The 57,671-nt window shown below is 67.0% G+C and carries 51 protein-coding genes (1 of these 51 running past the window's edge); 26 read left to right on the top strand and 25 right to left on the bottom strand.

Annotated elements, in window-relative coordinates:
* Positions 1–55 precede the first annotated feature (55 nt).
* Both fadD6 and ACAG21_RS27555 read right to left on the bottom strand, forming a co-directional pair.
* Positions 56–1,840, bottom strand: coding sequence for a long-chain-acyl-CoA synthetase FadD6 (gene fadD6, locus ACAG21_RS27550; RefSeq protein WP_370499427.1), 1,785 nt, complete (start codon positions 1,838–1,840; stop codon positions 56–58).
* Between the two features lie 33 nt (positions 1,841–1,873).
* Positions 1,874–2,437 (bottom strand): TIGR00730 family Rossman fold protein, encoded by a 564-nt coding sequence (locus tag ACAG21_RS27555; protein WP_370499428.1) that lies wholly within the window; start codon positions 2,435–2,437, stop codon positions 1,874–1,876.
* 99 nt (positions 2,438–2,536) lie between these two features.
* Between ACAG21_RS27555 and ACAG21_RS27560 the strand changes: the two genes are divergently transcribed.
* Positions 2,537–4,693 carry an AAA family ATPase gene (locus tag ACAG21_RS27560; RefSeq protein ID WP_370499429.1) on the top strand — a complete coding sequence of 719 codons (2,157 nt, stop codon included), beginning with the start codon at positions 2,537–2,539 and terminating at the stop codon, positions 4,691–4,693.
* 7 nt (positions 4,694–4,700) lie between these two features.
* Here ACAG21_RS27560 and dapE read toward each other — a convergent pair whose 3' ends face one another.
* Positions 4,701–5,777 carry a succinyl-diaminopimelate desuccinylase gene (gene dapE / locus ACAG21_RS27565; RefSeq protein ID WP_370499430.1) on the bottom strand — a complete coding sequence of 359 codons (1,077 nt, stop codon included), beginning with the start codon at positions 5,775–5,777 and terminating at the stop codon, positions 4,701–4,703.
* Between the two features lie 56 nt (positions 5,778–5,833).
* On the opposite strand from dapE, the gene dapD reads away from it, so the two are divergent.
* Complete coding sequence (dapD, locus tag ACAG21_RS27570; protein ID WP_370499483.1) at positions 5,834–6,787, top strand: 2,3,4,5-tetrahydropyridine-2,6-dicarboxylate N-succinyltransferase; 954 nt, start codon at positions 5,834–5,836, stop codon at positions 6,785–6,787.
* 1 nt (position 6,788) lies between these two features.
* Here the strand turns inward: dapD and ACAG21_RS27575 are convergent, their stop codons facing one another.
* From ACAG21_RS27575 to ACAG21_RS27585, 3 genes are all read right to left on the bottom strand, one after another.
* Entirely contained in the window at positions 6,789–8,045 is a 1,257-nt protein-coding gene (locus tag ACAG21_RS27575) for an MFS transporter (protein WP_370499484.1), read from the bottom strand.
* A 293-nt stretch (positions 8,046–8,338) separates the two neighbouring features.
* A complete protein-coding gene (locus ACAG21_RS27580; RefSeq protein ID WP_370499431.1) occupies positions 8,339–9,760 on the bottom strand; it encodes an acyl-CoA synthetase in 1,422 nt (473 codons plus the stop codon).
* A 36-nt stretch (positions 9,761–9,796) separates the two neighbouring features.
* A complete protein-coding gene (locus tag ACAG21_RS27585; protein ID WP_370499432.1) occupies positions 9,797–10,705 on the bottom strand; it encodes an alpha/beta fold hydrolase in 909 nt (302 codons plus the stop codon).
* Between the two features lie 100 nt (positions 10,706–10,805).
* On the opposite strand from ACAG21_RS27585, the gene ACAG21_RS27590 reads away from it, so the two are divergent.
* Positions 10,806–11,981, top strand: coding sequence for a cytochrome P450 (locus ACAG21_RS27590; protein ID WP_370499433.1), 1,176 nt, complete (start codon positions 10,806–10,808; stop codon positions 11,979–11,981).
* On the opposite strand, the gene ACAG21_RS27595 is transcribed toward ACAG21_RS27590, so the two are convergent.
* Entirely contained in the window at positions 11,978–14,272 is a 2,295-nt protein-coding gene (locus tag ACAG21_RS27595; RefSeq protein WP_370499434.1) for a CaiB/BaiF CoA transferase family protein, read from the bottom strand. The genes ACAG21_RS27590 and ACAG21_RS27595 overlap by 4 nt on opposite strands.
* The gene (locus ACAG21_RS27600) at positions 14,269–15,738 is read right to left on the bottom strand and encodes an aldehyde dehydrogenase family protein (protein WP_370499435.1); all 1,470 of its coding nucleotides are present in this window, start codon (positions 15,736–15,738) and stop codon (positions 14,269–14,271) included. Before ACAG21_RS27600 ends, ACAG21_RS27595 begins: the two co-directional genes overlap by 4 nt.
* A gap of 231 nt (positions 15,739–15,969) precedes the next feature.
* Between ACAG21_RS27600 and ACAG21_RS27605 the strand changes: the two genes are divergently transcribed.
* From ACAG21_RS27605 to ACAG21_RS27655, 11 genes are all read left to right on the top strand, one after another.
* Positions 15,970–17,133, top strand: coding sequence for a cytochrome P450 (locus ACAG21_RS27605; protein WP_370499485.1), 1,164 nt, complete (start codon positions 15,970–15,972; stop codon positions 17,131–17,133).
* Positions 17,134–17,136: 3 nt separating this feature from the next.
* A complete protein-coding gene (locus ACAG21_RS27610; protein ID WP_370499436.1) occupies positions 17,137–18,366 on the top strand; it encodes an acyl-CoA dehydrogenase family protein in 1,230 nt (409 codons plus the stop codon).
* Positions 18,363–18,914, top strand: coding sequence for a MaoC family dehydratase (locus ACAG21_RS27615; RefSeq protein WP_370499437.1), 552 nt, complete (start codon positions 18,363–18,365; stop codon positions 18,912–18,914). The genes ACAG21_RS27610 and ACAG21_RS27615 overlap by 4 nt, the downstream gene beginning before the upstream one ends.
* Positions 18,911–19,309 (top strand): Zn-ribbon domain-containing OB-fold protein, encoded by a 399-nt coding sequence (locus ACAG21_RS27620; protein WP_370499438.1) that lies wholly within the window; start codon positions 18,911–18,913, stop codon positions 19,307–19,309. Before ACAG21_RS27615 ends, ACAG21_RS27620 begins: the two co-directional genes overlap by 4 nt.
* 10 nt (positions 19,310–19,319) lie before the next feature.
* Positions 19,320–20,420 (top strand): acyl-CoA dehydrogenase family protein, encoded by a 1,101-nt coding sequence (locus ACAG21_RS27625; protein WP_370499439.1) that lies wholly within the window; start codon positions 19,320–19,322, stop codon positions 20,418–20,420.
* 10 nt (positions 20,421–20,430) lie between these two features.
* On the top strand, positions 20,431–20,886 hold the full coding sequence (locus ACAG21_RS27630) for a MaoC family dehydratase (RefSeq protein WP_370499440.1): 456 nt from the start codon (positions 20,431–20,433) through the stop codon (positions 20,884–20,886).
* Positions 20,883–22,049, top strand: a complete 1,167-nt coding sequence (locus ACAG21_RS27635; protein ID WP_370499441.1) for a lipid-transfer protein — start codon at positions 20,883–20,885, stop codon at positions 22,047–22,049. The genes ACAG21_RS27630 and ACAG21_RS27635 overlap by 4 nt, the downstream gene beginning before the upstream one ends.
* A gap of 26 nt (positions 22,050–22,075) precedes the next feature.
* Entirely contained in the window at positions 22,076–23,146 is a 1,071-nt protein-coding gene (locus tag ACAG21_RS27640; protein WP_370499442.1) for a zinc-binding dehydrogenase, read from the top strand.
* Positions 23,143–23,763 (top strand): TetR/AcrR family transcriptional regulator, encoded by a 621-nt coding sequence (locus ACAG21_RS27645; protein ID WP_370499443.1) that lies wholly within the window; start codon positions 23,143–23,145, stop codon positions 23,761–23,763. Before ACAG21_RS27640 ends, ACAG21_RS27645 begins: the two co-directional genes overlap by 4 nt.
* Positions 23,764–23,878: 115 nt before the next feature.
* Positions 23,879–24,352: a DUF5709 domain-containing protein gene (locus tag ACAG21_RS27650; RefSeq protein WP_370499444.1), complete on the top strand. Its 474-nt coding sequence runs from the start codon at positions 23,879–23,881 to the stop codon at positions 24,350–24,352.
* Between the two features lie 33 nt (positions 24,353–24,385).
* Positions 24,386–24,607 carry a hypothetical protein gene (locus ACAG21_RS27655; protein WP_370499445.1) on the top strand — a complete coding sequence of 74 codons (222 nt, stop codon included), beginning with the start codon at positions 24,386–24,388 and terminating at the stop codon, positions 24,605–24,607.
* 53 nt (positions 24,608–24,660) lie between these two features.
* Here ACAG21_RS27655 and ACAG21_RS27660 read toward each other — a convergent pair whose 3' ends face one another.
* Both ACAG21_RS27660 and pruA read right to left on the bottom strand, forming a co-directional pair.
* Positions 24,661–25,626 (bottom strand): proline dehydrogenase family protein, encoded by a 966-nt coding sequence (locus tag ACAG21_RS27660; protein WP_370499446.1) that lies wholly within the window; start codon positions 25,624–25,626, stop codon positions 24,661–24,663.
* Positions 25,626–27,257 carry an L-glutamate gamma-semialdehyde dehydrogenase gene (gene pruA / locus ACAG21_RS27665; RefSeq protein ID WP_370499447.1) on the bottom strand — a complete coding sequence of 544 codons (1,632 nt, stop codon included), beginning with the start codon at positions 27,255–27,257 and terminating at the stop codon, positions 25,626–25,628. Before pruA ends, ACAG21_RS27660 begins: the two co-directional genes overlap by 1 nt.
* An 84-nt stretch (positions 27,258–27,341) precedes the next feature.
* Between pruA and ACAG21_RS27670 the strand changes: the two genes are divergently transcribed.
* The 8 genes from ACAG21_RS27670 to ACAG21_RS27705 all read left to right on the top strand — a co-directional run bounded on the left by ACAG21_RS27670 (position 27,342) and on the right by ACAG21_RS27705 (position 37,144).
* Positions 27,342–28,952: a PucR family transcriptional regulator gene (locus tag ACAG21_RS27670; protein WP_370499448.1), complete on the top strand. Its 1,611-nt coding sequence runs from the start codon at positions 27,342–27,344 to the stop codon at positions 28,950–28,952.
* Positions 28,953–29,104: 152 nt separating this feature from the next.
* Entirely contained in the window at positions 29,105–30,577 is a 1,473-nt protein-coding gene (locus ACAG21_RS27675; protein WP_370499449.1) for a DUF222 domain-containing protein, read from the top strand.
* 197 nt (positions 30,578–30,774) lie between these two features.
* Positions 30,775–31,197 carry a hypothetical protein gene (locus tag ACAG21_RS27680; RefSeq protein WP_370499450.1) on the top strand — a complete coding sequence of 141 codons (423 nt, stop codon included), beginning with the start codon at positions 30,775–30,777 and terminating at the stop codon, positions 31,195–31,197.
* Positions 31,198–31,352: 155 nt separating this feature from the next.
* Positions 31,353–32,156 carry a Stf0 family sulfotransferase gene (locus tag ACAG21_RS27685; RefSeq protein ID WP_370499451.1) on the top strand — a complete coding sequence of 268 codons (804 nt, stop codon included), beginning with the start codon at positions 31,353–31,355 and terminating at the stop codon, positions 32,154–32,156.
* The gene (gene cysD / locus ACAG21_RS27690) at positions 32,153–33,067 is read left to right on the top strand and encodes a sulfate adenylyltransferase subunit CysD (RefSeq protein WP_370499452.1); all 915 of its coding nucleotides are present in this window, start codon (positions 32,153–32,155) and stop codon (positions 33,065–33,067) included. The genes ACAG21_RS27685 and cysD overlap by 4 nt, the downstream gene beginning before the upstream one ends.
* Positions 33,067–34,986: an adenylyl-sulfate kinase gene (gene cysC, locus ACAG21_RS27695; protein ID WP_370499453.1), complete on the top strand. Its 1,920-nt coding sequence runs from the start codon at positions 33,067–33,069 to the stop codon at positions 34,984–34,986. Before cysD ends, cysC begins: the two co-directional genes overlap by 1 nt.
* Before the next feature lie 176 nt (positions 34,987–35,162).
* The gene (locus ACAG21_RS27700; RefSeq protein ID WP_370499454.1) at positions 35,163–36,281 is read left to right on the top strand and encodes a YeiH family protein; all 1,119 of its coding nucleotides are present in this window, start codon (positions 35,163–35,165) and stop codon (positions 36,279–36,281) included.
* Between the two features lie 170 nt (positions 36,282–36,451).
* Complete coding sequence (locus ACAG21_RS27705; protein WP_370499455.1) at positions 36,452–37,144, top strand: GAP family protein; 693 nt, start codon at positions 36,452–36,454, stop codon at positions 37,142–37,144.
* 1 nt (position 37,145) lies between these two features.
* On the opposite strand, the gene ACAG21_RS27710 is transcribed toward ACAG21_RS27705, so the two are convergent.
* Genes ACAG21_RS27710 through fdxA form a run of 4 tightly spaced genes read right to left on the bottom strand, consistent with a single transcriptional unit; the run spans position 37,146 to position 42,393 of the window.
* The gene (locus ACAG21_RS27710; protein ID WP_370499456.1) at positions 37,146–38,408 is read right to left on the bottom strand and encodes an alpha/beta hydrolase fold domain-containing protein; all 1,263 of its coding nucleotides are present in this window, start codon (positions 38,406–38,408) and stop codon (positions 37,146–37,148) included.
* A 53-nt stretch (positions 38,409–38,461) separates the two neighbouring features.
* Positions 38,462–40,873 carry an amino acid permease gene (locus ACAG21_RS27715; RefSeq protein WP_370499457.1) on the bottom strand — a complete coding sequence of 804 codons (2,412 nt, stop codon included), beginning with the start codon at positions 40,871–40,873 and terminating at the stop codon, positions 38,462–38,464.
* A 50-nt stretch (positions 40,874–40,923) separates the two neighbouring features.
* On the bottom strand, positions 40,924–42,024 hold the full coding sequence (gene dapC, locus ACAG21_RS27720; protein ID WP_370499458.1) for a succinyldiaminopimelate transaminase: 1,101 nt from the start codon (positions 42,022–42,024) through the stop codon (positions 40,924–40,926).
* A 42-nt stretch (positions 42,025–42,066) separates the two neighbouring features.
* The gene (gene fdxA, locus ACAG21_RS27725) at positions 42,067–42,393 is read right to left on the bottom strand and encodes a ferredoxin (RefSeq protein ID WP_025735298.1); all 327 of its coding nucleotides are present in this window, start codon (positions 42,391–42,393) and stop codon (positions 42,067–42,069) included.
* Between the two features lie 440 nt (positions 42,394–42,833).
* Here fdxA and ACAG21_RS27730 point away from each other — a divergent pair, with 440 nt between their 5' ends.
* Positions 42,834–43,166 (top strand): hemophore-related protein, encoded by a 333-nt coding sequence (locus ACAG21_RS27730; RefSeq protein WP_090609537.1) that lies wholly within the window; start codon positions 42,834–42,836, stop codon positions 43,164–43,166.
* A gap of 13 nt (positions 43,167–43,179) precedes the next feature.
* Here the strand turns inward: ACAG21_RS27730 and ACAG21_RS27735 are convergent, their stop codons facing one another.
* The 4 genes from ACAG21_RS27735 to mshB form a co-directional block, all read right to left on the bottom strand.
* Entirely contained in the window at positions 43,180–43,944 is a 765-nt protein-coding gene (locus ACAG21_RS27735) for a maleylpyruvate isomerase N-terminal domain-containing protein (RefSeq protein ID WP_370499459.1), read from the bottom strand.
* Between the two features lie 40 nt (positions 43,945–43,984).
* Entirely contained in the window at positions 43,985–46,612 is a 2,628-nt protein-coding gene (locus ACAG21_RS27740; RefSeq protein ID WP_370499460.1) for a bifunctional FO biosynthesis protein CofGH, read from the bottom strand.
* Positions 46,613–46,673: 61 nt separating this feature from the next.
* Positions 46,674–47,138, bottom strand: a complete 465-nt coding sequence (locus ACAG21_RS27745; RefSeq protein WP_370499461.1) for a hypothetical protein — start codon at positions 47,136–47,138, stop codon at positions 46,674–46,676.
* Positions 47,139–47,230: 92 nt separating this feature from the next.
* Positions 47,231–48,133 (bottom strand): N-acetyl-1-D-myo-inositol-2-amino-2-deoxy-alpha-D-glucopyranoside deacetylase, encoded by a 903-nt coding sequence (gene mshB, locus ACAG21_RS27750; RefSeq protein WP_370499462.1) that lies wholly within the window; start codon positions 48,131–48,133, stop codon positions 47,231–47,233.
* A gap of 82 nt (positions 48,134–48,215) precedes the next feature.
* Between mshB and ACAG21_RS27755 the strand changes: the two genes are divergently transcribed.
* Positions 48,216–48,833, top strand: a complete 618-nt coding sequence (locus tag ACAG21_RS27755) for a TetR/AcrR family transcriptional regulator (protein ID WP_370499463.1) — start codon at positions 48,216–48,218, stop codon at positions 48,831–48,833.
* On the opposite strand, the gene ACAG21_RS27760 is transcribed toward ACAG21_RS27755, so the two are convergent.
* The 6 genes from ACAG21_RS27760 to ACAG21_RS27785 form a co-directional block, all read right to left on the bottom strand.
* Positions 48,830–50,704, bottom strand: coding sequence for an ABC transporter family substrate-binding protein (locus ACAG21_RS27760; protein ID WP_370499464.1), 1,875 nt, complete (start codon positions 50,702–50,704; stop codon positions 48,830–48,832). The two genes, ACAG21_RS27755 and ACAG21_RS27760, sit on opposite strands and share 4 nt — an antisense overlap.
* 61 nt (positions 50,705–50,765) lie before the next feature.
* Positions 50,766–52,652, bottom strand: a complete 1,887-nt coding sequence (gene typA / locus ACAG21_RS27765) for a translational GTPase TypA (RefSeq protein ID WP_370499465.1) — start codon at positions 52,650–52,652, stop codon at positions 50,766–50,768.
* A 115-nt stretch (positions 52,653–52,767) separates the two neighbouring features.
* A complete protein-coding gene (locus ACAG21_RS27770) occupies positions 52,768–53,160 on the bottom strand; it encodes a (deoxy)nucleoside triphosphate pyrophosphohydrolase (protein ID WP_370499466.1) in 393 nt (130 codons plus the stop codon).
* A gap of 8 nt (positions 53,161–53,168) precedes the next feature.
* Complete coding sequence (locus ACAG21_RS27775; RefSeq protein ID WP_370499467.1) at positions 53,169–54,095, bottom strand: TIGR03619 family F420-dependent LLM class oxidoreductase; 927 nt, start codon at positions 54,093–54,095, stop codon at positions 53,169–53,171.
* 149 nt (positions 54,096–54,244) lie between these two features.
* Positions 54,245–54,487, bottom strand: a complete 243-nt coding sequence (locus ACAG21_RS27780) for a hypothetical protein (protein ID WP_370499468.1) — start codon at positions 54,485–54,487, stop codon at positions 54,245–54,247.
* Positions 54,488–54,576: 89 nt separating this feature from the next.
* Positions 54,577–55,443 (bottom strand): cyclopropane mycolic acid synthase family methyltransferase, encoded by an 867-nt coding sequence (locus ACAG21_RS27785; protein WP_370499469.1) that lies wholly within the window; start codon positions 55,441–55,443, stop codon positions 54,577–54,579.
* A gap of 164 nt (positions 55,444–55,607) precedes the next feature.
* Between ACAG21_RS27785 and ACAG21_RS27790 the strand changes: the two genes are divergently transcribed.
* A complete protein-coding gene (locus tag ACAG21_RS27790) occupies positions 55,608–55,892 on the top strand; it encodes a 4a-hydroxytetrahydrobiopterin dehydratase (RefSeq protein ID WP_370499470.1) in 285 nt (94 codons plus the stop codon).
* Here ACAG21_RS27790 and ACAG21_RS27795 read toward each other — a convergent pair.
* Positions 55,889–57,178 (bottom strand): mannosyltransferase, encoded by a 1,290-nt coding sequence (locus ACAG21_RS27795; protein ID WP_370499471.1) that lies wholly within the window; start codon positions 57,176–57,178, stop codon positions 55,889–55,891. The two genes, ACAG21_RS27790 and ACAG21_RS27795, sit on opposite strands and share 4 nt — an antisense overlap.
* Before the next feature lie 203 nt (positions 57,179–57,381).
* On the opposite strand from ACAG21_RS27795, the gene ACAG21_RS27800 reads away from it, so the two are divergent.
* On the top strand, positions 57,382–57,671 hold the 5' portion of the coding sequence (locus tag ACAG21_RS27800) for a hypothetical protein (RefSeq protein ID WP_370499472.1). Its footprint extends 388 nt past the window's final position; only the first 290 of its 678 coding nucleotides appear in the window; its start codon is at positions 57,382–57,384; the stop codon falls past the right edge of the window.

Raw genomic sequence — 57,671 nt, forward strand, 5'->3', positions numbered from 1 at the left:
CCTTGCGGTCGCTTACCGGCTCGAGCTGATTCGCCGGCGCGCTCCCCCAAGGCTTTCAGCCTTGCGGTCGCTTACCGGCGGCGACCTCGTCGGGGTATTCGTCGTAGTACGGCACGTAGCCCTCGTCGCGGCCGGCCAGCACGTACAGCGGATCCGACACGTCGGGCCCGTAAGCCTGCTCGCGCAACTCCACCTTGCGGCTCTTGAACGTCGTGGTGTGCTCGAGCGTCTTGACCACCCGGACGAACAGCGGCAGCGCGTAGGCCGGCAGTTCCCCGTACACCGCACTGGCTAAGGCCTTGCCGTCGAACTCCGCGCCCTCGCGCAACTGGACCGCGGCCATCCCGGCACGTCCCCCGGTGTTGGGCACTTCGACACCGAAGACGGTGCACTCCTCCACGGCCTTGTCCGACGCCACTGCCGCCTCCACCTGGGTGGTGGCGACGTTCTCGCCCTTCCACCGGAAGGTGTCGCCGAGCCGGTCGACGAACGCGGCGTGCCGCATGCCCTGCGGGCTCATCACGTCGCCGGAGTTGAAGTAGCAGTCGCCGTCACGGAAAGCGTTGCGTACCAGCTTCTTTTCGCTCGATGCCTTGTCGGTGTAGCCGTCGAACGGCTGCAACCGGTTGACCGGGCTGAGCAGCAGACCGGGCTGACCGGCCGGCACCTTGCACACCCGGCCGTTGGCGTCGCGGAGCGGGTCTCCGGTGTCGGGGTCGTACTCCACGTACACCAACGGCATCGGCGCGATGCCCGTCGACCCGGGCACGTTGAAGATATTGATGAAGGCCGTGTTGCCCTCGCTGGACGCGTAGAACTCACACACTCGCGAGATGCCGAACCGCTTGGTGAAGTCCTTCCAGATCTCCGGGCGCAATCCGTTGCCGGCGATCAGTCGCACATTGTGTTTGCGGTCGGTGTCCTTCGGCGGCTGGTTGAGCAGATAGCGGCAGATCTCGCCGATGTAGATGAACGCGGTGGCCTCACTCTCGATGGCCTCGTCCCAGAAGCGGGAGGCCGAGAAAGACTTACCCAACGCCAGCGTCGCCCCCGAGTTGATCGCCGACGACAGCGCCACCGTCAGCGCGTTGTTGTGGTACAGCGGCAGGCAGCTGTAGAGGGTGTCGGAGGCCCTTAGCCGCAACCCCAGTCCACCGAACGCCGCCAGGGCCTTGAGCCAGCGCAGATGCGTCATCACGCTGGCCTTGGGGAACCCGGTGGTGCCCGACGTGAAGATGTAGAAGGCGGTGTCGCGGGCCTGCACGGCCCCCACCGAATCCGGATTGGTGGCCACCGCGCCCACCGCGAAGCGCTCCAGGTCTTCGATCGTCAGCGTGTTGGAGGAGCCGGCGGAACCGGTCTCCGCGACAGCACTGACCAGGTCGGTCTCCGCGATCAGCACCTTGGCGTCGAGCAACCCAAGGCTATGCGCGAGCACCTCACCACGCTGGTGATAGTTGAGCATCCCGGCGACGGCCCCGCACTTGACGGTGGCCAGCATCGCCAACACCGTATTGGGCGAATTGCGCAGCATGATCCCGACGACGTCGCCGTGGCCGACTCCGCGCGCGGCCAACACCGCCGCATACCGGTTGGCAGCCGCGTTGGCCTCGCGGTAGGTCAGCTGTTGGTCACCGAAGCGCAGGAAGACCTTGTCGCCGTGGCGGGCGGCACGATCCTGGAACACGCTGCCGATCGACCGATGCGAGCCCGGCTGGGCCAACAGCCCGGTCGTCGCGCCACGAAGGATCACCCGGATGTCGGCCAGTACGGCCGGTAGTCCCGACGCGATGTCAGTCAGGCCGATCCGTCTGCGTGCTCCCCCGGCGTGATCGGACACGTGCTCCCTCAATTCCCCTTGACGCAGCCGACCTCAGATAGGGGCACACGCCTCGATTGCGTCATTCACCTTATCGACCAGCACCAGCGTGTCCATCGCGGCCTGCGAGATGTACCCGCGGTCGACCAAGCCGTTCAGCCAGACCCACAAGCCCTCGTAATGTCCCCAGGTGTCCAGCATCACCACGGGTTTGTCGTGCATACCCAAAGAGCCCGTCGTCCATGCCTCGAACAACTCGTCGAGCGTCCCGATACCACCGGGAAGCGCGATGAACGCGTCGGAGCGATCCTCCATGATCCGCTTCCGGTCGCGCATGTTGTCGGTGACGATCAGCTCGCCGGCGCTCTCGTCGGCAAGTTCGCGGCGCACCAACTGGTGCGGGATGATGCCGACCGTCTTGCCGCCGCGGGCGCGGGCCGCGCTGGCGACCGCGCCCATCGCCGAAAGGTTGCCGCCACCCCACACCAAGGTCCAGCCGCGGTCGGCGATCGCTTCGCCGAGTTCGCTAGCCAGATCAAGCAATTCGGGATGTGTCGGGCCGGACGCGCAGTAGACGCAGACCGCCCATTCGCTCGAGGATTCGCCGTCGGGGCGCATAACCGCCAAGGTAGACCAACGCCGTTCGAACCGTGCTCATATGGGGCCTTCGCGCGAGCTAGTCATCGACTGGACACCGCGCCGCCATAATATTCGGCGATGCCGATTCGATGGAACGTCCCGCAGCACGCGTCCACGTTGGAACGACTGGATTCCGCTCTGGGTGACGCGACGCGGCGTGGCGCGGTGGTGCTCGGTCCCGACGGCGTCGGCAAGTCGACGCTGGCCCGGTTGGCCGCCGAGAACTTCTCCAGCGGCAACCCGAGCACTTTCATCCGCTGGGTCACCGGCACCCCGACCGAACGCGTGGTCCCGTTCGGCGCCTTCAGCCACATCGTGGACTTCTCCAATTTCGGGGACGACATCGGGAAGCCGGCCGCGCTGCTGCGGGCGGCCCGGGCAGCGCTGAGCGGCGACCGGCAGGGAGATCTGCTGCTGATCGTCGATGATGCCCACGACCTGGACATCCTGTCGGCCACCCTCGTCTACCAGCTGGCACTAGCCGGGACCGCCCGGATGATCGTCACCGCCCGCGACCCGGAGTCTGGGGCCGCACCCGAGGTGATCGCCGCGCTGTGGACCGACGGCCTGCTGGAGCGCATCGATGTCGACGCGCCCGGCCAGCCCACCAGCACGGCCGAGGTCGACACCTTCATCGCCGAGCTGCCCGCGCCCGCGCGGGCGGTGCTCGACTATCTCGCTGTCGAGGAGCCGCTGTCGGTGGCCGATCTCACCGCGCTGGCCGGCGACGGCGCGGTCGGCGAGGCGCAGGAGTGGGGCGCGGCCGAAACCCGGGTGCGCGACGAGCACGCCGAAGATCCGGTCGTCTACACCGCCCACCCGCTGTTCTCCGAACGCGCGCGGGCCGCGCTGGGCGCCGACGGTGCCCGCCGCCGGCGCACCGAGTTGGTCGAGCTGCAGTCCCGGCATCCGTCCGATCACCTCAGCGACCGGCTGCGGCTGGCCTCCCTGGCGCTGGACAGCGACGCTCCTCAGCCGGTGGCCGCGGTGGTCGACGCCGCGCAACAGGCGCTGCGGCTCGGCGATCTCACGCTGGCCGAACGATTCGCCCGCTCCGCGCTGGCGCGCAGCGAGGACGGCCAGGCACTGGCCGCGCGGCTGCCGCTGGCGAATTCGCTGGCGTTTCAAGGCCGGGGCCGCGAAGCCGAGGAGCTGCTTGCCGCCGTGGATTCCGCCGCGTTGTCCGAAGAAGACCTGATGGCGTGGACTCTGCTGCGAGCCGCCAATCAGTTCTTCATGCTCAGCGAGCCGGAGCGGGCCACCGCGTTCCTGCTGACGATCCGCAATCGCGTTCCCGATGTCGGCCCGCGGGTCACGCTCGACGCGCTGAGTGCAACCTTCGCGATGAACGCCGGCAACGTCGAGGGCGCCGTCGAGATCGCGCATCGGGTGCTGGACTCACCGGCCGCCGACGACCAGGCGGTGGCCTGGGCGGCGAGTGCCGCGACGCTGTGTTCGGCGCGCCAGGGCCGGTTCGCCGACGTCGAGCCGCTGGCGCAGCGCGCGCTGGGCGCCGAGCACCCCGGGCTGCTGCGCTTCACGGTCGGCCTGGGCGAGACGACGACCCTGCTGATGGCCGGCCGGGTCGAGACGGCGACCGAACTGGCCCAGCAGTTCACCGATTTCGCCGAATTGCAGCAGCCGGGTCGCGCGATCGGCGAGGTGCTGCTGGCGCACATGATGATCGCCGCGGGCCGATTCGCCGAAGCCGCCGCGCTGCTGGGCCCGGCGGCCGCGGCCCTGGAACGCACCGGCTACTCGTGGGGGCCGCTGTCGCTGATGCTGCTGGCCACCGCGGTGGCCCAGCAGGGCGACATCGCCGGCGCGGCAAAAGCCTTGAGCAGAGCCGAATCTCGGCATGGCACCAAGTCGGCTCTGTTCAGCCCCGAGCTGGGCGTGGCCCGGGCCTGGCGGCTGGCCGCCGGGCGCGATTCGCACGGGGCGATCGCCGCGGCCCGCGACGCGGCCCGGATGGCCGAACGGCGCGGGCAGTCGGCGGTGGCGCTTCGCGTCTGGCACGAGGCCGTGCGCCTCGGCGACATCCGCGCGGTGGATCCGCTGGCCCGGCTGTGCGACGAGGTCGACTGTGTGGCGGGACAGCTTGCGCTCGCTCATGCCAAAGCGCTGGCGACCAACGATGGGGACGCGCTGCGTGCGGTGGCCGAGGAGCTGACGGCGGTCGGTCTGCACGCCGCAGCCGCCACTGCGGCCGCGCAGGCCCAGCAATGCGCTTAGCCGCCTGCTAAACCGCTAGGTATCCCCGCAGCATGTCGGCGGCGGCGGTGATCGCGGCGACAGGCACCCGCTCGTCGCGGGTGTGCGCCAGGTTGGGGTCGCCGGGCCCGAAGTTGACCGCCGGGATGCCCAGGGCCGCGAACCGGGACACGTCCGTCCAGCCGTACTTGGCGCGCACCTGCCCCCCGGCGGCCTCGACCAGCGCCTTGGCGGCCGGCTGCGACAGCCCGGGTAGCGCTCCGGCGGCGCCGTCGGTCTGCTCGATCCGCACGTCGATTCCGCTCAGCACGTCGTGCACGTGTTGCAGCGCCTCGGCGAGCGACCGGTCGGGAGCGAAGCGGTAGTTGACGGTGACCGAGGCGGCGTCGGGAATGACGTTGCCGGCGACACCGCCGTCGACCCGCACTGCCGACAAGCCTTCCCGGTACTCACAGCCGTCGATGTCGACGGAACGGGCCTGGTAGGAAGCCAACCGCTCCAGCACCGTACCCAGTTTGTGAATTGCATTGTCGCCCAACCAGGACCGCGCCGAGTGCGCCCGAGTTCCGTTGGCGCTGACCACAACTCGCAGCGTGCCCTGGCAGCCTGCCTCGATGTAGCCGCCGGTGGGCTCACCCAGGATCGCGACGTCGGCGGCCAACCAGTCCGGCAGCTCACGCTCGATGCGGCCCAAACCGTTTGCGGCCGCCTCGATTTCCTCACAGTCGTAGAGCACCAGCGTCAGATCGTGTGCCGGTTCGGCCACCGTGGCGGCCAGATGCAGAAAGACGGCGTCGCCGGACTTCATGTCGGAGGTGCCGCAGCCGTGCAACACGTCGCCTTCGGCGCCAGCCGAGCGATGGCTGGGCACGTTGTCGGCGGCCGGGACCGTGTCGAGATGACCGGCCAGCAGCACCCGCGACGGCAGGTTTCGCCGGGTGCGCGCCAGCACCGCGTTGCCGTTGCGGACGATCTCGAAGTCGGTGGTCTGCGCGCGCAGTGCCGCCTCGACCTCGGCGGCGATGCGTGCTTCGTCTCGCGACTCGCTGGGGATGTCGACCAGCGCCGCGGTCAACTCGATCGGATCCCCATGCAAGTCCAGCACGCACCCAGCGTAATGGTCGGACGGGCGCGCGGACCTGCGCGCAACGCACGAGTAACCTGACCGCCGTGACTGGAGCTGCAGGTATCGGGTTGGCGACGCTGGCCTTCGACGGATCGATCCTTGACACATGGTTTCCCGCACCGGAACTGACGGAGTCGGGTACCGGCGGCACGTCGCGCCTCGCGCTGTCCGATATTCCGCCGGAGCTGGCCGCACTGGTCGGACGCGACGACGACCGCAACACCGAAACCGTGGCCGTACGCACGGTCATCGGCTCACTCGACGAGGTGGCCGCCGACGCCTACGACGCCTACCTGCGGCTGCACTTGCTGTCTCACCGCCTGGTCGCGCCGCATGGGCTGAACGCCGGCGGCTTGTTCGGCGTATTGACCAATGTGGTGTGGACTAATCACGGACCCTGCGCGATCGAGGGTTTCGAGTCGGTCCGCGCGCGGCTGCGCCGCAAGGGACAGGTGACCGTCTACGGCGTCGACAAGTTCCCGCGGATGGTCGACTACGTGATGCCAACCGGGGTCCGCATCGCCGACGCCGACCGGGTGCGCCTGGGCGCGCACCTCGCGTCGGGCACCACCGTGATGCACGAAGGTTTCGTCAACTACAACGCCGGCACGCTGGGCACGTCGATGGTGGAAGGCCGCATCTCGGCCGGTGTGGTGGTGGGCGACGGCTCCGACATCGGCGGCGGCGCGTCGATCATGGGCACACTGTCCGGCGGTGGCACCGAAGTCATTTCGATCGGTAAGCGGTGCCTGCTCGGCGCCAACGCGGGCCTGGGCATCTCGCTGGGCGACGACTGCGTCGTCGAAGCCGGCCTGTATGTCACGGCCGGTACCAAAGTCATTACGCCCGAAGGCAAAACGATGAAGGCACTCGAGCTGTCGGGCGGCAACAACCTGTTGTTCCGCCGCAATTCGGTCAGCGGTGCCGTGGAAGTGGTGGCCCGCGGCGGTCAGGGCATTGCGCTGAACGAGGATCTGCACGCCAACTGAGCTACAGCGACGTCCCGCAGGTTTCGGGCAGCAGATAAGTGGAGACCAGGCTGATCACCGCCAGGGCAGCCAGCATGACCCCGATCGACCAGCTGCCGTAGGTCGCCAGCAGCGTCCCGGCGATCAGCGGCGGCAGCGCCCCGCCGAAGACGCCGGCCAGATTGATCGCCAGGGCCGAGCCGCTATAGCGGTAGCGGGTGGCGAAGAGTTCGGGGATGAAGGCTCCGATGGGCCCGCTACCGATCCCGGAAATCGCGAAGGTGCCGACAATCGCAACCGCGTACACGCCTTTGTTGCCGGTGTCGATCAGGGGGATCACCACGAACGCCCACGGCACACACGCCGCCCAGCCCACCAACATGATCCGGCGCCGGCCGAATCGATCGCTCAGAATGGCCGAGGCGATCACCGACGCGATGCTCACCAGACCGCTGAGCACCCCGACCGACCAGATGAAGCCGCGCGTATAGCCCAGGTGCGTGTGGGCGTACATCGTGAAATACGTGTTGCCCATGTAGCAGAACGCCATCGTGCACAGCACGCTGCCGGCGGCCAACAGGATCTCCCGGCCCTGCAGGCGAAACACCTCGGCCAGCGGCGCTTTGGGCACCAGGTCGCGTGACTTCTCCTCGGCGAACACCGGAGTCTCGTCGATGTTGAGCCGCACGTACAACGCCAGTGCGATCAACACCGAGCTGATCAGGAACGGGATCCGCCATCCCCACTGCAGGAACTCGGGGCTGTATTCGCCGATCGTGACGTTCACGCCGAGGAAGGTCAGGCTGCTCAGCACACCGGCAACACCCCCGCCCAGCAGGGTGAACATCCCGTACAAGCCGCGTTGGGCGCCCGGGGCGTATTCGGCGCTCAACAACGCCGACCCGGCCCATTCGCCGCCCACCGCAAACCCTTGCAGCAGCCGCAGCCCCATCAGGATCAGCGGCGCCGCCACCCCGATGGAGGCGGTGCTCGGGACCAGGCCGACGCTCACGGTGGCCACGGCCATGATCAGCAATGTGGAGATCAGCGTCTTCTTGCGGCCCAGCCGGTCGCCGAAGTACCCGAAGACGGCCGCACCGATGGGCCGCGACAAAAACGCCGTGGCGAACGTTCCCATCGAGGCGATCATCGCCACGCCGGGCGTGAGGTTCGGGAAGAACACGGCAGGAAACACCAGTGCCGCCGCGGTGCCGTAGATCAGGAAGTCGTAGAACTCGATCGCCGAACCGACCAGACACGAGGTCGCGACCCGCGCCATCGGTGTGGCGCGCGGTTGGTCCGCGATCGTCGCCGCAGCACCCGCCGGGCGGATCGACTCACCCATGGCACATCCTTACCTGTCCCCGTGGTGTGTTGCCTGCATGTCCACAATCGAAATTATGCGAAGCGGTGAACTCTCGCTTGTCCGAAAACCTGGCAATATCCTGCGTGTCGCTCAAAGTTCCAGCTGACAACCCATTTTGTGATGCCTTGGTTATCAGAGCGGTACTCGCTTCGTTCCAGGCCCCTAACGGCGGCCCTCAACCTGCATACCAGAAACGGCGCTGCGTCTCATCCCTCGGACAGCAACTGCTTCTTGACGACCTTGCCCATCGCGTTGCGCGGCAACGCGTCCACGAACCGGACCTCGCGCGGTCGTTTGTGTATCGAAAGCTCTTGGGCGACAAAGTTAATCAGCTCGTCGCTGTTGAGGTCGGAAGCGCCGACCACGAATGCGACGATGCGCTGACCCAGGTCGTCGTCGGGCATTCCGACAACGGCTGCTTCCTGCACGCCGGGATGCCCCAACAGCGACGTCTCGATTTCGCCTGCGCCAATGCGATATCCGCCCGATTTGATCAGGTCTACCGACTCGCGGCCGACGATGCGGTGCATTCCCTCGCCGTCGATGACCGCGACATCACCGGTCTGGTACCACCCGTCGGCATCGAACACCTCCGCGGTGGCCTCCGGCCGATTCAAGTATCCGTCGAACAGCGTCGGGCCCCGAACCGCAAGCTTGCCAACGGTTTCCCCGTCATGCGGGACGGGGTCGCCGGCGTCGTCGAGCAGTCTGGTCTCGACGCCACTGAGCGGCAGGCCGACCCAGCCCGGGCGACGTTCGCCGTTGGCCCGCGTCGACACCGTGATCAACGACTCCGAGGCGCCGTAGCGTTCGATGGGCCGGTGCCCGGTCAGCTGTTCCAGCCGGTCGAACACCGGTACCGGCAGCGCCGCACTACCGGACACCAGCAGCCGTGCCGAGCGCAACGTCTCGGCGGCCGCCTGATCGGCCACCACCCGCGACCACACCGTCGGCACCGCGAAGTACAGGGTGCCACCGGATTCCGTGCGGGCCTTCGCATAACCGGCCGGTGTCGGTTTTCCGGTGTGTACGAAGCGATTTCCGATCCGCAGCGACCCCAGTAGGCCCAGCACCAAGCCGTGGATGTGAAACAGCGGCAACCCGTGCACCAGGACGTCGTCGGGAGTCCACTGCCAGGCCTGCGCCAGCGCATCCAGGTCGGCGGCGATCGCCCGGCGACTCACCACGACGCCCTTGGGCGCTCCCGTGGTCCCGGAGGTGTAGATGACCATCGCGGTGGCCTCGGGCGCCGGCTCGGGATAACGATGCCAGGACCGGGCGTGCAGTCGCACCGGGATGTGTGGCAGGCCTGCTAAGTCGTCGGGCTCCGGGCCCAACCAGGCTTGCGCGCCGGAGTCGGTCAGCATGTGCTTTCGTTCGGCCGCGCCGACATCCGAGGGCACCGGGACGAACGGGACGCCGGCGATCAGGCAGCCGGTGATCGCCAGCACGGTCGACACGCTCGGGGTGGCCAGCACCGCGACGCGGTCCGCCCCGGCGACGCGTTCGGCCACCGACGTCGCGCCACCGACCAGGTCGCTGCGACTCAGTACGGCACCGTCGATCTTGACCGCGTCGGGGATGTCAGTGGCAGTAAGGGCGGCGGGATTCAGCGATGCGAGCAGCACCTCAGCAGGCTACCGACACTTGTCGACTAGGCAGCGTCAGGCCTGCTCATCCCATATTTTCATCAGTGTGGACAGGATCTCTTCGCCGCGGCCCAGCCCGGCCAGGTGACTTTCGCCGGGCAACACCAACAATTCGCAGTCGGGCAGCAAGGACACCACGTGCTCGCCGTGGGCAAAGGGCACGATGTGGTCGCTGTCGCCGTGCCACCAGCGGACCGGAACCTTGACCTCGTCCAGCCGGAATCCCCAGTCCCGGACGAACAGGATGACGTCGTTGAATGGGGCCGCGAGCTGTTTGCGGCTGCCGTTGAGCAAATCGTCGAGGAACATGGCACCGAACTCGGGACGGGTGAGCAGGCGCCGGTCGGCTTCCGGCGATATCGCGGCATACAGGTAGAGCGCGGTATTCGCGACCGGACGGATGGCCCGGACCATCAGGCTGGCGCCGATCCGCAGCGGGTCACCGCCCAGCCGCAGCAGCGGTGCCACCCGCTTGCCCAGTTCCATCAGACCGCTGCTGATCCCCTCGTCGCCGGCGAACGGCGCCACGCCCCCCAGCACGCCGGTCGCCACGACGCGATCAGGCAGCGCCGCGGCACAGGCGAGTGCGTACGGGCCTCCGCCGGACAGTCCGATGACGGCCATTTTATCGATACCGAGGGTGTCGGCGATCGTGCGCAGGTCATCGGCGAACGCCCGGATGTTCTCGTAGCGGTGCGGCGTCGACGAGCCGATCCCCGGACGATCCAGGCCGATCAGCCGGATGCCGTGATCTTCGGCGTAGACGCGGGCCTCGGTCGGAATTTGCCGGCGGGCGCCCGGGGTGCCGTGCAGCCAGAACACCGCCCGGCCGTGGGGGTCACCGAATTCGGCGAACCCGATTTGGCGGTCCGCGCCGACGGCGACGTTTCCCTCTAGCTTTGGACGGGCGATCTCGATGACCATGTGAGCAGCTTGGCATGTGACAAGCCGTTTACGAAAGGCTCACGCCGAGGCCGCATCGCCTTGGGTAGGGTCTGCTCGACCGGGTCAGGAAGGCTTTGCCATGCAGCGTTCGTTTCCGTTGCACTCCCCCGACTTCTACGCGGGCGATCCCTACCCCGGCTACCGAGAGCTACGCGCGACGGCTCCGGTGTGCTGGAACGAGGCCGCCGGGTTCTGGGCGCTGCTGCGCTACGACGACATCCGCAACGTGTCGACGAACCCGGCGCTGTTCACCTCCACCCGCGGCATCAACATCCCCACGCCGGGCCTGCCCAATCCCGTGCAGGAAAGTAGCCTCATCTTCACCGACCCGCCGCGGCACCGGCAGCTGCGCAAGCTGATCAACGCCGGATTCACCCGCCGCCAAGGCGCCCTGCTGGAACCGGCGATCCGCGAGATCGTTTGCGGGATGCTGGATGTCATCGAGCCGGGCTCGGTACACGACTTCGTCGAGACGATCGCCGCTGCGCTGCCGGCGCGCGTGATCGCCGAACTACTCGGCGTGCCGCGCGTGGACCGCGAGCAATTCCGGGCCTGGACGGATGCGGTGATCGCCACCGCCGGTACCAGCCCCGAGCGCGACGCCTTCGAGACCGCGGGCCGGCTCTATCACTGCATCCGCCAGCTCGTCGCGGCCGGCCGCACCGCCGGTGGCGATGACGTGTTGTCGGTGCTGGCCGGCGCGCAGGCCGACGGGGTTGGGCTCAGCGACGATGAGCTGCTTGACTTTTCGTTCCTGCTGCTGGCCTCCGGGATCGAGACCACCCGCAGTCTGCTCGCGCTCGGGACGCTGGCGCTGATCGCACACCCCGACCAACGCCGGCTACTCGTCGAGGATCCCGCGAAGATCCCGGGCGGCGTCGAGGAGATGTTGCGCTGGACCAGCCCCGTGACGCACATGGCCCGCACGGCGACGACGGAGGTCGAGATTCGCGGTCAGCGGATCGCCGCGGGCGAGTTGGTGGTGATGCTGTACGGCTCGGCCAACCGAGACGAGGACGTATTCGGTTCCGACGCCGAAGAATTCAAGGTGACCCGGAATCCGAACCCACATATCGCGTTCGGCTCCGGTGAACACGCTTGTGTCGGTGCACAATTGGCCCGCCGCACGGCGACGGTCTTTTTCGTCGAGCTGCTGAGGCGATTTCCCGACGTGGAGCTGGCCGGCGAGGTGGACCGGATGCCGGCCACGATGTTGCCGTTGGTGACCCGGATGCCGGTGCGATTCGGGGGTTAGGTGCCCTGCACCCGCTCGCCGATCACCCGCTGATCGCGCAGCGTGGCCACCTCGTCGTCGGACAGCCCGAGACCGCGCAGGATCTCGTCGTTGTGCTGTCCCAGTGTCGGCGGCGCGCTGCGGTGGTGATGATCCGGCCCGGGACGGATACGAAACGGCCAGCCGGGATAGCGGTGCGGGCCGGTGATCGGATGTTCGAGTTCTTCGTAAAAGCCACGCGCGTCGAGCTGGGCGCCGATGAACTCGGGGTCATACATCTGCTCGCCGGTGATCACCTGCTCGGCCGGAATACCCTGCCTTCCAAGACTTTCGACGATGTCGGCGGGCTCCAGCGTACGGGTCCAGGCGGCGACCAGCTCGTCGAAGACGTCGTGGTCGATCGTCTCGTCGTCGGGCAGCGACATCGCAACCCACACACCGTCGGCGGCGGTCGGGTAGACACCCTGCAGGTAGCCGCGTTGACGGTTGCCTTGCCGGGATGAGACGACTCCGTTCATCGAGTACTCGATCACCGGCTCGGCCGTCACACACGCGGCGACCTCGATCTGGGCGACTTCGATGAGCTGCCCCACCCCGGTGCGGCTGCGGTGTTCGAGCGCGGCGAGCAAGGCGACTCCTGCGTGCACCCCGACGATCGGGTCGGCCGGCCCCTGCGGATTGCACGGCGGCCCGTCGGGATACCCGGTGATCGCCGACATGCCGGCGGTCTGCTCGAAGTTCAGCGCCCAGCCGACGTAGTCGCGCCAGGGGCCGGCCAATCCATAACCGGGCATTCGTATCACGATCACGTCGGGGTTCAGCACCGTCAGCGCGTCGTAGTCCAGACCGAAGTTCTCCAGCACGCGCGGCGAGAAATTCTCCACCACGACATCGGCCGCAGCGGCGAGCCGGCGGGCGATGTCGATGCCACGCTGCGAGGTCAGGTCCAGCGTCAAGTCCCGCTTGTTGAGGTTGGTGCCCTGCCAGATCGGGCTGCGCTCATACCAGTCGTCACCCTCGTAGGCGAACGCCCCCGAGTACCGGTGGCCGTCGGGGCGCTGGATCGATTCGACCTTGACGATGTCGGCACCGAACGCGCCGAGGTAGCAGGTCAGATACGCCCCCGCCCAAAAGGTGGTCAGGTCCAGCACCCGCAATCCGGCGAACGCCGCCTCACCTGCCACCGGCGACAGCGAATGGCCCGCGGTGGGCCACGGGGCAACCCTGGTTCCCAGGCGCGGCGGTGGACCCGGTTGCGGCACAGGAGTTTTCGAGAACCGGAATGGCGGCCCGGGGCACCGGTGCGCTCCGTGTTCGACGAAGAATCCACGCTCAGCGTACTGCGGGCAGTCCAGTACGCTGGCGCCGTCGTTGACCGGGGCGGCCGGAATCCGCAGCGCCTGGCCCAGTTCGACGATCTCGGCGACGGTCTGGCCGGCCAGCATCGGCTCGGCCTTGGCGAAGAATTCGTCACGCTCGGGACCGCCCAGCATGATCGCGATCTGCTGCTCGCCGTACTCGGGCAGGCCCAGCATCGCGCACACGTCGAGCCAGTGCTGGCCCGTCAGGCAGTTGATGCCCACCCAGCCGTCGACGGCCCGAACCACGCCCAGCATCGGTGCCGAGCGCATATTCGCCGGCAGCCCAAGTCGTTTCATCCGCTGCGCCATCAACATCGGATAGGGCAGCGTCGACAGCAACGCCTCGACCTCCGACACATCCACCTCGCGGACCCGGCCGGCAGACCGCATGCGCAGTGCGGTCAGCGCGCCCAGTGCCCCGTACGCCCCCGCGACATATTCGGAGATCCGGCCACCGACCTGCACCGGTGGGCGATCGGGATCCCGGCTGCTGATCCAGGCCGACGCCGCCTGCATGGTCAGCGGCGTCATCGGCCGGTCCCGCATCGGTCCCGACTGGCCGCAGTGAGAAATACGCAGCACCACCAGGTCTGGGTTGAGCTGTTGCAGGGTGTCGATGCCGAGCCCCCAGCCGTCCAGCGTTGCCGGCGCGAAGTTCTCCACCAGCAGATGCGCGCCGGCGATCAGTTCGCTCGCGGCCGCAACGCCGTTCGGCTCGTCGAGGTCAAGGGTGGCACCGCGCTTGCCCGCGTTGAGGTATGCGAACAAGCCGCCGCAGGCCGGGTCGGCATCCCCGGACGCAAACGGGCCCCAGCGGCGCAGTGGATCCCCGGCGGGCGGCTCGACCTTGGTGACCTGCGCGCCCAGGTCTACGAAAAGCTTTGCGGCGTAAGGACCTGCGATCTGGTTGGCGATTTCGACGACGTGGAGCCCGGTGAGGGGTCCCGTCACGCGGGCACTCCGATGGCCATCTGTTCCATGTATTGATGGACGCCGATGAGGCCACCGCCCTCGCGGCCCAGTCCGCTCAGTTTGAAGCCGCCGAACGGCGCCCCACCCGGGCTGCAGCCGTTGACGGCGACCTGCCCGGTCCGGATGCGACGCGCCACGCGGGCAGCGTGATCCACGTCGGCACCCCACACCGCGCCGGAAAGTCCGTACTGCGAGTTGTTCGCGATCGCGATCGCGTCCTGTTCGTCGCGGTAGCGCAGCACGGTCATCACCGGACCGAACACTTCCTCTTGCGCGATAGTCGAATTCGGCTCGACACCGGTCAGGATCGTCGGCTCGAAGTAGAAGCCGGTGTGCAGGCCGGGCGGGCGGCGCCCGCCGGCGACCAGCGTGGCGCCCTCGGCCAGCGCGCCGGCCACGTGCGCCTCGACCCGATCCCGCTGCGCGGCGCTGATCAGCGGACCCATCTGCACGTCTGGATCTGTGGGGTCGCCGACCTTGACCGCGCCGGCCAGGGCGGCCAGCCGATCGACCACCTCGTCGTGCAGCGAGTCGGGAAGCAGCAGCCGGCTGTGCAGGATGCAGGCCTGCCCGGCGTGCAGCGAGCAGCCGTCGAACAGCATCTGCTGCAGCATCTCGTCGGTGATCTCGGTGTCCTCGAGAACGATGCTCGCCGATTTGCCGCCGAGTTCGAGCAGGAGTCTTTTCATCGTGTCCCCGGCGGCGGACATGACCTGGCGGCCGACGACCGAGCTGCCGGTGAAGCTGACCATGTCGATTCGTGGATCGGTGGTCAGCAGCCTGGCCGCCTCGACGCCCGACGGCGTCACCACGTTGACGACACCCGGTGGTATGTCGGTGTATTCGTCGATGATCCGCGCGAGCGCAAGGCCGGCCAGCGGCGTCAGCGGTGACGGCTTGAGCACGACCGTGTTTCCGGCGGCGAGCGCATGGTTGAGCTTCATCACATTGAGGCAGTGCGGGAAGTTCCACGGCGTCAGCACCGACACCACACCCAGCGGCTGGTGGCGCAGCACCGTGGTGCCCGCGCCCATCCCGCTGACCTCCTGCTCGCTCAGCTGGGTGGCGAGCTGGGCGGCATACATGGACATGAACCCGGCGCCGTCGATCTGCATCACGCGCTCGTTGGCGGTGCAGCCCCACTCCACCTGAGACAGGGCGAAGAAGTCGTCGGCGTGCTTCATCAGCGCATCGCCGAGTTGGCTGAGACACCCGGCGCGCTGCTCGGCGCTCATCGTGCCCCACGGGCCGCTGTCGAAGGCACGCCGCGCGGCCGCGATCGCGTCACCCACCTGTGCGACGCTCGGGTCGGGTGCGGTCGCGATTACCTGCTCACTGGCCGGGGAGATGTCCTCGTAGCGACCGTCGGCGGGCTGCACCCAGTTGCCGTCGATATACAGCCCGTAGGTGTCGACAAGCGTTTTCGGAGTTTGAAGCTCGGTCATCTGCGTCCTCACCGACGGTCGGTCATCTAAACACCCGGTGTACACCCCCGCACCTGTGACGTCAATCACCAATCGCGTGAATTCCGAGGTATTACAGCGTGTTGCACATGTATTGACAGTGCGGGTCCGCCCGGAGTAGACACAACGTCGCAGGACACATTGCGGCAATCTGTCGGATGGCGATCCCGCCCGGAGCTCCAGGGAGGCCAGGCCGTGCAGACCACCTTTCCACTGCACTCCCCCGACTTCTATGCCGGCGATCCCTATCCGGCGTACCGGGAGCTGCGGGCCGGCGCGCCGGTGTGCTGGAACGACGTCACCAACTTCTGGGCGCTGCTGAAGTACGAGGACGTCCGCTTCGTGTCGAGCAACCCGGCGCTGTTCACCTCCACCAAAGGCATCAGCATCCCGGATCCGCAGATTCCCGACCCGGTGCAGATGGGCGGTCTCATCTTCACCGACCCGCCGCGCCACCGGCAGATGCGCAAGCTGATCAACGCCGGATTCACCCGGCGCCGGGTTTCGGTGCTCGAGCCGAAGATCCGTGAGATCGTGGCCGGCATCCTCGACGGCATCGAGCCCGGTTCGGTCCACGAGTTCGCCGAACAGATCGCCGCACCGCTGCCCACCCGGATGATCGCCGAGCTCATCGGCGCCCCGCCCGACGACTGGGAGCAATTTCGGGCCTGGTCGGACGCGGCCACCGGCACGGCCGACCCGGAGATCGAGCTCGACCCGATGGTGGCGGCCGGCCAGCTCTACGAATACTTTCAGCGGTTGATCGCCGCCCGCCGCAGCCAACCGCGCGACGATTTGCTGTCGGTGCTGGCCGACGCCGAGATCGACGGGGAACGGCTCACCGACGAAGACCTGCTCAACTTCGCGTTCCTGCTGCTGGTCGCCGGCAACGAAACCACCCGCAATCTGATCGCGCTCGGCACGCTGGCGCTGATCGCGCATCCCGACCAGCGCCGGCTGCTAGTCGAGGACCCGACGCTGATCCCGGGTGCCGTCGAGGAGATGCTGCGGTGGAACAGCCCGGTGGTCCACATGGCCCGCACCGCGACGGCCGATGTGGAGATTCGCGGTCAGCAGATCCGCGCCGGCGAGGTGGTGGTGATGCTGTATGGCTCGGCCAACCGGGACGAGGACATATTCGGTTCCGACTCAGAGGAATTCAGAGTGACCAGGCATCCGAACCCGCACATCGCATTCGGTTGCGGTGAACATTCCTGCATCGGTGCGCAATTGGCGCGCCTGGAGGCCACGGTGATGTTCGAAGAACTGTTGCGGCGCTTCCCCGCGATCGAGCTGGTGGGCGACGTGGACCGGATGCGGGCCACGATGGTGCCCGGGGTGAAACGTATGCCGGTGCGACTCGGGGCCGGTGACTAAACGATGCAACTCGAGTACACCGCCGAGCAGGAGCAGTTGCGCGCCGAGATCCGCAGCACGCTGCAACAGGTGATGACACCAGAGCGCGCTGACGCGATCAAGGACCGCGTCGAGGGCGGCCCCGAGGTACGCGAGTGCGTGCGCGCCCTGGCCGAGGCGAACCTGCTCGGCGTGGGGTGGCCCAAAGAGTATGGCGGACGCGGTTTCTCGGCGATCGAGCAATTCATCTTCGCCGAGGAGGCGCAGCGGGTCGATGCTCCGATCCCGCTGGTTACACTCAACACGGTCGGGCCGACCCTGATGCAGTGCGGCACCGAGGAACAAAAGCAGAAGTTCCTGCCCTCGATCCTGGACGGCAGCGTCGAGTTTGCGATCGGCTATTCCGAGCCGGGCGCCGGCAGCGACCTGGCGTCGGTCCGCACGACCGCGGTCCGCGACGGCTCAGGACCAGACGCAGAGTACGTGATCAACGGACAGAAGATGTTCACCAGCGGCGCCGCCTACGCCGACTACATCTGGCTGGCCGCCCGCACTGACCCGAATGTCAAGAAACACAAAGGTATTTCGATCTTCATCGTGCCCACGTCATCGCCGGGATTTTCCTGGCAGCCGCTGCATACCATGCCGGGCGTCTCCACCTTCTACACGTTCTACGACAACGTGCGGGTCCCGGCCAGCGCATTGGTCGGCGGCGAGAATCAAGGCTGGCAGCTGATCACCACGCAGCTGAACTTCGAACGCGCGGCCCTGGGTAACCTCGGTGCGCTGGAGCCGTTGTTCGATAAGACGCTGGACTGGGCCCGCACCACCGCGCTCGACGACGGGTACGTGATCGACCAGCCGTGGGTCCGGCTAACACTGGCCCGGGTCGAAGCGCAGGTCGCCGCATACAAACTGGTGAACATGCGCGTCAACGCGGCGATGAGCAAGGGGGTGCTCAACATGGGTGAGGCGTCGGCAGCCAAGGTGTTCGGCACCGAACTCACCCAGCAGGTCGCCCGTCAATTGCTGGAGGTGCTCGACCACAACGGATTACGCAAGGGCAACGACGCGCCGCTGCGCGGGGCACTGGAGTCGGCGTACCGGTTCGCGGTCATCAACACGTTCGGTGGCGGGGCCAACGAAATTCAGCGTGACATCATCGCCATGGCGGGATTGGGCATGCCGCGAGCACCGCGTGACCTACGGGGCCCCCAAAACAGTCAGGAACAGTCAGGAGGATCCAGCAAGTGACCAACCAAGATCCCGAGTTCCTCGCGAAGTTGCGGGGGCTCGTCAACAAGCCCACCGGAGGCAGCGGAAAGCCCACCCTTGCACCGGATCCGGTGAATCAACCGATGATCAGGCATTGGGCGTACGCGCTGGACGACATGAACCCGGTGTACCTCGATCCGGAGTTCGCGGCGGCATCGCGGTTCGGTGGCATCGTGTCGCCACCGGTCATGTTGCAGACCTGGACGATGCCGTCGCCCAAGCTGGAAGGGATCGGCGAGCGCGGCGGGGCGCCGATGGAGATCACGGACAACCCCACGGCGTTCCTCGACGAAGCCGGGTACAGCAGCACGGTCGCGACCAACTCGGAATTCGAGATCGAACGCTATCCCCGGCTGGGCGACGTGATCAGCGCGACGTCGGTATTCGAGGAAGTATCCGACGAGAAGAAGACCGCCAAGGGATCCGGCTTCTTCCTGACCTGGGTGATCACCTACTCCGATCAGAACGGCGACGTGCTGGGCCGGCAACGGTTCCGGGTACTGCGTTTCAAGCCGGAGAACTCATGAGCACTCGCCTGGCACCGGCGATCAGTCCGGACACCGAGTTCTTCTGGAACGGGCTGCGCGAGCACAAACTGCTGATCCAGCGCTGCAAGGGATGTGCAACGCTGCGCAATCCGGCACGGCCCATGTGCCCCAACTGCCGCTCGTTGCAGTGGGAGGCCATCGAATCGTCGGGCCGCGGCACCGTCTACAGCTACGTGATGCCGCACGAACCCAAGTTTCCGTTCTTCGAGTACCCCTACATCGTGGTGCTGGTGGAACTCGCCGAGGGCGTGCGGTTAGTGTCGAATCTCTGTGACATCGATCCCGCGGACGTCACGGTCGGAATGCCGGTCGAGGTTTTCTACCAGTCTTTCGATAACGGTCTTGTGCTGCATCAGTTCCGGCCGAGCAGGTAGGTAACGCCTGATGGACTTCGCCTTCACCGAAGAACAAGAGACCATCAGCAAGTTGGCGCGTGAGCTGTTCGAGCGCCGCGCCACCCCGGAGCGACTGGCCGAGCTCGAAGCCGGCGAGACCCGCTTCGACGCCTCGCTCTGGAAGGAACTCGCGGCCGCCGACCTGCTGGGCACCGCGTTGCCGGAGTCGTTGGGCGGCTCCTGCGTTTCTGGCGGCGGCTTCGTGGAACTCGGCGTGCTGCTGGCCGAGGTCGGCTGGAGCGTGGCCCCGGTGCCGGCCTACGCGACCCTGGTGCTGGGCGCGGACCCGATCGCCCGCCACGGCAGTAGCGAGCAACAGCAGCGGTTCCTGCCCGGCGTCATCTCCGGAACTCGCATCCTGACCGCCGGACTGGCCGAACCCGGTCGTTCCGACCCGCGCAGGCCGGTCACCAAAGCCGTTCGCGACGGCCAGAACTGGCGCCTGGACGGGGCCAAGGAACTGGTGCCGGCCGCCCAGCTTGCCGACACCGTGCTGGTGCCCGCCACCACCGGCGACGGGCAGGTGAGCCTGTTCCTGCTGCCCAGCGACGCCCCAGGCGTCGAGATCCGACCGGTAGCGACCACCAACCGAGAACCGCATGCAGATATATTCCTTTGTGGTGCAACTGTTTCCGACGCCGACCGGTTGGACGCCCCGATCGAATCGTTGCAGACCCGGGCGCTGATCGGGTTGTGTGCGATCCAGCTCGGCGTCACCGAGCGGGCGTTGCGAATTGCCGCGGAATACACCAGCGGGCGCGAACAATTCGGGCGACCGATCGGCAGCTTCCAGGCCGTGCAGCAGCGGCTGGCCGACGCCTTCATCGACGTCGAAGCGATCCGCTGGACCACCTGGCATGCGGCCTGGCTGATCGCGAACGGACGCCCGGCAGATCGGGCGGCCCGCATCGCGAAATTCTGGGCCGCTGACGCCGGCGCACGGGTTGTCGCCACCGCCCAGCACGTTCACGGCGGCATCGGAATCGACATCACCTATCCCCTGCACCGCTATTTCCTTTGGGCCAAGCACAACGAGCTCACCCAGGGCTGCGCCTCCGCGCAGCTGGCCGATATCGGCAGCACCTATTGAGAAGGAAACCATGACGACGACCGCAACCCGCACCACCACCTTGAAGTGGGCCGACATCAACGTCGGGGACGAGGTCAGCCCACTCGAAATCCCGATCACCACAACGATGATCGTGGCCGGCGCGATCGCCTCGCGTGACTTCATGCCGGTGCACCACGACGTGGAGTACGCGAAGAAGCAGGGCTCACCCAACCTGTTCATGAACATCCTGACCACCAACGGATATTGCGTGCGCTTCCTGACGGATTGGGCCGGCCCCGAAGCGATGGTCAAGAATCTGTCGATTCGCTTGGGCGTGCCGTGCTTTCCCGACGATCCGCTGCGCTTCACCGGCAGCGTGACCGCCAAGACCGAAGGGACGGGCGGTGAGAACTTCGTCGAGGTCACCTTCGCCGGGGCCAACAGCCTTGGCAATCATGTCTCGGGGACGGCGATCCTCAGCCTGCTCGACGGAGCGGGCGCATGAGTCGGCTGCCCGGCGCTGCCGCGATCGTCGGCATCGGCCAGACCGAGTTCTCCAAGGAATCCGGGCGCAGTGAACTGCAATTGGCGTGCGAAGCGGTCAGCGCCGCACTCGACGATGCGGGCCTGGCGCCCGGCGACGTCGACGGCATGGTCACCTTCACGATGGACTCCAGCGACGAGATCGACATCGCCCGCAACGTGGGCATCGGCGATCTCAGCTTCTTTTCCCGCGTGCATCACGGCGGCGGCGCCGCGGCCGGCACCGTCGTGCATGCGGCGATGGCCGTCGCGACCGGGGTCGCCGACGTGGTGGTGTGCTGGCGCGCCTTCAACGAACGCTCCGGGTTCCGGTTCGGTGGCAGCGGGCGCAACATGGCCGAGACACCGCTGTTCATGGCACACTACGCACCCTTCGGATTGCTCACTCCCGCAGCGTGGGTCGCGATGCACGCCCAGCGCTACATGTCGACCTACGGCGTGACCAACGAGGATTTCGGCCGCATCGCCGTCGTCGATCGCAAACACGCCGCCACCAACCCCGACGCCTGGTTCTACCAGCGCCCGATCACGTTGGAGGACCACCAGAAGTCACGCTGGATCGTCGAACCCGTGCTGCGGCTGCTGGATTGCTGTCAGGAAAGCGACGGCGGTGTCGCGCTGGTGGTGACCAGCGCGCAGCGCGCTCGCGACCTGAAGCAACCGCCGGCGATCATCACGGCGGCCGCCCAGGGCGCGGCCGCCAACGGCGAGATGATGACCAGTTACTACCGCGACGACATCACCGGTCTCCCGGAGATGGGCGTGGTCGCCGACCGGCTGTGGCGTGACTCGGGCCTCAAGCCCCAGGACATCCAAACCGCCTTCATCTACGACCATTTCACGCCGTTCGTGTTCACCCAGCTCGAGGAACTAGGCTTCTGCGGGCGCGGTGAAGCCAAAGACTTCGCCACCGTGGAGCGACTGTCGCTTGGCGGGGAATTCCCGATCAACACCAACGGCGGGTTACTCGGCGAGGCCTACATCCACGGGATGAACGGCATCACCGAGGGCGTGCGGCAGGTCCGCGGAACGTCGTACAACCAGGTCGGCAACGTCGAACACGTGTTGGTCACCTCGGGCACCGGTGTTCCGACCAGTGGACTCATCCTGGCGCCGGCGGACTAGGCGCGGGTCGTAGAGGGGAGGACACCATGCCGAAGCTCGCACTGTTGACCGCGGTCGGGGGGCCGATCGAGCTTGCCGAGTTTCCGCTGTCCACACCGGCGCCGGGAACCGCCGCGCTGAAACTGCGGATGGCCGGGATCTGCGGGTCCGACCTGCACATCTATCGGGGCGAGCTGCCATTGCCGTGTCCGTACGCGATGGGCCATGAAATGGTCGGCGAGATCGCGGAGCTCGGCGAGGGGCTGAGTACCGATGCGACCGGCAAAGCACTTGCCGTCGGCGATCGCGTTGTGGCACCGTACTTTTGGTTCTGCGGCGAATGTCACGCCTGTGCGCGCGGCCGCTCGCACGCCTGCCAGAACCTGATGGCCGGTGAATACCGGACCCACGAGCAGGCGCCACACTTCGTCGGGGCCTACGGCGAGTACTACTACACCAGCCGACGGCAACCGCTTTACAAGGTGCCCGAGGGCCTTCCCGACGAGGCAGTCGCACCGCTCAATTGCGCACTGGCCCAGGTGTTGTTCGCGCTGCGCGATGTCCGGATGGGCGACAGCGTCGTGATCCAGGGCGCCGGCGGACTGGGCATCAACGCCGCCGCCGTCGCGCGTAGCGCGGGCGCCGCCGAAGTCATCGTCATCGACAAGATCACCGAACGGCTGGATGTGGCATCAGATTTCGGTGCCACGCACTGCATCGACGCGAGCGGCATCTCGACCGCCGAAGTCGCCGAACTGGTGCGGGCACTCACCGACGGCATCGGAGCCGACTGGGTGCTCGAGGTAGTCGGGGTGCCGGGTGTCATTCCCGATGGTGTCTCGTTCCTCAACAACGGCGGCACGCTGCTCGAGGTCGGCAACGTCGGAATGGGGCGGACCTTCGAACTCGATCCGAGCGCGCTGGTCTACGGCAACAAGTCGATTCGCGGTGTGATGCTTTACGACCCCATCACCTTGGCGATCGGTTTGTCCTTCCTGCAGCACAGCAGTTTTCCATTCAGCCGGCTGATGCCCGATCCTTTTCACCTGACCGACATCAACGACGCGTTTGCCTCCGCGGATGCCGGCCTGGTGCCCCGGGGGGCGCTGGTCCCATGACACATGCGTCGGCGTTGAGCCAGGCGGCCGATACCCGCGAGGTCATCATCGAGTCCGCGTTCGCCTGCTTCGGCAAGCAGGGTCTCCAAAAGGCCACGATCGTCGATATCGCCAAGCGAGCCGGGGTGTCGCGCAGCACCATCTACGAGTACTTCAGCGACAAGGCCGCGATTGTCGAGGCGTGCGCCGAGCATGCGTCCGAGTGGTTCTATCGCGAGATGTCCATGGCGATGGACAGAGGTGGCACCCTTGAGGACAAGCTCTGTGCCGCGGCGGTGTTCGTGACGCAGGCGCGACGGGTCATGGCCTCCGAGGAGTACTTCGACGAGGAAGCGATCAGCCTGCTGCTGACCAAGGACGCGGCCGTGCTGTTGCGGGAATGCGTGGACTTCCTCTCGCCCTATCTGTCCGCGGCCAAGCTGACCGGCGAAGTCCGTAAGGACCTCGACATCGAAGCAGCGGGCGAATGGTTCGCCCGAATCCTGTTCTCGTTGTTCAGCACGCCGTCGCCGATCCGGGATATGGACGACCCTGACGTCGTCACCGAATTCGTCTGCGCGCATGTGGTGCGTGGGTTCGCCAATGAGCGGGCGCCGAGTGTGCGCCGGCGGCTTTGAGTGCGCATCCGGCGCTGCCACGGACATCGGAGGTTAACCGCGCCGGCCGGCCTTCGTCGACGATCGGGACTTTCGGCCCTCGCGACGGCGGCCCCCGTCATACACACTGCACATCATGAGCACTCACTACGAGGCACGCCCTGCCGCAGGCGAATACAGCACCGAAGACGACAACCAACTTCAACCAGAAGACAGCCTCATTGACCGCGGTGTGGACGACATTCTCGACGAGGGCTACTCGCCGCCCGAGCAACCGTATGGGCCCGGTGCATTTGGCCCGTCTGAAAGCATGGACCAGCTGCTCGCCGAAGAAGAACCGGATCCGGCGTCGCGACTCAATGTGCTGTTCGATGAAGCAGAGCGACAACGCTCCGATGAAGCAGAACGCGAAGCCGAATTTGCCCGGCGACGCGAGGTCGGTCGAGTTCGAGCGGGCCGGCTTATAGCCGCGGACCAGGGTTTTGGCGAGGACACCGAGGCAGAGTTGGTCGCCGAGGACGTCGGTATCTGTGGTGGCGCCGCCTCTGCCGAAGAAGCCGCGGTTCACATCATCGACGACGAGATCGACGGCATCGAAGACGAAGATTAGCCACCCGGCAGGTTGAGAAGGACTGTTGCCACCATGAAAATGTGGGTCCAACTCGAGGGCCACGACGAAGACGACGAATATCCGGACGACGCCACCTACGAAGTACTCACCGGCGGCGTTCTAAAGGTGAACAGCGGCAACGATATTCACCTCTACGGTCCGGCGTACTGGCAAGAGGTCACGATCGACACCCGCCTCGCCGCTGCGCATGACGAGCACGCCGAACGAATCGACGACGAGCTCAAATGGCAGTGAGCCGGCGGTAGCTGCTCGTGGCCGTGACGCTACGCCTATGCGAGTGCGTGAGCTCAGTGGCCGCGCTGCGCCAGCGCCCGCAGGAAGAACGTCAGGTTGGCGGGGCGCTCGGCGAGCCGGCGCATGAAGTAGCCGTACCACTGGGTGCCGAAGGGCACATAGACTCGAACATGATGACCGGCGTCGGCCAGTAGGCGCTGTTCGTCGTCGCGGATTCCGTACAGCATCTGGTACTCGAATTCGCCGGTGCCACGGCCTGATTCGTTGAGCAGCGCTGGCACCGCCGCGATGATGGCGGGGTCGTGCGAGGCTACCATCGGATACCCCGAGCCGGCCATAAGCACCCGCAGGCAAGACAGATAGGAGTCGGTGACCTCGTCGCGGCCCCGGTAAGCCACCGCCGCCGGCTCGTCGTAGGCGCCCTTGCACAGCCGGATCCGGGCTCCGCAAGCGGCGAACTCCCGGCAGTCGCCCAGCGTGCGCTTCAGGTACGCCTGTAAAACAGTTCCCAGCCAGGGAAATTCGGTTCGCAGTTCGCGCACGATGGATAGCGTCGAATCGGTCGTGGTGTGGTTCTCGGCGTCCACCGTCACCCACACCCCGGCTCGCTGCGCGGCGTCGCAGATCGACCAGGCGTTCTCCCGGGCCACCTTTTCTCCGTCGCGCTCCAGCGACTGCCCCAGCGCCGACAGCTTGACCGAGACCTCCAGCGGCCGGATTCGCTCACCCGGAAAATCCAGGCGGCCCAGCCGCTCGATCAGGTCGAGGTAGACGCGCACGGCCGCGTCGGCGCCGTCGGCGTTCACGACGTCCTCCCCCAGATAGTCGATGCTGACCAGGCGCCTCGAAGAGCGCAGCGCAACAACGCTATTCAGTGCGGACTCGATCGTCTCGCCGGGTACGAAGCGGTGCACCACCTTACGGGTGACCGGCAGCCCTTCGGCGGCGCGGCGCAGACCCGGACGCCGGCTGGCGGCCATGATCGCCGGTCGCAGCGTGGTGGCGAACACGCCGGCCATCAGTCGGACCCCATGTGCGGGTAGGTGTGGTGCGTGGCCGGGACGAATGTCTCCTTGATGGTGCGCGCCGACGTCCAGCGCAGCAGGTTCAGCACTGAGCCGGCCTTGTCGTTGGTCCCCGAGCCTCGCGACCCGCCGAACGGCTGGCGCCCGACGACGGCCCCGGTCGGTTTGTCGTTGACGTAGAAGTTGCCCGCCGCGAAACGCAGCCGCTCCTGCGCGGTGAGCACGGCCTGACGGTCGTCGGCGATCACCGCACCGGTCAGCGCGTAACGCGATCCCGCGTCGATCACGTCGAGGATGCGTTCGTAGGAATCGTCGGGGTAGACGTGGACGGAAAGCAGCGGGCCGAAGTACTCGGTCGAGAACGCCTCGTCGGTCGGGTCGTCGGACAGCAGCACGGTCGGGCGCACGAAATAGCCGACGCTGTCGTCGTATTCGCCGCCGACCGCGATCGTGACACCGGCCGCGCCCTTGGCCCGCTCGATCGCGTTGACGTTCTTGTCGAAGGCCCGCCGGTCGATCAGGGCGCCACCGTAGTTGGTCAAGTCGGTGATGTCGCCGTAGCTCAGCCCGGCCGTCGCGCCCAGGAAGTCGTCACCCATACGTTGCCATACCGAATGCGGGATGAACGCCCGCGATGCCGCCGAGCACTTCTGGCCCTGGTAGTCGAACGCGCCGCGAATCAGCGCCGTGCACAACACCTCCGGGCGCGCCGAGGTGTGCGCGACCACGAAGTCCTTACCGCCGGTCTCGCCCACCAGTCGCGGATAGCTCTGGTAGCGGCCGATATTGGTGCCCACCTGCTGCCACAGGTGCTGGAACGTGGCCGTCGATCCGGTGAAGTGAATTCCGGCCAGCCGCGGATCGGCCAGTGCCACATCGGAAACCGCGAAGCCGTCACCGGTGACCAGGTTGATCACCCCGGGCGGTAAGCCGGCAGCCTCGAGCAGCTGCATGGTCAGATACGCCGACAGCGTCTGGGTGATCGACGGCTTCCACACCACGGTGTTGCCCATCAGCGCGGGCGCCGTCGGCAGGTTGCCCGCGATCGAGGTGAAGTTGAACGGCGAGATCGCGTAGACGAATCCGTCCAGCGGGCGGTACTCGCTGCGGTTCCATTCCCCCGGCCCGCTGACCGGCTGTTGCGCCAGGATCTGACGGGCGAAGGCCACGTTGAACCGCCAGAAGTCGATCTGCTCGCACGGCGAATCGATCTCGGCCTGGTAGGCGGACTTGGACTGGCCAAGCATCGTCGCGGCGGCGATCTTCTCCCGCCACGGGCCCGCGAGCAGGTCGGCGGCGCGCAGGAACACCGCGGCGCGCTCGTCGAAAGGCAGGGCCGCCCAGTCGTGCTTGGCAGCCATCGCGGCTTCGACCGCCGCCGTCGCGTCGGCGTGCCCGGCGTTGGTCAGGGTGCCCAGCGTGGCGGCGTGCCGATGGGGCTGCACGACGTCGATGCGTTCACCGTCGCCCATTTTGTGTACGCCGGCGATGACGTGCGGGAGTTCGATCGGATGACCCGCCAGCGCGGCCAGTTCGGTTTGCAGGCGGGCGCGTTCGGGCGAGCGGGGGGCGTAGTCGTGGACCGGCTCGTTGACCGGTGTCGGAACCTGCGTAATCGCATCCATGGTGCCCAGGATCCTCGGCGCAACCCATCATCCTGTTAGCTGATCGGACAAGATCGGTCACCATTCGTAGTAAAATCGAACAACATGCGGTCGCCCGGGGTCGGACTGGGCCAGCTGCTGCTCGCGCTGGATGCGACGCTGGTCAGCCTGGCCGAGGCGCCGCGTGGCCTGGACCTGCCGGTGCGATCGGCGGCGCTGATCGACTCCGACGACGTCCGGCTGGGCCTGGCGGCGGCAGCGAGCTCCGCCGATGTGTTCTTCCTGCTGGGTGTCGCCTTGAAGGAAGAGGACGAGGCGCTGCGCTGGATCGACAAGCAGGCACGCGAGCGCGTCCCGGTGGCGATATTCGCCAAAGAGCCGTCGGCCGCACTGGTGACCAGGGCGGTAGCGATCGGGTCGGCGGTCGTGGCCGTCGAGCCGCAGGCCCGCTGGGAGCGGCTGTACCAATTGGTCAACTACGTGCTGGAACACCACGGCGATCGCACCGATCCGACGGAAGACTCCGGCACCGATCTGTTCGGCTTGGCGCAGTCGCTCGCCGATCGCATCCACGGCATGGTCAGCATCGAAGACGCGCAGTCGCACGTGCTCGCCTACTCGGCCTCCAACGACGAGGCCGACGAACTGCGCCGGCTGTCCATCCTGGGCCGGGCCGGACCGCCCGAGCACCTCAAATGGATCGGCCAGTGGGGAATCTTCGACGCGCTGCGGGCCAACGCCGAGGTGGTCCGCGTCGACGAGCGCCCGGAGTTGGGTCTGCGTCCACGGTTGGCGATCGGGATCTACCAGCCGCCGGCCGGGCCGCGGCGTCCGCCGGTGTTCGCCGGCACCATCTGGGTGCAACAGGGGTCGGCGCCATTGGCCGACGACGCCGAGGAGATCCTGCGTGGCGCGGCAGTGCTGGCCGCTCGCATCATGTTTCGGCTCGCAGCCCGACCGTCAACGCATGCGCGACGGGTCCAGCAGTTGCTCGGTCTGATTGACACCGATGCGGCCGACGTGGCGACGATCGCCCGCGAGCTGGGCTTGGCCGCCGACGGTGCCGCGGCGCTGATCGGTTGGGACGCCACCGACACCGGATCCCGTCACGCGCGGCTTGGCGACGTTTTGGCGTTGAGTACCAGCGCTTTTCGGCGCGACGCTCAAATCGCCTCGCAAGGCTCGCGAATCTATGTACTGCTGCCCGAGACGTCGACATCCCGGTCGGTGACGTCGTGGGTGCGCGGCACGATCAGCGCGTTGCGCGCCGAACTCGGTGTCGAGCTGCGGGCCGCCATCGCCGCGCCGGTCGCCGGCCTTGCCGGGGTCGCCGCGGCACGCAGCGAGGTCGATCGAGTGCTCGATAGCGCTGAGCGACACCCGGTTTCGATTGGGCAGGTGACGACGCTGGCCGAGGCGCGCACCACCGTCCTGCTCGACGAGATTGTCACGACGATCGGAACCGACGAGCGGTTGGTCGATCCGCGGATACGCGATCTGCGAGCGCGGGATCCCGTGCTGGCCGAGACGCTGCGGGCCTACCTGGACAGCTTCGGCGACATCGCCACGGCCGCATACTGGTTGCAGGTGCATCCCAACACGGTTCGTTATCGGGTACGCCGGATCGAAAAGCTATTGGCGACGTCGCTGGGTGATCCCGAAGTGCGGCTGGTCTTTTCGCTGGGGCTGCGGGTGCTGGAGCGCTCGAGCGGCTAGCGGCGGCCGGTCGGCGTCGGGCGGTTGGCGGGCGGCGTCGGGCGGTTGGCGGGCGGCGGCCGCCGCCTGGCGTTATCCACAGTCCGGTGTCTATCCACAACCTGCGACCCTGCCAAAAGTTTGAGTCAATAGAGTTCGCTATATTCGAAAGTATGTTCGATAGCGATCGCGCGGTAGTGGCCAGCATCACCGAATGCGCCCGGGCCGAAGCGGCGGCCGCGGCCCGCAAACTGCAGGCTATCGCCGAGTTGGTGCGCCTGCGTGCCGACGGTCCGGTGGATCGCGGCAGCTGGTCGTGTGACAACTGGGATGCGATCGCTGCGGAAGTTGCTGCCGCGCAAGGGATTAGCCATGGCACGGCATCCGGGCAGATGTATCTCGCAGTGGCGTTGCGAGACCGACTGCCCCGGGTGGCGGCCCTGTTCGCCGAAGGCGTCCTCAGCGCACGGTTGGCCACGGCGTTGGTGTGGCGTACCGACCTGATCACCGACCCGCGAACTCTGCAGATCGTCGACGCGGCACTTGCCAGTGCGGCCGTGCGGTTCGGGCCACTCTCGGCCGCCAAGAGCAGCCAGGCGATCGACGCGATCGTCGACCGCCACGATCCCGCGGCGGTGCGCCGTACCCGGGCCGCCGCCCGCGGGCGTGATGTGGTGATCAGCCCCGGCGACAGTAACACCGGCACCGCGGCGCTGTGGGGCTCCCTATTCGCAACCGACGCAGCCGTGTTGGACCGGCGGTTGACTCAGATGGCACATCAGGTGTGCGACAGTGACCCCCGCACGCTGGCGCAACGTCGCGCCGATGCGCTGGGCGCGCTGGCCGCCGGTTCCGATCTACTGGCGTGCACATGTGGAGCACCCGAGTGTCCAGCCGCCCTCGACACCGACCCACGCGCCGGCGCCGTGATGATTCATGTCATCGCCGAGGAAGCCGCCCTGGGCGCCATCCCGGATCCATGCATCTCGGGCGAACTCCCAAGCCGCCCGCTCACTGCGGATACACCGCTGCACGTCGCGCTGGCCCCGGACCCCGAACCACCCGCGCCGAAGTGGACACCCGCCGCCCATATCCGCGGCGGCGGTATGGTCCCGGCGCCGCTGTTGGGGGAACTCATCCGCACTGGCGCCAAGGTGCGGCCAGTGGTCCACCCCGCCGAGGCCTGTTCCGAGGCGGGCTACCACCCGTCGGCGGGGTTGGACCGTTACGTCCGGTGCCGGGATTTGACCTGCCGCTTCCCCGGTTGCGATCGTCCCGCGGAATATTGCGATCTGGACCATACGATCCCCTACCCGCTAGGGCCGACGCATCCGTCGAACCTCAAGTGTCTATGCCGAAAACACCATCTTTTGAAGACTTTCTGGACCAGCTGGCACGACGAGCAACGGCCCGATGGAACCGTCGTGTGGACGACACCGAGCGGGCAGACGTACGTCACTCGTCCGGGCAGTCGTCTGCTGTTTCCGGCACTGTGCCTTCCCACCGGTCAATTACCCACTACTCCAAAGAGTGAGCATCCGCCGGGCGGTCGTGGTGTCCTCATGCCGAGACGTCGCCGAACCCGAGAACAAGATCGCGCATATCGCATCGAGGCCGAACGCTCGCTGAATGTCGGCCCCAGATAACTCACTGAATGCCAAGTGCGCCTGGGTTTTTCGCGGCGGCCGCAGCGCGCTCGCCGGCACCGGGGCTTGACCTGCGCTTTCCGAAGTGCGAGGGTCCAACCAGCGATAGCGAAAAGCCGAGCGCGGGAGGTTGGATGAGCGCTTCGAGTGCTCAAGGCCGGATAACGAAATTGTCTGTGGCCCTGGCAGTTATTGCCATGGCTGCGGCGGGAGTGCCGGCCAACGCGACGCCCGGTGCGCCGGTCTTGCCCAACACGTTCGGTTCCGATCTGCCCACTGGTCCCGACGATCCCCGATGCCTACAGTATCCCGGGTTCGCCGCGTGTCAGGGCGGCCCGTATTGGGTGGGGCCACCGACACCGTCCCCACCCCCGGGACCGCCCACTGGCCCGCTCGACCCCCAATGCACCTTGTATCCCGCCGATGCGGCATGCGTGGGAAGCCCATTCCTGCCGCCCTCCCCGCCGGTGGCCCCGCCTCCACCACCACCGCCGCCGGTAGTCGCGCCGCCGGTCGAGCCGATCGCACCCCCGCCGGTCCAGCCGATCGCACCACCGCCGATCGCACCCCCACGGGTGGAACCGATCGCCCCGCCGCCGGAAATTCCGGGACGCATCTAGATCCGGCCGATCCAGCCACCGTCGACGCGATCAAGCCAGAATGGGTGCTCACCAGCAAACTTGACGAGAGTCGAGGGATTTCGCTGCTGAATTATGCTCAGCGTGAACGTAATTCTGCGTGTTGCAGGGGATTTGCATCCGGCTAGGCTTTGCTGGTGGCACACAATCCGTCGTCCTATTTGGTGCTGGCCTCCCAGCGCAGTGGCAGCACGCTACTCGTCGAATCGCTGCGGGCGACCGGCGTGGCCGGCGAACCCCAAGAGTTCTTCCAATATCTGCCCAAGACCAGCCAGGCGCCCCAACCGCGGGAGTGGTTCGCCGGCGTCGACGACGAGTCGATCCTGCGCCTGCTCGATCCGCTCGACGAAGGGAAGCCGGACCTCGCGCCCCCGGAAATCTGGCGCGACTACATCCGCACCGTCGGCAGGACGCCCAACGGTGTGTGGGGCGGCAAGCTGATGTGGAACCAGACGCCGCTGCTGCTGGAGCGCGCCGATGGCCTGCCCAATCGGTCGGGCGACGGACTGCTCGCGGCGATCCGCGATGTCGTCGGCGAGGACCCGCTGCTGGTTTATGTCTATCGGCCCGATGTGGTGTCGCAGGCGGTGTCGTTCTGGCGCGCCGTACAAACCCGGGTCTGGCGCGGTCGGCCCGACCCGGTCCGTGACGCGCGCGCCACCTACCACGCCGGAGCCATCGCGCATGTCATCACGATGCTGCGGGCCCAGGAGCAGGGTTGGCGCAACTGGTTCGCCGAAGAAGACGTCAAGCCCCTGGAGATCCCGTATCCGGTGTTGTGGCGCAATCTGACTCAAGTCGTCGGCAATATTCTCGAAGGGTTGGGCCTGGATCCCAACCTGGCGCCCGAGCCGGTGCTGGAGCGTCAAGCCGACAAACGTTCCGACGAATGGGTAGATCGCTACCGGGTCGACGCCGAACGAGAGGGGCTACCGACATGACCACCACAACCGACACCCGCGTCGACGAATTGCGACTGCTGGAAGCAGAAGCGGTACACATCATCCGTGAGGTCGTCGCCGAGCTGGAGCGGCCCGTCCTGCTGTTCTCGGCCGGCAAGGACTCGATCGTGCTGCTTCGCTTGGCGGAGAAGGCATTTCGACCGCTCCCGTTGCCGATTCCGGTACTGCACGTCGACACCGGACACAATTTTCCCGAGGTCATCGAATTCCGGGACCGCAGGGTCTGCGGGGCTGGACACAAGCTGATCGTCGCGTCGGTTCAGGAGTCCATCGACAACGGCCGGGTCCCCGACCCCGGTCCCGGCGCCTCGCGCAACCGGGCTCAGACGCGCACGCTGCTCGACGCGCTGGAGGCCGGTGAGTTCGACGCGGCCTTCGGCGGCGCGCGCCGCGACGAGGAACGCGCCCGCGCCAAGGAACGAATCCTGAGCTTCCGCGACGAGTTCGGCCAGTGGGATCCCCGGGCACAGCGACCGGAGCCCTGGTCGCTGTACAACGGCCGGATCAAAAAGGGCGAGCAAGTGCGGGTGTTTCCGCTGAGCAACTGGACCGAGATCGACGTATGGCGCTACATCGAGCTGGAAGACCTTGAGATACCGTCGATTTACTACGCGCACGAACGCGAGGTGTTCGAGCGTGACGGCATCCTGCTGGCCGTCTCGGAATACACCAGTCCGCAAAACGGCGAAATCGCAGCGACGGAATGGGTGCGCTATCGCACCGTCGGGGACCTGACCATCACCGGGGCGGTGCGCTCGCGGGCGACCGACATCGCCCGGGTGATCACCGACATCTCGGCCGCGACAGTGTCCGAGCGCGGCGAGACGCGAGCCGACGACCGCACGTCGGCCGCCGCGATGGAAGACCGCAAGCGAGAGGGCTACTTCTGATGACGGCTACCGAGAACGCCGCAAAGCATTTGCCGCACAAGGGAATCACGCGTCAGCTGTTGCGCATCGCCACTGCGGGTTCGGTCGACGACGGCAAGAGCACGCTGATCGGGCGACTGCTGCACGACACCGACAGCCTGCCGCTGGACCACCTCGAGGCGGTGACGGACGAGGAGGGCATCGCCGACCTCGCCGCGCTGTCGGACGGTCTGCGCGCCGAACGCGAGCAGGGCATCACGATCGACGTCGCCTACCGGTTCTTCTCCACCGCCACCCGCAGCTACATCCTGGCCGACACGCCGGGCCACGAGCGCTACACCCGCAACATGTTCACCGGCGCGTCCAACGCCCACGTGGCCATCCTGCTGGTCGACGCCCGGGCCGGAGTGCTGCGCCAGACCCGCAGGCACGCCCGGATCGCGAAGTTGTTGGGCATCAAGCACTTTGTCGCGACCGTCAACAAGATCGACCTGATCGACTTCGACGAGGCCGGGTTTGCCAAGGTGGAAGACGAGCTGCGGCAGTTGGCGGCACGCCTGGGCGAGGTGGACATCACGGTCATTCCGATCGCGGCCAAGCACGGCGACAACGTCGTCCAGCATTCCGAGAACACACCGTGGTACAGCGGCCCCACCCTGCTGGAGTACCTGGAGGGAATCGAACTGGCCGCACCGAACGCCGAGCCGTCGCGGCTGCGCCTGCCCGTGCAATGGGTTTCGCGTCCCACCGCGGACGTGCGACGCCGCTACACGGGACGACTGGCAGCGGGAACACTGTCCGTCGGCGACCCGGTGATCTCGCTGCCCGCCGGCACCCGCTCGACGGTGACCGGGCTGGACACCCTCGACGAGGAGCGCACCACAGGCGTTGCGCCGCTGTCGGTTTCGATCGAGTTAGCCGACGACATCGACGTGGGCCGCGGGGATGTGCTGGTCAGCGGGGCCGACGACGCGGTGCTGCCGGTGCCGGCCCGGGAACTGGACGCGACCGTGTGCTGGTTCATCGACACCCCGCTGCGAGCCGGCGACCGGCTGGCCCTCAAGCAGACCGCCAAAACCGTGCGAGCCACCGTGCAGGAACTGCACTCGCGACTGGATCCCGAGACACTAGACGAGCTCGACCAGCCAGTTGAGCTGGCGCTCAACGACATCGGCACCGTGACCCTGCGAACCAGCTCGGTCGTCATCGCCGACAGTTACACCGACAATCGCGACACCGGCGCGTTCATCCTGATCGACGAGACCACGAATGACACGGTCGGCGCCGGCACCATCATCGAGGCGCGAGAGGTCAAGCCGGGCGCCCACTCACGCACCGACATTCGCTGGCATCCCTCGGCGCTGGACCGTGGCCACCGATGGCACGCCACCGGACAGGCCGGGGCGACCATCTGGTTCACCGGTCTGCCCGCCTCCGGCAAGTCCACCGTCGCGGTCGCCGTCGAGCGCGCGCTGGTCGAATCCGGGCGGATGGCCTATCTGCTCGACGGCGACAACCTGCGGCACGGCCTCTCGGACGATTTGGGCTTCTCCCCCGGTGATCGCACCGAAAACATCAGGCGGGTCGGGCATTTGACTCGGCTGCTGGCCGACGCAGGCGTGGTCGCACTGGCCTCGCTGGTGTCACCGCTGAAGTCGGACCGGGACACCGCACGCGCTCTCAACGACGCCGCCAAGTTGCCGTTCATCGAGGTGCACGTCGCGACCTCACTGGCCGAATGCGAAAGACGGGACCCCAAAGGCCTTTACGCGCGGGCCCGCAAGGGCGAGCTCAAGGGACTGACCGGTGTCGACGCGCCCTATGAACCGCCGGAGAATCCCGACCTGGTGCTCGACACGTCTGGCGCCGACATCGACGAGCTCGCCGCCCGGGTCATCGCGTTGCTCGACGAACGCAGCCCGCAGCGGCCCGTCACCTAGATTCAGCGCGAGCTAATCACTTGGTCCGCGACGCCGGGCCCGGCAGTATGCGTGCGTGAGTGATTGGCGCGAGCGGGTCGGCTCGATATCGGTGGACTGGTGGGCGACGCTGGTCGCCGGTGTGATCGTGGCGTTGGCGGTGGCCAACGCGCTTCCGAAGATTCCGTGGTGATCGCGTGAGTACCACTCGGGCCGAACCGGAAGAAACGCTGGACGAACCAACGTTTACCAGCAGGCAGCCGTTGGACTACGTGCCGGGGGTCTTGCTGCTGATCGGCGTTGGCTTGCTGGGCAAATACGCACAGATCTGGTGGAACACACTGGCCAAGCACGAACACTGGCGGGTGCCCGACATCGAATACGTGTTGTGGGCCATCGTAATTGGGCTGCTGATCACCAACACCATCGGTCTGCACCGGATATTTCGTCCGGGTGTGCAGACCTACGAGTTCTGGCTCAAGGTCGGGATCGTGGTGCTCGGGGCGCGCTTCGTGCTCGGCGACATCGCTAAGCTCGGCGCGATCAGCCTGGTCCAGATTCTGGTGGACATGACGATCGCGGGAACCGTCATCATCGTCGTCGCGCGCGCCTTCGGACTGTCGGGCAAGCTGGGTTCGCTGCTGGCGATCGGCACATCGATCTGCGGGGTGTCGGCGATCATCGCGGCCAAGGGCGCGATCCGTGCGCGCAACTCCGACGTCGGTTACGCCATCGCGGCGATCCTGGCGCTGGGCGGGGTGTCGCTATTCCTGTTACCGCCGCTGGGACATGCGATTGGGCTTACCGACCACGAATTCGGCCTGTGGGCAGGCCTTTCCGTGGACAACACCGCCGAAACCACCGCCACCGGCTATCTGTTCTCCGACCATGCCGGAAAGATCGCGGTGCTGGTGAAGTCGACTCGCAACGCGCTGATCGGGTTTGTCGTCCTCGGTTTCGCCTTGTACTGGGCCGCGCGCGGACAGGCCGACGAGATCGCCCCTGGCGCGAGGGCCAAGGCCGCATTCATCTGGCAGAAGTTCCCGAAATTCGTGCTGGGGTTCCTGGCGGTGTCGGCGATCGCGACCGCCGGCTGGCTGACGAAAGGGCAAACGGCGAACCTGGCGAACGTGTCGAAGTGGGCGTTTCTGCTGACCTTCGCCGGCGTCGGGCTCAACACCGATTTCCGTCAAATCGCGCGCACCGGATGGCGTCCGCTGCTGGTGGCTGTGATAGGACTCACAGTCGTCGCGACGGTCTCCCTCGGCATCGTGCTGCTGACGTCGCGCGTATTGCATTGGGGCGTAAGCACCTAGCGACGGCACGCAACGAGACCCTCTGGCGAGGCGCAACACGCCGGTCTGCAGGCCAGACGGTAACGTGATGATCATGCAGCACTCGTCCGTCGTTGCTCTGCTACGCGAACGCGCTGGTCTACCGGGTTCTCTTCACACCACGTTGGACGCCCGGGCAGCCGAATCCTGACATGTGGATCACCCTCCTGGTCATGGCCTTCGCGATGAGCGTCGAGCCGTTCCGGATCGGTATGACGGTGCTGATGCTGAATAGACCCAGGCCGATGCTGCAGCTTTTCGCTTTTCTGTGCGGTGGCTTCGCGATGGGTATGACCGTCGGCCTGTCCGTGGTCTTCGGACTTCAGCGCAGACTGCTGAGTTCGCCGCAGGTAAGTTTGCCGAAACTTCAGATTCTGATTGGCGGTTCGGCACTGCTTGTTGCGCTCGTGCTGGGTGCTCAGGTCCTCCTGCGGGGGAAGGTCGGCCGCTTCAAACGCCCGGCCGTGGCCGAGACCGATCTCCACGAGCATCACGGTTTGGGGCGGTTTTCCCGGCGGCTACTGCACGGGCGTTCGCTGTGGGTGGCGGGGGTGGCCGGTCTGGGAATCGCGTTGCCGTCGGTGGATTATCTCGCTGCGCTGGCCGCCATCGTGGCCTCCGGCACCGCGGCCATGACGCAGTTCAGCGCGCTGCTGATATTCCATGTCGTGGCGTTCGCGCTCGTGGAGATCCCGCTGCTGGCCTATCTGCTCGCGCCGGATCAGACGCGCGCCTGGATGGTGTCGCTGCAAATCTGGATTCGCTCACGCCGGCGCGTCGAGGTTGCCAGCCTGCTGGCCGCGGCCGGATGTGTGCTGGTCTTCATCGGCATGCGAAGCCTTTGAGCTAATCGCCGGTGCCGGTCGCCGCCGCACTTTCGCGGCGCACATACATTTCGGCGAGGAACTGTTCGACTGCCACCGCGGCGTGCGCCGCGCGGGCCGAACCGAAAATATCGAACGCGTGCTGCGCCCAAGGCAACTCGGCGTAAACCACCGGCTGGTTGCTGACCTCGCCCAGGCGCGCGACGAAACTGCGGGCCTGTTCGACCGGAACCAGTGAGTCGTTGGTGCCGTGCAGCACGAAAAACGGTGGGGCATCCGGGCGAACATGAGCGATCGGCGACGCCGCGCGAAACGGCTCGGCGATGTCGCCGCGGCTGACCTTGAAAACGTTCTTGGCCACCATCGCCGCCATCATCGGGTGTATCGCGGTACCGGTCGCGTTGAAGTCGTAGACGCCGTAAAACGGCACCGCGACGTCCACCCGGGTGTCGGCGTCTTCGAAGCCCGGCTGAAACCGCGGATCGTTGGGGGTCAGTGCGGCCAGCGAGGTCAGGTGCCCGCCCGCGGAACCTCCGGTGATCGCGATCCACTCCGGGTCGCCGCCGTAGGAGGCGATGTGCTCCTTGGTCCATGCGATCGCGCGCTTGACGTCGACGATGTGATCGGGCCAGGTGGAGCGCGGGCTGAGCCGGTAGTTGATCGCCACGCAGATCCAGCCCAATTCGGCCAGATGGCTCATCAGCGGATGTGCTTGTCCGCGTTTGTTTCCCACCATCCAGGCACCGCCGGGAATCTGCAGCAACACCGGGGCCCGCCCGTTGCGGTCGAGGTCGGGCCGGCGCCAGATGTCGAGATGGTTGCGGGAGCCGGCCTCCCCGTAGCTGATGTCGCCGTCGTGGGCATAGTCACGGTAGATCCGCAGCATGCGTGCCGGGCCGGGCCGCTTCGCGGTCGCACCGCCGGGCGCCGGGCGCTTCCACAGATCGCCGGACTCGGTTCGGCGATCGGTTCCCAGTCCGGCGTCCAGCGCGGCCGCCAGCGGTTCGTCGGCTTTGTGCCCGAAGTGACGCAACACCAGCAGGCCGACCGCCGACACCGCCGAGATCAGCCAGCTGATGCGCCGGGCCCGCGGGTGAAGCCGGTGTGACAGCGCTGCCAGCGCGGTGGATTGGACCGCAAGCATCTGCAGCGGCAGCTCGGAGGCGAACACCCCATAGGCGAATGCGAATACGGAGCCGTATCCGCCTTTGCTCAACGGCCGATAACCGTTGGCGGTGAACGCGAGGCCTACCAGAGACGCCACTACGGCGCGCAGTCGCTTCACTGCTGTCCTTTCCGTGTCAGGGCCGGCCGGCCGTGCTGTCACCACGTTAATGCTCAGGTTGTGCTGGGTTGTGAGGCGCCGGGCCGGCCGGCCTGCGCCGGGTCTTCGACGATGTGGTACATCGGATCGACCATCGACAGCGGCCGATTACCGCTCTGCTTGGGCTTGCCGGTGATGCGCAGCAGCTGCCCGGGCTGGATGTCGGCTCCGCCGTGCCCGGACGGGAAGACCACGATGATCTCGCCGCTGTGGTCGCCGACCACGATCGACCGGAGGGTGCGCCGGCCCTTGCTGGTGTCCTCGACCTCGCTGACCCGTCCTTCGAAGGTGGCGCGGCGACCCGGGATCAGGCTCGCCACGGTGATCACCGAACGCGACGGATCGGGATGTTCGTAGGCGTCGACGTTGTCGTCCTCGCCGCGGGTCACCCACTCGCCGAACTTTTCGACTTCGCGCACGATTCGCTGCTCGAACCGTTCCGGGTATGCCTCCTCGATGCGCGACTGGACATCGTAGGGAACGATGGTCGCCGCGGCGTCGGGGATCATGCTGACCGCCCGGGCGATCTTGTCCGCGGTGCGATCGTGCAGCAGCCGGCCCACCAATGGGTTGTACGTACGTCGCGGCAGCAGCGCGGTCACGTTGGTGTTCGGATGCTCGTCACGCGCCTTCGCGATGAACAGTTGTGCGGCACGGATGACCCGCCGATCCGGGCAATCCACGACCCGCAGCCGGGTGTCGAGTTCGAAGTGGTCCCAACGCTTTCGTATCTGCGCGGCATAGGCGGCGTCGACCATGATGTGCACCGCGATCATCTCGTCGGCACGTAATCCCTTGCCATAGCGCAACGCTTCGATCACCGCAAGGTCGACCGAGTTCACGAACACAAACACCTTGTGCCGCGCGTACTTCACCAAATCGGGCCGGTCGGCACGGAACATCTCGAGAATCGCGGCCTCCGCGCGATATTCCTGATTCAGCCGCATCAGGACGAACACCAGCAGGGGGAACACGATGACGACCAACCACGCGCCCTCGGTGAACTTCGCCACCGCGAAGATGGCGACCACGACCGTCGACAGGATTCCCGCGGAAAGGTTGATGGCCAACCGGGTTCGCCAACCGGGCTCGCGGTGCGTCAGATGGTGCTTGGTCATGCCGTAGCCGGCCATCGAAAATCCGGTGAACACACCGATCGCGTAGAACGGCACCAGCGCATTGACCGAACCGCCGGTCACCACCAGCAACACCACCGACAGTGCGGTCAGCGCGATGATGCCATTCGAAAACACCAGGCGGTGACCGCGTTTCATCAGCTGCCGGGGCAGGAAGCGATCCTCGGCGACGAAACTCGCCAGCGCCGGAAAGCCATTGAAACTGGTGTTCGCACCGGTGAACAGAATCGCGGCGGTCGCCGTCTGAACCAGGATGTAAAAGACGTTGCCGAGAACCCCACCGCCGAACACGGCGCGGGCGATCTGCGAGAGCACCGACGGGTATTCACTCTCGTACGGCGTCGCGTGCGTGGCGAACGCGAGGTAGGCGACACCGGCCAGCAAGCATCCCAAGACGGTCGCCATCGCGGTGAGCACCTTACGTGCGTTGCGGCCCTGGGGCTTTCGAAAAAGGTCAACGGTGTTGGAGATGGCCTCGACACCGGTCAGCGACGAACCGCCGTTGGCGAAGGAGCGCAGCAGGGTCAGGATCGTCGCGCCCATCACCAAGCCGTCGGCCTTGTGCACCGGCACCGTTCCGGGCATCTGCGCGGGGTCGTAGACCGGCAGATCGCCCAGCAGCACCCGGGTCACGCCGACCACGATCGTCAGACCGACCATGATGATGAAAAAGTAGGTGGCGAAGGCGAACTGCCATCCGGCTTCCTTCAATCCGCGCAGGTTCAGGAAGCAGATGAGCAGCACCACGCCCACCGTGATCTGCAGGCTGTGCGGCCCCAGCGCCGGAACGGCCGACACCACCGCCACCGTTCCGGCCGCGGACTGCACCGCGACCGTCACGACGTAGTCGATCAACAGCGCGGCGGCGGCGACCTGAGCCACCCGCGGCCCGAAGTTCTCCCGCGCCACGATGTAGGAGCCGCCCGCACGCGTGTAGGCCATCACGACCTGCCGGTAGGACGCGGTCACCAACACCAGGATCAACAGGATGACGCCGGTGATCGGAAGCAACAAGGCGAACGCCGCGAGGCCGGCCGCGGGCAACAGTTCGATCAGGATCTGCTCGGGACCATAGGCGGTCGACGAGATCGCGTCGGGCGAAAGTGCGCCCAGCGCAACCGGATTCGACAGTTTTTCGCCCGCCAGCTCCTCGGTGATCAGCGGCTTTCCGAGAAAGAGCCGCTTGGCGACGTCCTGGACCGACAGCGGGAGGCGCAGTTTGCTAGCCGAAGTTGTCACGACAACATTCCTTACCCGAGATCCAGCGGTTGGCCAATGCCTTCGATGCATTCTGCCGGTTCACCGGATCGGCGGCAGACGGACGCGGAGATTTCTGGCGATCAGCGCGCGGCCGAGGCGGTCAGCCGCTGGACCGCGGCTTCGATGCGCTCGTCGGTGGCGGTCAGCGCGACGCGCACATGCCGCCCGCCGCTCGGGCCGTAGAACTCACCGGGCGCCACCAGGATGCCGCGACCGGCCAACCACCCCACGCTGTCGCGAGAGGGCTCGCCGCGGGTTGCCCACAGATACAGCCCGGCTTCGGAATCGTCGATCGTGAACCCGGCCGCGCGCAGCGCCGGTGCGAGAGCGGCGCGGCGCCGCGCGTAGCACTCGCGCTGCACCTTCTCGTGGTCGTCGTCGTCCAGTGCGGCGACCATCGCGGCCTGCACCGGTGTCGGCACGATCATTCCGGCGTGCTTGCGCACCGCCAGCAGCTCGGCGACCAGGCCGGGATCGCCCGCGACAAATCCGGCCCGGTAGCCGGCCAGCGACGAACTCTTGGACAGCGAATGCACGGCCAGCAGTCCGGTGTGGTCGCCGTCGCACACCGCGGGATGCAACACCGACAGCGGCTCGGCTTCCCAGCCGAGGCCCAGATAGCACTCGTCGGAAGCCACCACGACCCGGCGTTCCCGCGCCCACCCGACGACCTTGCGCAGATGATCGAGGCCCAGCACCCGTCCGGTCGGGTTGCTCGGCGAATTCAGATAGACCAGCGCCGGTGATTGCGGTCCCAGTTGGGTCAACGAATCCGCGCGCAGCACCTGCGCCCCGGCCAACCGGGCGCCGACGTCATAGGTCGGGTAGGCCAGCTCGGGTACCACGACTACATCCGCGGGGCCTAGCCCGAGCAGCGTCGGCAGCCAGGCGATGAGTTCCTTGGTGCCGATCACGGGCAGCACCGCGTTCTCGGCGAGCCCGGTAACGCCGAAGCGGCGGCCCAGGGCCATGACCACGGATTCACGCAGCTGCGCGGTGCCGGCCGTGGCGGGATATCCGGGTGCGGCACTGGCGGCCGCCAGCGCTTCCTGGATTACCGGCGCGACCGGGTCTACCGGGGTTCCGATGGACAGGTCGACGACACCGTCGGGATGAGCCCCGGCCAGCGCTTTCGCCTCTGCCAGGGTGTCCCAGGGAAACTCCGGCAGCGATGCCGACAAGGCAGGTCGGCCCCCCCTGGGCTCCTGCGCCACTGCGCCCCCTTAGTCTCCTTCGCCCTGCGGCGGCAGATCTTTGACCGCTTGCGGGTCATTCTCGGTCATCCCGACCTTGGCCGCGCCCCCGGGCGACCCCAACTCGACAAAGAAGTCGGCGTTGATCTGGGTGTACTGGCTCCACTGCTCGGGCACGTCGTCTTCGTAGTAGATCGCTTCAACAGGACAAACCGGCTCGCAGGCCCCGCAGTCGACGCACTCGTCGGGATGGATGAAGAGCATCCGCGCGCCCTCGTAGATGCAGTCGACGGGGCATTCTTCGATGCACGCCTTGTCTTTGATGTCGACGCAGGGTTGGGCGATCGTGTACGTCACGGACGTCTCCTCAACGTTTTCTCGATATACGGCTCAGTGTGGGCTGCTGTTGGCCTCGCTGCGGCGCTTGCCGGCCGCGTAAGCAAAGCTTTCGGTTACTGATACTAGACGTTGCACATACACGTCAACCAGGTGGCACGCTCTGGCGATTGCCAAGTTTCGTACGGTCAGTCTCGCAGCCGTGCAGGTCGCCGCCACGGACCATTCGAACGTGTCGCGGCGATCGCCAACCGGTGTTTGGTCAGACGATTTCCTTCGTGTGACGAACGTCACCCCGACGTTGGTCGGCCGATGGTTACGTTCCGGGCGGGCCCGGCGAATAACCGTGAAACGAAAGAACGTCCGCAACGGCTGGTAGCCTCGTCCGAGACGGCAGCCGCTAGGGCAGATCACGTAGCCGTCGTTGGCTTTCAGAGATCCGGGGAAGGTGTCCAAGCATGATGACGCTGTCGTTAAGCAAACTGGCAGCCGCGGTTGGTGGTGCGGCAGTGGCGCTGAGCGCCGCGGCGGGGGTTGCTTCGGCAGACCCCATGGATCCGATCATCAACACGACCTGCAACTACGGGCAGGTGATGGCCGCGCTCAACGCGAACGATCCGGCCACTGCCCAGGAATTGAACGCTTCGCCGTTCGCGCAGAACTACATCCGGCAGTTCCTGGCCTCTCCGCCGCCGAAGCGCCAGCAGATGGCTGCGCAGATTCAGGCGATGCCGGCCGCCGCGAAGTACTTCAACACAATCCAGCAGGTCGCGGTCGTCTGTAACAACTACTGAGCCGCAGGTCGGCTCAGTAACCGCTGAGCAATAGCCGAACTCGGCCCAGGGCTTCCGGGCCGACCCGGCTGCAGATCCGGGACGGATCGGCCGGGCGACGGCCCCACAGCAGCAATACGCGTGCGGCCGCGTCGGTTTCCAATGTGGCCGGTCCCTCGGGCGCGGCGAACCCGATCGTGGTGTGCTCGGTCCGGGCATCGACCAGGACGTCGTCGGTGTCGCCGACTCGCAACCGCGCCTCGATCCGCTCGCCTGCCCGTAGCCGCTTGACCCCCTTGGCCAGCAGCGGCCGACCCACCGCGAGGACGCTGTGCGTCGTCATCCACGGCTCGGCCAACCGGGCCTGGGCCGCGGGGTCGTCGCCGGTGATGTCCCAGCCGTGCAGGACCAGCTCTTCACGCATGTGCTCGGCGAACCAGGGCACCTTCATCGTGCGTCCGGTCCAGGCGACGTCAGTGTCCGCATCAACCTCGTCGGCCGCGGCAGCGACCTCATTGAGGGTGGCCATCCGATCCAGCAGCGCGTCCCACAGGTCCGCGTCGTCGAGGTCGCGCAGTGGGCCCTCGCGTTCCTCGAAACTCCGGGTGCCGACGGGTTCGCCCGCCAGATGCGCGCCCAGCACCCGGGCCAGTTCCTCGGCGTTGCCGGCCTGATGGATGACGACATCGCGTACGGTCCAGGCTTCGCACCAGGTACCGCTATCGGGTCGACGCTGCTGCACCGCATCGACGAAGGGCTGCCATTCCGGAAATCGTTCGGCGTCGATGACTCGCTTCACAGCTTCGGGTATACCCGGGGCCACTGACAACTACGCCCAACTACGCGGCGAGCGGGCTGTAATCGGTGGTGCGCTGCCGCGCCGGGCGGCCGATGCCGTGGGCGATCGCGGTCAGTTCGGCCACCGTCTTCGCCGAGCCGTATTCGGAGCCGGCCATCCGGGAGATGGTCTCCTCCATCAGCGTGCCGCCCAGGTCGTTGGCGCCGCCGTTAAGCATCACCTGGGTGTGCTCGGTGCCGAGCTTGACCCAGCTGGTCTGAATCTGAGAAATACGGCCGTGCAACATGATTCGAGCCAGCGCGTGCACCGCCCGGTTGTCGCGGTGGGTCGGGCCCGGGCGGGCCGCACCGGCCAGATACAACGGCGAGCTCTGGTGCACGAACGGCAGCGGCACGAATTCGGTGAAACCGCCGGTGCGGTCCTGGATTTCGCGCAGCACGTTGAGGTGGCCGACCCAGTGCCCGGGACTGTCGACGTGTCCGTACATCATCGTCGACGACGACCGCAGACCTACCTCGTGCGCGGTGGACACGATGTCGATCCACATCGACGTGGGCAGCTTGCCTTTGGTGAGCACCCAGCGCACCTCGTCGTCGAGGATCTCGGCGGCGGTACCCGGGATGGTGCCCAGCCCGGCCTCGCGCAGGCTGATCAGCCACTCGCGCACGCTCAAGCCGCTCTTGGTCACGCCGTTGGCGATCTCCATCGGAGAGAACGCATGCACGTGCATCGAGGGGACCCGCTCCTTGACGGCGCGTACCAGGTCGGCGTAGCCGGTGACCGGCAGTTCGGGGTCGATCCCGCCCTGCATGCACACCTCGGTCGCGCCTTCGACGTGCGCCTCCCAGGCGCGGTCGGCAACCTCGGCCGCCGACAGTGAATAGGCGTCGGCGTCGCCTTTGCGCTGCGCGAAAGCACAGAACCGGCAACCGGTGTAGCAGATGTTGGTGAAGTTGATGTTGCGGTTCACCACGAACGTCACGTCGTCACCAACGGTGTCGCGTCGCAACGAATCAGCCAGCGCGGCAACGGCTTCCAGTGCCGGGCCGTCGGCGGTGGCCAGCGACAGGTATTCGTCGTCGGAGCAGCCGGCGGGGTTGCGCTCGGCGGAGCGCAGCGCGGCCAGCACGTCGGTGTCGATGCGTTCGGGGGCGCGGGCGGCAAGCTCGTGCACGTGCGCACGAATGGATTCCCAGTCGCCGAACGCACTGTCGAGATCGCTGCGGGCCTCGCTATTGCGGCCCTGGGTGTCGATCGAGGCGTTGAGATCGATCCGGCCGGTGGATTGCGCGTCGTCGGGTTCCTGCCACGGCATGCCGGTGGGGTTGACGTCGCGAGCCAGGCCGGTCGCCGGATCAGCCAGTGCCGCAACGTGGCCCTGCACTCGCGGGTCGATCCAGGCGGCACCGGCCTGGACGTATTTGGGTTGCGCGGTCAACCGCTGCACCAAGTCGAATCCCGCTTCGGCGGTCACGGCGGCCAGCTCGTCCAGGGCGGGCCAGGGCCGTTCCGGGTTGACGTGGTCGGGCGTCAGCGGCGAAACCCCGCCCCAATCGTCGACTCCCGCGGCGACCAGCGCCAGGCACTCCTGCCGGGACACCAGATTCGGCGGCGCCTGGATCCGCATGCCGGGCCCGAGAACCAGTCGGGCAACCGCGATCGTCGCCAGGTAGTCGTCGATCCCGGCATCGGGAACATCGGCCATCGCGGTGTGTTGCTTGGCCCGGAAGTTCTGCACGATCACTTCCTGCACGTGACCGAATTCCTTGTGCGACTTGCGAATCGCGTGCAGGGTATCGGCTCGTTCGGCCAGCGTCTCTCCGATGCCGACCAGCAGACCGGTGGTGAACGGAATCGACAGCCGACCCGCATCGGTCAGCGCCCGCAGCCGCACCGCCGGGTCTTTGTCCGGGCTGCCGTAGTGCGCGAGCCCTTTGGTTTCGAAGAGCCGCCGCGACGTCGTCTCGAGCATCATGCCCATCGACGGCGCCACCGGCTTGAGCAACGACATCTCCGACCAACTCATCACGCCCGGATTCAGGTGCGGCAGCAGCCCGGTTTCCTCCAGCACCCGGATCGCCATCGCGCGCACATAGGACAGGGTCGAGTTGTAGCCGCGCTCATCGAGCCATTCGCGGGCCTGCGGCCAGCGGTCCTCCGGGCGATCGCCGAGGGTGAATAGTGCTTCCTTACAACCGAGTTCGGCGCCACGCCGGGCGACGTCGAGGATCTCGTCGGGCTCCATATACATGCCGATGCCCTGAGCGCGAAGCTTGCCGGGCACGGTGACGAACGTGCAGTAGTGGCAGCTGTCCCGGCACAGATGAGTGACGGGAATGAACACCTTGCGCGAATACGTGATCGGCAGCCGACCGCCGGCCCCACGCCGGCCCGCCGACTCCAGACCCGCATCGCGCACCCGCGCCGCGCTGGCACACAAGTCGGCGAGGTCGGCGCCGCGGGCGGTCATCGCCACGGCGGCCTCGTCGACGTTGAGCGCCACACCGTCGCGTGCCCGGCGCAACACACGCCGCAACGCGGACGCGCTGGTCTTCGGCGGAATGACGGGATTAGGCAAAGCGGTGGGCTCCTCGCCCGAAGGCCTCGGTGTCACTGGCACCTTGGTGTAACTTCCCCACGATCGAATTTCATCCGCGTGTCCCAACATCTAAATTTCGGCAACCATAGCTGGTGCCATAAGCGCAACAGTAGCGCCAGGCCGGTATGCGTCAGCCGTAGTGGTGGCCGCGCCGCCACAGCACCAGCACCGGCGGTGTCACCCCCAGCACGATCAGCAGCAGAGCGCCGTAAGCCATCAAGCCGCTACCTCCCAGAATGATGTCGTCGGCGGGACCGCCCATGCTGATCACCGCCACCGTCAGCAGCCATGTCCACAGCGGCAGCGCCGCCACCCGCGCCGACTGGGTCCAGCGCCCGGCGGCCCAGACCAGGGCGGCGTTGACCAGACCACTGATCAGTCCGCTGATCGGAAACGGAATCGAGCCGATATAGAAAGGCAGCAGCAGGGCCCCGGCTAGTGCGGATAAGACCCCGTCGACGGCCAACAGCGCCAACACCACGACGCGGATAGCGGGGTCCGTCGCGCCGGCATCCTCGACGGTCGCGGCGCGCGACTTGGTTTCGGTCAGGTCGGGACGCTGTCGATATTGGACAGAACGGAGCCGATAACCCACTGCAAGCTGTCGAGCCGGTCCTGCCAGTGCTGCAGGTTAGGGTCCAGGTCGGGGTCCATGCGAATTCCTTCCGTGGCTGCCTGCTTGGCAGCCTACCGCGTCGCGGATCCGTCCAGACCCAGTCCGGCGAGCAGATCGGTCTCCCAGCCACGCTCGTCGCGGTCCCCGGCTGCCCCGGCGACCAGGACGTAGTGCTCTTCGGCGAGGATCGGCAGCGCCATGTTGTTCGACAGGGCACAGGCCCGTCCGGTCGGGCCGACGACCACCTGCGTGGCGTGCGCGGCGAGCGCTGCGACCTTGGCGGCCAACGCTTCCGGCGGCGCCGCCACGACGGCGTCGATCGCATCGTCGGAGTACCCGAAGTCGAATTCCTCTTGGGGCGGTTTCGCCCACCCGGGCAGAAAGTCGTCGGAGCCCAGGTCGTCCCAGCCGGCCAGGAAGGAATCGACGGCCAGCACCGTCCAGTAGAACTTCGGCACGTCCCACGGCTGGCCGGGGTAATCGTCGCCGCCGGCCGCCGCGACCGCGGCCGTCGTGACGGTGTGGGCCCGGATGTGGTCGGGATGCCCGTATCCGCCGTTGGGGTCATAGGTGACGACGACGTGCGGGCGCAGCCGGCGAATGATCTCGACCAACGCCCCGACGGCCTCGCGTTCGTCGGCGTCGATGAAGCGTTCGCGGCGCCGCTTCTCGGTGCCCGCCATGCCGGAGTCGCGCCAGCGTCCCGCGCCGCCCAGATAGATCGGTGCGGCGACACCAAGTGCCTGCAATGCCGCGGTCAGTTCGCCGATTCGGTAGCCGCCGAGCTGGTCGGCGCGATCGAACGCGAGCTCGGCCCAGCGTTCCCCGATGACCTCGCCCTCCTCGCCCAGCGTGCAGGTCACGACGCTGACCTCGGCGCCGCGCGCGGCGTAGTGCGCGATCGTGGCACCGTTGCTCAGGCTCTCGTCGTCGGGATGGGCGTGGACGAACAACAGCCGCGGCGTCTCAGGCATGGACGCACCCTACCCGCCGACCTCGGTCGGCGCGTTCCACCAGGACCCACCAAATAGGAACGCCAACGGCTACTATCGAGAAATGCCACAAGCCACCGAGACAGCGCGGACGGGCGTCCGCAGCCGCCGCCGCGGCGAGGTGCTCGAACGTGCCCTCTATGAGGCCACGCTGGCGGAGTTGGCCGAGGTCGGCTACGGCGGGCTGACGATGGAAGGAATCGCCGCCCGCGCCCAAACAGGCAAGGCCGCGCTGTACCGGCGCTGGTGCAGCAAGCACGATCTGGTGCACGCCGCGCTGGTGTTCGCGCTGCCGCCGGTGCCCGAACCCCGCTCCGGCCGATCACCCAGGGATGCCCTGCTGACGCTGTTCACCTCGCACCGTGACGTGCTGGCCGGCAAGACGGCGTTTCCCGGCCTGGACACCGTCCATCAGCTGCTGCACGAACCCGAGATGCGGGCCATCTTCGCCGACGCCGTGGTGTGCCCGCGGCTACAGATTGTCGAATCGATCCTGCAAACCGCGATCGAGGCCGGCGAACTCGATCCCGCCAACGTCACGTCGCTGACGGCACGCGTCGGACCGGCATTGATCAACCATCACTTCTTGCTGACCGGCGTGCCGCCCAACCGGCGCGAGCTGGCGCTGATCGTCGACACCGTGATCCCGCCCCGGGCACCGGCGTCGCCGAGTAGTCCCTAGGGCCCGGTTTTCACCCATTGCCCGGCGTCTCCGACAATGCCGACCGGCACGGCCCCGGAGAGGCTGACGTTCTGCACGCTCGGGCCCGCCCCGACGATCGTGGTGTCCTGCAGGATCGGCAACACCGTCGACATGTTCCATAGCCGCGGCTCCACCGCGGTGATCACGTCGTTGATGCCCTTGGTGCCGTCGAGGGCGGCGTCGATGTTGGACTGGATGCTGCGGTCGCAGATCCCGGTCAGGTTCGACGGCGCCTGCACCAGCGCGCCGGGATCCGGCGGACGACTCGGCGCCGTCGGCGCCGTGCTGGCCGGCGACGGCGGTGAGGTCGAGGCGACGGGAGTGGTCGTCGGCGGCGTGGTCGCGGTCGGTACCGCCGTCGACTCCAGGGCGGGGCAGCCGTAACGCGACGCCAGCAGCGTCGCCAGGTTTCCACCGGCCTGATGCCACCCGACGATCGCATCCACCTGGTTGTTGTTCAGCGCGTCGCGATACAGCGTCACCGGATCCAGCGCCGACACCGACGCGGCGATGCCGACGTTGCGCAATTGGTCGGCGGCGGTGTTGGCCACGGCCACCGAGGTCGGGTCGTTGGCCGCCACCCCGATCACCAGCGACAGCTGCTTGCCGTCCTTGCTGATCCGGCCGCGGATCACCTCCGGCGGCCCGGTGGTCGGCGGCGGGGTGGTATCGGGCGTCGGCGCGCTGTTCTCCACCTGGTACCCGGCCGCCGAAAACAATGCCAGCGCAGCCTGTTTGGTCATCGCGGGCGGCGCGGTCGGTACATAACCGGGGTCGCTGGGGGCCCGGATCTGAGCCTGGTCCAGCGAGATGGTGTTGTCGCTGCCGGCGCCCACCGCGGCGAGCAGATCGACGTCGAGCAATCCCAGAATCCCCTTGCGGACCTGGGTATCGGCCAACTTGGGCTGATTGGCACGCAGCGTGAGCTGCATGACGCGCGGGGTCATGATCCGGGCGGTCCGCACGTCGGGGATCGCCGACAACTGGGCGAAGGACGCCGAACCGCCGTGCACCTGGGCCACCTGAGTGTCACCGTTGCGCACCGAATCCGCCAGTGCCGCAGGCGCTCCGGCCCGCCGGAACTGGATCAGCGCGGGTTTGGCGGGCGCCCCCCAATAGCGGTCGTTGCGGGCAATCAGGATCTCGTCGCGCTGCGGGTCGATGTTCTCCACCCGGAACTGTCCGCCGGTGACCGTCAGCGACCGGACCAGTCCGGCGGCGAAACCGCCGGGCACGTCCTTGACGATGTGCGCCGGCAGCAGATCGTTGAACAGTTCCTTCCAGGCCGGATACGGCTGCGCGAAGGTGACGACGGCCTGCTTGCCGCCCTCGAGCGACTGCACACCGGTGATCAGGTCATAGCCCGCCGGATCGACCACCCCGGGTTGGGTGACCATTTGATGCCACAGGTACCAGAAGTCGTCGGCGCCGATCGGGGCGTTGTCGGTCCACTGCGCCTCGGGCCGGATCTTGTAGGTGACCGTGAACGGGTTCTGGCTGGTCACCTCGGCCGACACCAGCAGGGTCGGATCCAGCTCCCACCGCGAACCCGTGGGCGTGTTGGGGTCGGGCACCGGCCGAAACGCGCTCGGCAACACCAGCGCACTGATCGCGGCGTTCACCGGGGACAGATCGGAAAGCAGATGCGGGTTGAATCCGGCGCCGATCGAGTCGATGCCCATGATGATCTGGGTGACCCGCTGCGGCGGCGGCGGTGTGTTGTGTGGTGTATCGGTGCTTTGCGGGGCCGGCGGCGGGCTGACGGTGCAAGCGGCCAGGGTCAGCCCCATCAGTGCGAGCAGCACGGCGCCGGTCAACAAAACGTGGCGGGCCCGATGCAGCACGAGCATCAGGGTAGCGACCGCCTGCCCGGCGGCTTGTCGACTCCTTCGGGCGAAGGGCAACAACAAACTAGCCCCGAGCCTTCGCCCGCGCCTTGCTGCGCGCCCGCGAGGTGGCGTCCAGCTCGACCTTGCGCACCCGCACGATCTCCGGCGTCACCTCGACGCACTCGTCGGCCGCGCAGAACTCCATGGCCTGCTCCAGGTCGAGTTCCAGCGGACGGGCCAGCGTCTCGATGACGTCGGCCGTCGACGACCGCATGTTGGTCAGCTTCTTCTCCCGCGTGATGTTGATGTCGAGATCCTCTGCGCGCGGGTTGATTCCGACGACCATGCCCTCGTAGGTGTCCTGCCCGGGCTCGACGAAGAACTGGCCGCGGTCGGCGAGCTGGATCATCGCGAACGGCGTGATGACACCGGACCGGTCCGAGACCAGCGAGCCGGTGTGGCGGGCCCGGATCTCCCCCGCCCACGGGCGGTAGCCGTCGAACACCGCGTTGGCGATACCGGTGCCGCGGGTCAGGGTGAGGAAGTCGGTTCGGAAGCCGATCAGCCCGCGGCTGGGCACGATGAAGTCCATCCGGACCCAGCCCGCCGCGTGGTTGGTCATCTCCTCCATGCGGCCCTTGCGACCGGCCATCAATTGGGTGATGGCGCCGACGAATTCCTCCGGGCAGTCGATCGTCATCGCCTCGAACGGCTCGTGCAGCTGGCCGTCGATGGTCTTGGTGACCACCTGCGGCTTGCCGACCGTGAGCTCGAAGCCCTCCCGGCGCATCTGCTCCACCAGCACGGCCAGCGCGAGCTCGCCGCGGCCCTGCACCTCCCACGCGTCCGGGCGGCCGATGTCGACGACCCGGATCGACACGTTGCCGACCAGCTCGGAATCCAGCCGGTTGCGGACCATGCGTGCGGTCAGCTTGTGACCGGACACCTTGCCGGCCAGCGGCGAGGTGTTGGTGCCGATGGTGACCGAGATCGCCGGCTCGTCGACGGTGATGCGCGGCAGCGCGTGCGCGTGCTCCGGGTCGGCCAGCGTGTCGCCGATCATGATCTCCGGCAGGCCGGCCACCGCCACGATGTCCCCGGCGATCGCCTCGTCGGTGGGGCTGCGCTCGACACCCTCGGTCGCGAGCAGTTCGGTGATCTTGGCGCTGGTGATCACCGGCAAGCCGTCCACCTCACGCATCCAGGCCACCTGCTGGCCCTTGCGCAGCTTGCCGTTGTAGATGCGGATCAGGGCCAGCCGGCCGAGGAACGCCGACGCGTCCAGGTTGGTGACCAGCGCCTGCAGCGGCGCCTCCGGATCCCCCGACGGCGGCGGGATGTGCTCCATCAGCACATCGAACAGCGGGTCCAGGTTGTCACCGGCCGGAACCTCGCCGTCGGCGGGCGCTTCGGTGCTGGCGATGCCGGCGCGCCCGGACGCGTACAGCGTCGGCAGGCCCAGTGCATGCTCGGCGGCCGCGGCCGCCTCGTCGTCCAGGTCGGATGCGACGTCGAGCAGCAGGTCGTGGCTGGCCTCGACGACCGCCTCGATGCGCGCGTCGGGCCGGTCGGTCTTGTTGACGACGAGGATCACCGGAAGATGCGCGGCCAGCGCCTTGCGCAGCACGAACCGGGTCTGCGGCAGCGGTCCCTCGGAGGCATCGACCAGCAGCAACACTCCGTCGACCATCGACAGCCCGCGCTCCACCTCACCGCCGAAGTCGGCGTGACCGGGCGTGTCGATCACGTTGATCACGGTGACTGTGCCGTCGGCGTTGTGCCGGTGCACGGCGGTGTTCTTGGCCAGGATCGTGATGCCCTTTTCCTTTTCCAGGTCACCGGAATCCATCACGCGTTCCTGCAGCTCACCACGCTCATGAAGCGCGCCGGATTGCCGGAGCATCGCATCGACGAGGGTGGTCTTGCCGTGGTCGACGTGGGCGACGATGGCGACATTGCGGAATGGCACGTCGGTGATTCTGGCAGCGGTGGCCCATCAAAGGCGAACCGAGCAGCTCATCCGGTGTGCGCCCAAGGCGGTGAATTGGGCGAAATCCAGCCCGGCGAACTTCCCGTACAGCCGGTCACAGGACGCTGGCCAGGTCCTTCAGCCATCCGCGATCGGCGGGCACCCAGTCGACCTCGGCCAAGTCGGCTGCCCTCACCCAGCGCAGCGCCCGGTGGTCGTGCGGGTGCGGTTCACCGGCAACCAGGCGCACCAGGTAGGCCCGCAGCGTCGTCGTGTCGTTGAGCGAAATGTCGCCGCCAAGACGATCCCCCACCATCACGTCGGCCGCCTCGAGGCCGAGTTCCTCGGCCAGTTCGCGGGCCAAGGCTTGCGGCTCGGTCTCGCCGGGCGCGACCTTGCCACCGGGAAGCTCCCAGCGGCCGGCCAATTCCGGTGGCCGGTCGCGCTGCGCGACCAGCAGCGCGGAGCCACGGATGACGGCTCCGGCAACGACGATCTGGGTCGGCACGGCCCGGGTCAGACTGCTGCGCGCACCGCTTCGACGAACGCGCGCAGGTCGCGTTCGCCGTTCCCGAACCGCGCCGGCCATTGGATGAGCCTTAAGTCCGTGACGCCGGCTTTCGCAAGTGCGGCCGCGTCGGTGGCGACGGCGGCCAGATCCGGCCCGTCGTCGGCGTTGGCCTTGACCCGTAGCGAGCCGGTGACGCCGAACCCGTACGGGTCACCGCCGGCACTTTCCACCGCCGCGCGCATTCGCCCGATCCCGTCGGCGATGTCGCGGGCGTCCTGACCCCAGGGAATCCAGTACTTTCCGAACCGCGCGAGCCGGCGGGCGACGGCACGATTGACCGTCCCACTCACCCAGATCGGCACGCCGCCCGGCTGCAGCGGCTTGGGCATCTGGTGGATCCGATCGAAGGTCAAATCCGGTGAGGCGTAGCTGACCTCGTTGTCTTGCCACAGCCGCGTGCACACCTCGAGCGTCTGGTCCAGGATCGCCCCGCGCCTGTCGAAATCCACTCCGGCGACGTCGTATTCCTCGCGCTGCCAGCCGACGCCCACCCCGAGATCGACGCGACCGCTCGAAAGAACATCCAGTGTCGCAACGGTTTTCGCGAGAACGGCGGCGGGACGCAGCGCAGCCAGCAAGATGTTGGTGCCCAACCGGATGCGTTCGGTACGTGCCGCGAGGTAGGTCAGCACGGTGAGCGGTTCCAGCCAGGATCCGTCCGGCCCGGTCGGTTGGCGACCACCGGCCGTTCCCCCCACGCCGGGATCCGCGTAGGCATCCATGTTCATGCCGAACGCGATGTGCTCGGAGACCAGCACGCGATCGAAGCCGGCGCTCTCCAGCACGCGCGCCCAGTCAGTCAGGTGCTCCCAGTTCGCCGGCTCCTCGGCGGAGAAGGAGGGAATTCCCATCGACAGCTGTATCGAGGCCATTGCGACAAGCTAACCGATCGATGCCGGCCGATCGTCGATCGCATCGACTGTTGGGCAATCAGCTAGGCGGCGCGGGTCCTCGTCCGGCTCGCGAAGTCGGCGGACCTCATCGGCGGTTGATGCCGAAACATGTTGGTCCACAATTGATGTCATGCCTTGGCGCGGTACAAATCGAACAGGTCGGCGGTGATCAGTTTGGCGACCTCGTCAGCCCTCTCCAGGGTTTGGTACGGGCCGCCGATCTCGATGAAGACGCTCCATCCGCCGTCGGCATCGGCGATGACTTTGACGGCGTCGGGTCGTTCGAGATAGTCGCGGTGCAGCGCAATGAAATTCTCGGGCTTCATGCGGTCAGGGTAGGGCAGATCGGGGCGTATCAGCGTGCCGTTCATGCTCACGTACAGCAAAGTTCGCGTAGTAGACGGTTGCCTACCCGCCGGGAACGGCACTCACCGCGAACTGACATGTGTTGCAACCTCATTCACTTACGCAACGTGAATTGGTTGACGTCGATGTAGCCGTCCCGGAATGCGTCGGCACACCCCGTCAGGTAACGCATGTAGCGCTGATAAACCTCTTCGGATTGGATCCCGACCGCCTCGTCATGGCGCCCGGCCAATGCGACGGCCCAATGGTCGAGCGTCCGGGCGTAGTGCAGTCGCAGCGACTGTCGGCGGGCCAGGTTGAATCCCATCTTCGAGGCGTGGAATTCCACCATCTCGATCGCCGGCAACTGACCCCCCGGGAAAATCTCGCGGGCGATGAAGTCGTTGAAGCTGGTCTGCTCCTCGGTCATCGGCAGGCCGCGCTCCACGATCTGCTGCGCGGTCAGCATGGTGATCGTGTGCAGCAGCATCACCCCGTCGCCGGGCAGGGTGCGATAGGCCATCGCGAAGAAATCGTCGTAGCGGTCGTACCCGAAGTGCTCGAACGCACCGATGGAGACGATCCGGTCGACGGACTCGTCGAATTGTTCCCAGCCCTGCAACAGCACCCGCCTGCTGCGCGCGGTGTTCATCGCGTCGAACGTTTTCTGGACATGGGCGGCTTGGTGTTCGGACAACGTCAGGCCGATGACGTTCACGTCGTACTTCTCGATCGCGCGGCGCGACGTGGCTCCCCAGCCGCAGCCGACGTCCAGGAGCGTCATGCCGGGCCGCAGCCCCAGCTTGCCCAGCGACAGATCCATCTTGCGGATCTGGGCCTCTTCCAAGGTGATGGGCCGCAGGCGATCGAAGTAGGCGCAGCTGTAGGTCATCGTGGGATCGAGGAACAGCCGGAAGAAGTCGTCCGACAAGTCGTAATGTGCCTGAACGTCTTCGAAGTGCGGTGTCAGATTTTCGGTCATGGCGGCCACGTGCCTCCCTGAACTCCGGGGCCAATTACCTGCTTGACGATGTGGCCGCTGCGCTGGTTCACATCGGCTTCCCCAAAATGAGGAACTCAAACGACCGGCGCCATGGCGTAACGTGGCAGCCGGCAAGGTTTTTCGCATAGAAAGGTTTGCTGGTCATGGCCGTATTGACGGATGAACAAGTGGATGCCGCACTGTCCGACCTCGACGGTTGGCAACGTGCTGATGGCGCACTGCGGCGCTCGATCAAGTTTGAAGGCTTCCTGGACGGCATCGACGCGGTGCGCCGGGTCGGTGAGCACGCCGAAAGTAAGGACCATCACCCGGATATCGATATCCGTTGGCGGACAGTCACTTTCGCACTTGTCACGCACTCTGAAGGCGGGATCACCAAAAACGACATCGAGATGGCGCGCGATATCAACGGGATCGTCGGGAGCTAGCCCAGCGACGGCGCCGCCCGTGATCGCGACTGCCGAGCCGCCGCCGAATCGCAGCGGCCGGCTCGTTTGCCGGACGTGGCGATGACAACCAGGGTTGCCACCGCGGCCACCGTGTAGGCCAGCCCGGCCCACGCGAGGTACCAGGGCCGGCTGATCTGCCAGATGGTCGGCTGAGCGAGCAACAACAGCCACGGCACGCCGACGATCGTCAGCGCCAACCAGCCCCAGCCCGCGACCCGCATGGCGGGTCGCTCACCCTTGGGCCCGTGAATCAGCCACATCATCAGCGGCACCAGCCACACCCAGTGATGGGTCCACGAAATGGGTGACATCAGCAGCGCGAACATCTCGACTACCAGCAACTTGCCGAGGCGATCCGCGGAGTCCACGGCGCGCCAGGCCAACAAGGCCAGTACCGCCGTCACGGCGATGGCGATCAAGACCGGCGCACCGAAGCCGGCGTCGTGACCCAGGATCCGGGAGATGCCGCCGCGCCACGACTGGTTGATCGACGTCGCGATCGGCCCGACCCGGTGGGTGTCACCGAGCAGATCGGTGAAGTAGTAGCGAGTCTGATCGCCGACGATCACCACCGACAGCGCGATGGTGCCGACGAACACGACCGCCGAAAACGCGGCCGCGGCGAATCGCCGGACGCCGACCAGATAGACCCCGGCGATCGCGGGGGTCAATTTGATCCCCGCCGCCACGCCGACCAACAGTCCAGATAGCCACCAGCGTGTCGTGTAGATCGCGCAAAGCACCGCGAGCATCAGAAAGACATTGATCTGCCCGTAGTCAAAGTTGTTGCGCAGCGGCTCAATCCAGATCGTGATCGCGGTCCACGCCATTGCGACACGCCGGCCGCTGCCGGGCGGCACGCCGAGTAGTCGCTGGCTGATTCGGACCGACGCGTACAGCGCGGCCATCGTCGCCGCAAGCCACAGAAAACCGGCCAGGCCGAACGGCAACAGGTGCAACGGGTAGAACACGATCGCCGCGAACGGCGGGTACGTGAACGGCAACGGGAAGTCCGGCGTGTGCTCGCTGTAGACGAAGTCGTACAGCGTGCCGGGGTGCTCCAGCGCGGCCGCGCCGCCGAGGTAGACGTGCAGGTCGACGAAGTTCGCGCCGTTGCGCGTCAGGTACGTCAAGGCGAATCGTGCGGCGATGCTCACGACCAGTAGCAGCGGCGCGGCGGAGCGGATCAGACTCGCCAGCCGCCGGGAGGTGGGTGCCGCCGTGGCGGTCGCTTCGGTGTCTACTCGCCTGACTTTAGCGACCACTCCCGGCCCAGTTCGGGGGCGGCGCGCGCCCCGCAGCGGACTTTGCCCACGATCCGCAGTTCGGGGGCGGAGCGGCAACCGGCTGGTCACCGCCATCACTCGTATCGATAACGATCAAATAAATGCCACACGTGTCACTTGAGTCCCACCAGCATCAAAGTAGCTTCGGCTCCGTCACCTGTTGTCGATCCCTTGGGGGAGCAATGCCAAGCATCTGGACTTACGTGAAAGCCGCCGCCGTTGTCGTCGGTTCGTCCGCCGCCCTACTCACGGGCGGTATCGCCCACGCCGACCCGGCGCCAGTTCCCGACCCCGGCCTGCAGAACATCCCGCAGCAGTTGATCGCCTCGGCGGCCAACGCTCCGCAAATTCTGCAGAACCTCGCGACCGCTCTCGGTGCGCAGCCGCCGCAGGCTCCGCCCCAGCCCGGTATCACCTTCCCGGGCCTGAGCTCGGCCGCACAGGCGCCCGCGTCGTCCGCCCCGGCGGGTGT

The sequence above is a fragment of the Mycobacterium sp. pR1184 genome (assembly GCF_041287235.1).
In the GTDB taxonomy this organism is placed as follows: Bacteria; Actinomycetota; Actinomycetes; order Mycobacteriales; family Mycobacteriaceae; genus Mycobacterium.

Bases quoted from the DNA above. Each gene is read 5' to 3' on its own strand.
- ACAG21_RS27650 (WP_370499444.1), top strand. From the start codon at position 23,879: ATGAGCACTCACTACGAGGCACGCCCTGCCGCAGGCGAATACAGCACC.
- ACAG21_RS27655 (WP_370499445.1), top strand. From the start codon at position 24,386: ATGAAAATGTGGGTCCAACTCGAGGGCCACGACGAAGACGACGAATAT.
- ACAG21_RS27625 (WP_370499439.1), top strand. From the start codon at position 19,320: ATGGACTTCGCCTTCACCGAAGAACAAGAGACCATCAGCAAGTTGGCG.
- ACAG21_RS27590 (WP_370499433.1), top strand. From the start codon at position 10,806: ATGCAGCGTTCGTTTCCGTTGCACTCCCCCGACTTCTACGCGGGCGAT.
- ACAG21_RS27620 (WP_370499438.1), top strand. From the start codon at position 18,911: ATGAGCACTCGCCTGGCACCGGCGATCAGTCCGGACACCGAGTTCTTC.
- ACAG21_RS27660 (WP_370499446.1), bottom strand. From the start codon at position 25,626: ATGGCCGGCGTGTTCGCCACCACGCTGCGACCGGCGATCATGGCCGCC.
- ACAG21_RS27780 (WP_370499468.1), bottom strand. From the start codon at position 54,487: ATGAACGGCACGCTGATACGCCCCGATCTGCCCTACCCTGACCGCATG.
- ACAG21_RS27600 (WP_370499435.1), bottom strand. From the start codon at position 15,738: ATGACCGAGCTTCAAACTCCGAAAACGCTTGTCGACACCTACGGGCTG.
- ACAG21_RS27645 (WP_370499443.1), top strand. From the start codon at position 23,143: ATGACACATGCGTCGGCGTTGAGCCAGGCGGCCGATACCCGCGAGGTC.
- ACAG21_RS27555 (WP_370499428.1), bottom strand. From the start codon at position 2,437: ATGCGCCCCGACGGCGAATCCTCGAGCGAATGGGCGGTCTGCGTCTAC.
- cysD (WP_370499452.1), top strand. From the start codon at position 32,153: ATGACCACCACAACCGACACCCGCGTCGACGAATTGCGACTGCTGGAA.
- ACAG21_RS27630 (WP_370499440.1), top strand. From the start codon at position 20,431: ATGACGACGACCGCAACCCGCACCACCACCTTGAAGTGGGCCGACATC.
- ACAG21_RS27760 (WP_370499464.1), bottom strand. From the start codon at position 50,704: ATGCTCGTGCTGCATCGGGCCCGCCACGTTTTGTTGACCGGCGCCGTG.
- ACAG21_RS27640 (WP_370499442.1), top strand. From the start codon at position 22,076: ATGCCGAAGCTCGCACTGTTGACCGCGGTCGGGGGGCCGATCGAGCTT.
- mshB (WP_370499462.1), bottom strand. From the start codon at position 48,133: ATGCCTGAGACGCCGCGGCTGTTGTTCGTCCACGCCCATCCCGACGAC.
- ACAG21_RS27670 (WP_370499448.1), top strand. From the start codon at position 27,342: ATGCGGTCGCCCGGGGTCGGACTGGGCCAGCTGCTGCTCGCGCTGGAT.
- ACAG21_RS27755 (WP_370499463.1), top strand. From the start codon at position 48,216: ATGCCACAAGCCACCGAGACAGCGCGGACGGGCGTCCGCAGCCGCCGC.
- pruA (WP_370499447.1), bottom strand. From the start codon at position 27,257: ATGGATGCGATTACGCAGGTTCCGACACCGGTCAACGAGCCGGTCCAC.
- ACAG21_RS27775 (WP_370499467.1), bottom strand. From the start codon at position 54,095: ATGGCCTCGATACAGCTGTCGATGGGAATTCCCTCCTTCTCCGCCGAG.
- ACAG21_RS27790 (WP_370499470.1), top strand. From the start codon at position 55,608: ATGGCCGTATTGACGGATGAACAAGTGGATGCCGCACTGTCCGACCTC.
- ACAG21_RS27740 (WP_370499460.1), bottom strand. From the start codon at position 46,612: ATGTTGGGACACGCGGATGAAATTCGATCGTGGGGAAGTTACACCAAG.
- ACAG21_RS27575 (WP_370499484.1), bottom strand. From the start codon at position 8,045: ATGGCGCGGGTCGCGACCTCGTGTCTGGTCGGTTCGGCGATCGAGTTC.
- ACAG21_RS27675 (WP_370499449.1), top strand. From the start codon at position 29,105: ATGTTCGATAGCGATCGCGCGGTAGTGGCCAGCATCACCGAATGCGCC.
- ACAG21_RS27680 (WP_370499450.1), top strand. From the start codon at position 30,775: ATGGCTGCGGCGGGAGTGCCGGCCAACGCGACGCCCGGTGCGCCGGTC.
- ACAG21_RS27560 (WP_370499429.1), top strand. From the start codon at position 2,537: ATGCCGATTCGATGGAACGTCCCGCAGCACGCGTCCACGTTGGAACGA.
- cysC (WP_370499453.1), top strand. From the start codon at position 33,067: ATGACGGCTACCGAGAACGCCGCAAAGCATTTGCCGCACAAGGGAATC.
- ACAG21_RS27715 (WP_370499457.1), bottom strand. From the start codon at position 40,873: ATGCATCGAAGGCATTGGCCAACCGCTGGATCTCGGGTAAGGAATGTT.
- ACAG21_RS27785 (WP_370499469.1), bottom strand. From the start codon at position 55,443: ATGACCGAAAATCTGACACCGCACTTCGAAGACGTTCAGGCACATTAC.
- ACAG21_RS27730 (WP_090609537.1), top strand. From the start codon at position 42,834: ATGACGCTGTCGTTAAGCAAACTGGCAGCCGCGGTTGGTGGTGCGGCA.
- ACAG21_RS27705 (WP_370499455.1), top strand. From the start codon at position 36,452: ATGTGGATCACCCTCCTGGTCATGGCCTTCGCGATGAGCGTCGAGCCG.
- ACAG21_RS27635 (WP_370499441.1), top strand. From the start codon at position 20,883: ATGAGTCGGCTGCCCGGCGCTGCCGCGATCGTCGGCATCGGCCAGACC.
- ACAG21_RS27610 (WP_370499436.1), top strand. From the start codon at position 17,137: ATGCAACTCGAGTACACCGCCGAGCAGGAGCAGTTGCGCGCCGAGATC.
- ACAG21_RS27585 (WP_370499432.1), bottom strand. From the start codon at position 10,705: ATGGTCATCGAGATCGCCCGTCCAAAGCTAGAGGGAAACGTCGCCGTC.